The organism is Parazoarcus sp. PS-13 R2A, assembly GCF_057621855.1.
This window is the reverse complement of record NZ_JBYEXN010000003.1, coordinates 55,271-112,104: the sequence shown is the minus strand read 5'-3', so window position 1 is coordinate 112,104 and position 56,834 is coordinate 55,271. Positions and strand designations below refer to the sequence as shown.

Sequence of the window (56,834 nt, the reverse complement as noted above, 5' to 3'; positions counted from 1 at the left end):
TCCATCGAGCCCACACGCAGCTCGCCCGTGCTCTCCCCCACCAGGCGCACGGCGGCGCTGGTCTGACGTTCGAGCTGGAGCATCTGGCGCGCGTAATCGAGCAACACCCGCCCCGAAGGCGCCAGCTCCATGCCGCGCCCCTTGCGGAAGAACAGCTCCGCGCCGAGCTCCTGCTCCAGGCGCTGGATGCGGTTGGTGACATTGGACTGCACGGTGTTGAGCTTGCGCGAGGCGGCAAGAATGCCGCCCTCCTCAACCACCGCCTGAAAGGTGCGCAGCGCGACCAGCTCCATGTCCATATCTCCAATACAGAACACTCAGTTCTAAACAAATCATTTGCACAGATAGCTTACGCTGTTTAAGGTAGCTCCACAAAGAACCATGGATGCATACCGTGAGCGACCAGAGACAACGCATCAAAGTACTCAGCGCCGGCATTTTCAGCCTCATCCTGGTGATGGGTGTGGCGCGCTTCTCGTATACGCCGCTCCTGCCGCTGATGCAGCAGCAGGCCGGTCTCGGCGTGGCCGAGGCGGGCTGGCTTGCGGCCATCAACTACGCCGGCTACCTGTGCGGCGCAATCGTCGCCTCGCTCATCAGCGACCTGGTGCTCAAGGACAAGCTGTACCGCATCGGTCTGGTGGTGGCCATCCTCAGCACCGCGATGATGGGGCTGAGTACCGACACCACGGTGTGGGCGGTGTCACGCTTCATTGCCGGCCTGAGCAGCGCGGCCGGCATGCTGCTCGGCACCGGCCTGATCCTGAACTGGCTGATCCGCCACAATCACCGCAGCGAACTCGGCATTCACTTCGCCGGCATCGGCCTGGGCATCGCCGGCTGCGCGATTGCGGTGGCCCTGATGAATCAATGGCTCGACTGGCGCGAGCAGTGGTTCGCCTTCACCGTCATCGGCTGTCTGCTGCTGTACCCGGCGCTGCGCTGGCTGCCGCCGCCCGACCGCAGCGGCCTCACCACGACCGGGCAGAAACTGGTGGACAAGCCGCCCAGCCCGCTCTTCATGCGGCTGTTCATGGCGGCGTATTTCTGCGCCGGTGTGGGCTACGTAGTCAGCGCCACCTTCATCGTCGCCATCGTCGACCAACTGCCCGGCCTCAGCGGACAGGGCACGCTGGTGTTCATGGCCATCGGCATCGCCGGCACACCGTCGTGCTTCAACTGGGATCTGATTGCGCGCCGCACCGGCGACCTCAATGCGCTGATCCTGGCTGCAGTGTTGCAGATCGTCGGCATCCTGCTGCCGGTCGTGGTCGGCGGGCTCGTCGCCACGGTGTTTGGCGCACTGCTGTTCGGCGGCACCTTCATCGGCATGGTGAGCCTGGTGCTGACCATGGCGGGCCGTTACTATCCGACCCGCCCCGCCAAGATGATGGGCAAGATGACGCTTTCCTATGGCGTGGCGCAGATCATCGGCCCCGCCGTGACCGGCTGGCTCGCAACCCATCTCGGCAGCTACAACGGCGGCCTCTACATGGCTGCGGCGGTGATGGTCGTCGGCACGGTGCTGCTGCTGATGCTCAAGGTCGTCGAAAAGCGCGACGCTGCCGCCGCACTCGATCTGGCGCGCTGCGCGCAGACCTGACCGTATTCCGCCCGGGAGGCCCCATGCATCAGGTCAAGGCACTCATCTTCGACGTCTTCGGCACGCTGGTCGACTGGCGCACTTCCATTGCACGCGAGACCCGCAAGGCGCTCTCGCCGCTTGGCATCGACACCGACTGGCTGGCATTCGCAGATGCGTGGCGCAACGAATACCAGCCCGCCATGGAAGAGGTCAGGTCCGGCCATGTCCCGTTCTGCAAGCTCGACCGCCTGCACCGCCGCAACCTCGACATCGTGCTCGAACGTGCCGGCCTCGACCGCGTCGATGAGGCCGTGCGGCGCGAACTCAACCTGGCGTGGCACCGGCTCGACGCCTGGCCCGATGTATCACCGGGGCTGCACCGCCTGAAAGCGCAGTTCCGCCTCGCCCCCTGCTCCAACGGCAACATCTCGCTGATGGTCGATCTCGCGCGGCGCAACGACTTCCCCTGGGATGCCATCCTCGGCGCGGAACTGGCGCGCGACTACAAGCCCAAGCCGGCCGTCTATCTCGCCGCGGCCGGGGCCTTCGACCTCGAACCGGGCGAAACGATGATGGTGGCCGCCCACACATCAGACCTCGCAGCCGCGGCCGCAGCGGGCTTGCGAACCGCCTTCATCGCGCGCCCGGACGAATGCGGACCGGGCATGGGTGAGACCGCCGCAGGCACCACAGTGGATGTCTCCTGCGCCAGCCTGCTTGAGCTGGCCGCAGCGCTCGAAACCTAGTCGCCCTGATGGCCGCGAGCATGAAGCAGCTTGCCGCGAAGATCCAGCGCCGGCTGCTTCATGCTCGCGGCAAGCTGCTCGAGCTGCGTCGCGGCCGCCACGCCCAGCATCTGACCGAAGCTGCCAAGCAGGACCGAAGGCGCCACACTCGCCGCACGCATGAGCCTGAGCTGAACCGGAACGGCGGGCAACAGCCGGACCAGGCGCACGCGCGCAGCATCCAGCGTGGCCGCCGTGAATCCATCGACAAAGGCGTAGGCCAGGCCCTTTTCCACCAGCGCGCCGGCAAGCACGTAGGTCTGGACGCGAAACGCCTCCCGCACCTGCCAGCCGGCAGCATCGAGCAGCGCTGACAGGGCTTCGCCCAGCGGCGTCGCATCCGAGAGCGTGACGCAGGGTTGCGACTGCAGCCACAGAAAGCCATCGGCCGCGCGCTGACGCGCCAGCCAGGACTGCGGCACCGCCAGCATGATTTCACTCTCGCACAGCACCGATGCGCTGATCGCGACATGCGCCGGTGGCTCGAGCGCGATGCCGGCGTCGATCTCGAGCGCCAGCAGGTGCTCCTCGATTTCGCGGGTGTGGATCGCCCACAGGTCGCACTGCACGTCGGGGTGATGCGCGCTCAGGGCGCACAAGGTGTCGGGCAGCAGTTGTGAAGCGAGCGACGGCGTCGCCGCCACGCGCAACAGCCCCGATGCACCGCGCCGGAGGTTGGCTGCCAGCGTGTCGATGCGTTCGATCTCGGCATAGGCACGCTTGACCTGAACCAGCAGCGCCTCGGCTTCGGGCGCAGGCGAGAGGCGACCGCCTGCACGCTCGAACAGCGCGAAGCCGAGTGTTGCTTCGGCATGCCGGAGCACACGCGACACGACGGGTTGCGACACATGCAGCATGCGCGCCGCGCCGCTCACCGAGCCGCTGAGCATCACCGCCCGGAACACTTCGATATGTCGCAAGCGCACGATCCATGCTCCAAAGACATGAGATAGACAATCATCCGCAATCGCCCCGCCGCCCGCAAGACGTACATTCATAAGCGGGTAAGGGATGAACATTCCGGCGGAGTGGGCGCGCGGCAATGTCGCGCATACATGAGCATGAGGACATGGATATCACAATCGTAGGCGGCGGTATCGTCGGCCTCGCAAGCGCCTGGTTTCTGCGCGCAGACGGACATCAGGTCACCGTGGTCGATGCGTGCGAGCGCGTCGGACAGGGGGCAAGCCATGCCAATGGCGGCCAGCTCTCCTACCGCTATGTCGCCCCGCTCGCCGAACCGGGCGTGCTGGCCAAGATCCCGGGCTGGATGCTGCGCAGCGATGCCCCCATACGCTTCAAGCCCGCTTTCGACAGACGGCAATGGGCATGGATCGCGCAGTTCCTGCGTGCATGCAACGGCCACGATCAGGCCGCCTCGATTGCCAGCCTGCTGCCCCTGTCGCTGTACAGCAGACGCCTGATGGATGAGCTGCGCAAGACCACGGACTTCGACTTCGCCTGGCGTCGCAACGGCAAGCTGGTACTCCACCGCGACCCGGCGAGCTTCGCCGCCGCACGCCGCCTGCTCGCATCGAGCCCCGGCGCCGATGGCGAGCAGTGCGCACTGGATGCACGCGGCTGCCTCGACGTCGAACCGGCGCTCGAGCGCATGGCCCCACACCTCGCCGGCGGCATTCACACCCCGAGCGAGGAGGTGGGCGACTGCCTCGCACTGTGTGAAGCGCTGCAACGGGGCCTGCGCCACGGCCCCGGTGCGGTGACCTTCCGCATGTCAGAGCGGGTCGAGCGCATCGAACTGGCTGCGGGCCGCTATCAAGCACTGCAGACCGACCGGGGCCACATCCGGGGCGACGCCTGCGTGATCGCTAACGGGGTGGATGCGGGGAGCCTGCTGCGCAGCGTCGGGGTTGGCGTGCCGATCTATCCACTGAAGGGCTACAGCATCAGCGCGCCCCTTGTCGCGCCGGGCAAAGCGCCGGAAATCAGCATCACCGACTTTCAGCGCAAAGTCGTCTACGCACGGATCGGAGATCAGCTCCGGGTCGCAGGCATGGCCGACATCGTTGGCCACGACCGCAGCATCAGGCCCGCCCGCATCGAGCTCCTGAAGCGTGAAACCGCAGAGAATTTCGGCACGGCAGCAGACCTCGCCCAGGCGCGGGAATGGTGCGGCCTGCGTCCCGCGACACCCAGCGGGCGGCCCATCATCGGCGCATCTAGAATCCCCGGCGTATGGCTCAACCTCGGTCAGGGCGCCCTCGGTTTCACGCTGGCTGCGGGGTCGGCCCGGGTGCTGGCCGACCGCATGAGCGGAGGCACTCCGGCCATCCCCGACGCGCCATTTGCACCCCCTGCCTGAGTGCGGCAAACCCGCTTATCGACGACACGCCGCGGGGCGTACAATCGCCCCGCCCGCGCCATCAAGCGCCCCACCCAGGATTCCTTGTGCACACCGACAAGCCGCTGTTCCAGCTTCACGCCGAAATCGATGACCGCGTCGATGCCATCCGCGCCGAACGTGCAGACTGGCTGTGCGGCAAGGGCTGTGACAGCTGCTGCCGGCGACTCGCCGACATCCCCAGACTGACGGCTGCGGAATGGGACCTGCTGCAGGACGGGCTGAAGCAGATGACGGCAGCACGGGTCGAGGACATCGACCGCAAGATCGCCGCGCTGGCCGACACACACACCCGCCCCGTCGTCTGCCCGCTGCTCGATGAAGCCTCCGGCGCCTGCCCGGTCTATGCGCAGCGCCCGGTGGCCTGTCGTACCTACGGCTTCTATGTGCAGCGCGAACTCGGGCTCTACTGCAGCGATATCGAATCGCAGGTGGCCGAGGGCATGCTGAGCGACGTCGTGTGGGGCAATCACGACGCAATCGATCAGCAACTCGCCGGACTGGGCGATGGCCGGCCGCTGACAGAATGGTGGCGCGGCGAAACGGGTGGGATCCGCCGTTCGCCGGCGGCCTGAATGCAGTGCCCTGCACCGACTGCTGCCGGCCATGAAACATCGCCCGCACGGCGGCCTCCTGCGCATGTTTTGCATGTGCGACAATGCCGCATGAACACTCAGGACGATCGATCGAAGCCCCAACGCCGGCACCCGGCCCCAGCCCAGCTCTTTGCCCCGACCGCGGCGGCAGCCCGCGCCAGCGGACCGACTGCACAGCCCTGTCGCATTCTGCAGTGATGATGCCGGCAGACGTCGAAAACAGGCTGATGCAAGAGGCGGCGCCCCTGCTCATGGGCCTTCTCAGCAATGAGCTGAGCGGTGTCTACGTCATCCAGGGCGATCGCTTCATCTTCGTCAACCAGCGCCTGGCAGACCTGTTCGGCTACACACCCGAGGTCTTGTGCGCCGGCATGGGGCCGACGCAACTGATCGCCCCGGCCTATCAACCCCTGGCCAAGCGCGAGATCGACCGCCGCCTGTCGGGCGAAGTCAAATCGAGCTTCTTCAATTTCGAAGGCGTACGCAGCGACGGCAGCAGGCTCGACGTCGAGGTCTTCGGCGTTGCCACCACGTTCTCCGGAAAGCCAGCGATCATCGGCATCCTGCTCGACGTCTCCGAGCGGTGCAAGGCAGAGCGCGCGGTGGCCGACCAACTGCGCTTCATCGAGCAACTGGTCGACACCATCCCCAGCCCGGTCTTCTTCAAGGATGAGTCCGGCCGCTACTTGGGCTGCAATGCAGCCTTCGAAGACTACCTGGGACAGACACGCGATCAGATCATCGGGCGCTCGGTCTACGACATTTCGCCAAAGGATCTGGCCGACCGGTATTTTGCTGCCGACGAAGCCCTTTTCAGGCAGGGCGGCAAGCAGACCTATGAGGCGAGCATTGCCTATGCAGACGGCACACGTCATGACGTCGTGTTCAACAAGGCGACCTTCAACAATGCACGTGGAGAACTGGGCGGACTGGTGGGCGTCATGCTGGACATCTCCGAACGCAAGCGCATGGAACAGGCGGTCTGGCACGAGGCGAACTACGACGCCCTGACCGGCCTTCCCAACCGGCGCCTGTTCCATGACCGGCTGCGCGAGGAAGTCAAACGCAGCCAGCGCGGCGGCGGACGGTTCGCCCAGCTGTTCATTGATCTCGACCGCTTCAAGGAGGTCAACGACACCCTTGGCCACGATCTCGGCGACAAGCTGCTGGTCGAGGCTGCGGCACGTATCAGCAAGTCCGTGCGTACCAGCGATACCGTATCGCGGCTTGGCGGAGACGAGTTCGTGGTGATCGCGCCCGGCATCGCAGACAAGAACGCTGCTGGCGCCATTGCCCAGCACATCATCGAGCAGATGCAGATGCCGTTCGATCTCGACGGCAAGCTGGCCTATGTATCGGCCAGCATCGGTATTGCCTTCTACCCCGACGACAGCACCGAAATGGACACCCTGCTCGGTTACGCGGACCAGGCCATGTACGCTGCCAAGGCCCAGGGCAGAAACGGCTTCTGCTACTTCGCGCAGCCGATGCAGGTCAGTGCGATGCAGCGCCTCCAGACCGGAAACGATTTGCGCAGCGCGGTAAAGGGCGAGCAACTCGTCGTGCACTATCAGCCCATCGTCGACCTTTCCGACAACCGTATCGTCAAGGCGGAAGCCCTGGTGCGCTGGCTGCATCCGGTACGGGGTCTGCTCGGGCCCGACGAGTTCATTCCGGTCGCCGAGGACATCGGGGTCATCTCCGAGATCGGACAGTGGGTGTTCGAACGCGCGATGCAAATGGCAAGCCGGTGGCATGCATTACGCGGACTGAAGGCAGACGCATACACCGCCGAAGCCGGCATCCAGATCAGCGTCAACATGTCCCCGCGCCAGTTCATAAGCGGCAGCAGCGCAGGCTGGATCGAGCACCTGCGACAAGACGGGCTGCCTGCAAGCGCCCTGGGCGTCGAGATCACCGAAGGCCTCCTGCTCGATACCCGTCCGGTCGTGATCGAAGCCCTGATGGCCTTCCGCGACGCCGGCGTCCAGGTGAGCATCGACGACTTCGGCACCGGTTACTCGGCAATGTCCTACCTCAAGAAATTCGATATCGACTACCTCAAGATCGATCGCTCCTTCGTCCGCGACCTCACCACCGACGCCTCCGACCTGGCCATCGCCGAGGCAATGATCGTGATGGCGCACAAACTCGGCATGAAGGTGGTCGCCGAAGGGGTCGAAACCGCTGCACAGCGCGACCTCCTGCGCAGCGCGGGATGCGACTACGCGCAGGGCTACCTGTTTTCGCGGCCGCTTGACGAGGAAGCTTTTGCACGCCTGCTTGAAACGTCCAGCCTCATTGCGACCGAGGCAGCATGAAGGCCGAACCGCGTTTTAGTCCAGTCGGCTTTGAGCCGACCGCCGAGCAGCGTGCAATTCAGACCCACAGCGCGCGCTACATCATTGCCATGGCCAATGCCGGCGCGGCCAAGACCACCACGCTCGCGCTGCGCATCGCCGAATCGGTCAAGCGTGGCGTATCGCCCGATCACATCGTGGCCCTGTGCTTTTCTGCTGAAGCGGCAAGGGTGCTCAAGACACGCCTGGTCGAGATCGGTCTCGACGACAGACTGGCGCGCCGCGTGCGCTGCACGACCTTCGACGAGTTTGCGCTTCAGGTGCTGCGCGATCACGAGGGGCGGGAAACGCCCTTTCTGCCCAGTTTCGAAGACGTCGCACCGCACGTGCGCAGTGCCGTGACCGAAGTCCAGCGCATCAACGCCGCACGGCGCAACCCGCGCGAGCTCTGGCTGCCCGAACACAACGCCCCGATCGCCGACTTTCTGAAGATCGTCCGCCAGATGAAGGCGCAACAGGTCTCCCCCGAGATCGATGATGACGACAGCGTCGCCTCTCGGGCGGAAGCGCTCAACGTGCCGGAAGGCCTGTTCGCGCTCTTCCGTCAGCTGGAGAAGGCCCGTGCCGGCGATGGCGACGGCTGTGCCTGGCGCACCGAGTTCGACGCCACCTACGATCTGGCCATGCTGCTCACGCAAGGCAACGTGCCGGTCAGCCTGCCGGGCTATCGCGTGGTCATCGCCGACGAACTGCAGGACATGAACCCCGCCACCCTCACCTGTCTCGAGCACCTGATCGAGCATGGTCGTGCCTGGTTCACTGGTGCGGGCGACTTCGATCAGGTCATCCACCGCTGGGCAGGCGCGGACGCCAGCTTCCTGAGCGCGCGGCTGGGCGCAAACTGGAGCGGCGTAAAGCGTCTGCCGCTCACCATCACCTTCCGCCACGGCCCGGCAATGGCCGTCGCCACCCATTTCCTGAAGAGCAAGCCCGTCGAATCCGGCCGCGACCACGACGCACGGCTGCGGCTGGTGCGCTACGCCGACAGCGAGGACGAAGCCGGAAAACTGGTTTCAGCCCTGCTCGACTGGCAGCAACGCAGCAAGCGACTGGACGCCAGCGCCGTCATTCTGCGCGCCCCGCATCAGTCGATCGCGATCGAGAACGCCTTGTTGCGCGCGGGCATCGGCTGGCGGCTGGAAGGACTGCAGAGCTACCTGCTGCGCTCCGAAATTCTGATGTTGCGGGGCGTGATCGCCTTCGCGCTGGAAGACTACGAATCCATCCCCGGTGTGGACAAGCGCTTCCAGGTCCTGCAGGCACTCGAACTGTGGCAGGAGCTATCCTGGGGTGACCGCCGCCTCGAAGACCTCAAGACCGCCGCCGCACAGCCCGAACTTTTCGACGCCTTCCTCAAGGGCAGGCTGCTGCGTCCGCAAACCCTTGCGGACACCTCCGCAGCCGAGCTCTCGGACGAAGCCGAAACCCGCGCCGCCCACCGCCTGCTCGACCAGATCCGGCGCCTGCGCCGCGAGGGACAGCACGACGAGGCCAACGCCCTGCTCCGCCAGCAACATGAGGCGGCCGAAACCATCGACGAGGCCCCGGCGCAGCGCAACGCCCGTCTGCGCCTGACGCAGGCCCTCGCCACCCTGCGCGACGGCCCCGTCGACGAACCCGCGCATCTGGCCCTGGGCCGGGCGGTCGCCATCCTCGACCTGCACGGCGTAGCCAGACGCCTTTTCATCGACCCAGCCACCGCAGACATGGTGGCGAGATCGGTGGATGGCTTCCTCGACGCTGCGCGTATCAGCAAGCAGCCGCTGCGCGAGTTTGCACAATGGCTGCGCAGTGCAGAAGAGAAATCGGCAGAACTGCGCAAGCGCAAGACCGTGCTGCTGTGCACGGTCGAAGCGGCAAAAGGACAGGAGTTCGACGCCGTCATGCTGCCCGGCCTGGCCGACGGAAACTTCCCGCTTGCGGGCTGGGACCGCACCGAAGAGCACAACCGCTTCTACGTCGCCGTGACCCGCATGCGCGACGAGCTGACACTGTTCGCCCCGGAGACGGACGCCAGGCTCAGCCCCTTCGTGAGTGCGATGAAGCTCGATACGGCAGTCGCCCGCGGCCGCACCCTGCTCGACGCCCGCCTTACCGGGCACGCCACGCCGGACTTCTAGGGCAAGCCTGCAGGCGCTTGCTGCAGAATCTGCAAGCTCTGCCTCAGCTGTGCGGCGAAGGCTTCTGTTATCTGCGATCTTGGCGTATGCGCAGGAAAGAGGATGCCGACCCGAAACGGCACAACCGGCCTGAATGGCTTGAATACGATCTGCTTCGCGCACGCGAAGGACGCGTAACTTGCGACCGTGATCGGATCCATGAGGCAGACCCCCAGACCGCGCTCGACAAAGCGCAATGCCGGGATGAAGAAGCGCGTACGCAGGCGCACGCTCAGCTGACAGCCTGCGGCATCAAACGCCCTGCTCAAGGAGTGAACGGTGACATGATCGGGATAGAGCGTGATCATGGGTTCGCCGTCGAGCAACTGCGGCGTGAGAACCGGCGCGCTTGCCAGCGCATGGTCTGCCGGTACTGCACAGACGCACTCCAGATCGAAGATCTCGGCCTCGATCGATGGCAGGGGTCCGGTGATCTCCGCAAGGGCCACATCGTACTGGGCGGAGGCGGTCCATTCCTTGATGCCGTCTGACGTGCGTGTCTGCATGGACACCTGCACTTTCGGGTGCTCGTCGAGGAAGTCGGCGATCAGGTCCGGCATGAACGAGTACGAGGGGCCAGGCATGCAGCCGATGCGCAGAAAACCGTACTGCTTGTTCTGTATGTCCTTGATCGTCTGCGATACGTCGTTAATTCTCGAGAAAATTCCTTCGATCTCGGAGTAGAGGTAGTTTGCCTCGGGCGTCGGATAGAGACGTTTCTTGCGCCGCTCGAAGAGCTGAAAGCCGATCTCTGCCTCAAGCGCGGCAATCATCATGCTCACCGCCGGCTGTGTCTTGAACAGCCGCGTGGCCGCCTCTGACACCGATCCCGTCAGCATCACAGCCCGGAAAGCTTCCATCTGTCGAAGGTTCATATGGCAATAATATCAGCCAATCTGATCAACTCTTCAGGATTTAAGATTTGTTCTTATGCGAAAACTTGACCAATATCAAAAAAACGCAACAGATTTGTTACACCAGGCAACAGTTTCAAGAGCGCAGCAAACGACAGTCAAGGTCTCCAGGCCCCAACTCGCAGCCCCGGCAAGTGCAGCAATCAGTCCTCATACAACGACAAGACCGACCACTCCCCGACAGGAATGACTCATGGACAGACGAAAAATTGATGTCGCGCTCTCTAGCGTACTGATCATCGCCTCAATAGTGATCCTGACTAGCGACTCGCTGGTAGAGGGCGGCGTCGAAACCGAACTCGGCTCCATGCTCCTTCCCCGAATCGTCGCCACGCTCATCACCGTGTTCGCCGCGATGATTGGCATCCCGTCGCTGCTCAGGCTCATGAGTGGTGCCCCGCAGGGCGAGACGGAGCGGATAGATACCAAGGGTTTTCTCGGCATCGCGGCCTATGTAGCCATCCTGGTGTCGTACTGGTACGCCATGCCGCATCTTGGATTCATCCTGACCACGTCACTTGCGATGTTCAGCATTGCCATCCTGCTCGAAGGCCGGCAGTGGCTGGCCATGGCGGCGGTCTCGATCGTCACGCCGCTGGTGGTGTTCTACACCAGCAGCCATTTGCTGCGCGTGTTTCTCCCCACCTGGTCCCTCACCTGAAAGGCCGACGAGCATGCTAGAAGTCCTGAACAATTTCCTCGCCGGCATGAACACCATCATGGCCGTCGGCCCGATTGCGGGAATCATCGCCGGTGTCTGCGTGGGCATCGTCTTCGGCGCCATTCCCGGCATCTCGGCCATCATGGCGATTGCGATCATTCTCCCGCTGACCTTTTACGTCGATCCAGTCATCGGCATCACGATGCTCCTCGCGGTCTATAAGGCGGGCATCTACGGCGGCTCGATCTCTGCCATCCTGATCAATACGCCGGGCGCAGCGGCATCCTTTCTCACAGCCCAGGACGGAAACGCGCTCACCAAGGCAGGCAAAGCCGGCAAGGCGCTGGGCATGGCCCTCTACGCATCGGTGACCGGCGAGGCACTTGCCACGCTGGTGCTCATCTTCGTGGCAGCACCGATCTCCGTCATTGCGCTGCAGGCCGGGCCGATTGAAAAGGTCTTCCTGCTCATCTTCGCCTTCACTGTGGTCGGTTCAATGACTGGCGAATCGGTGCCTCGCGGCCTGCTCTCCTGCTGCATCGGCATGCTGTTTGCGATGGTCGGCATGTCATCGATCACAGGCGCAACCCGCTTTACCTTTGGCATCCCCGAACTGATGAGCGGGTTCACCTTCCTGCCCCTGCTGATCGGCGTACTGGTCATGCCTGAGGTCATCGAAGCGGTCAAGAATCGCAAGACGCCGCACCATGATCTGGTACTGAGCAAGTCGAAGAATCCGGACGACAACCGCGTTACCTGGCCGGAATTCCGCTCGGTCTTCGGCACAATTCTCAAGTCCTCAGGCATCGGCACCGTGATCGGCGCACTCCCGGGACTGGGCTCGAGCGCAGCAGCCTTCCTCGCCTACGGAGAAGCCAAACGCACATCAAAGAATCCGGAAACGTTTGGCAGGGGCTCCCTGCACGGCATCGCCGCCGCCGAGTCCTCGAACAACGCAGTGTGCGGCTCCAGCATGATTCCCATGCTCACCCTGAGTATCCCGGGGGACGACGTCACTGCACTGCTGATGGGCGCTTTCCTCATCCACGGCATCACCCCTGGGCCGACCATCTTCTATGAACACACTGACGTCATCTACGCCATCTTTGCCGGCTTTCTGATCACCGATGTGTTCCTTCTGCTGATTGCCCGGGCCGGATTCGGCTTCTGGACCAAGGTCGCTTCAATCCAGCGCTATTTCGTCTTTCCCTGCGTCACCGTGTTTGCCATTGCCGGCGCCTTCACGACCAACCAGGACCTGTATGACGTCCTGATTCTGATCTGCTTCACCGTGATCGGCTATGGCATGCGGGTGGGCGGGCTGAATGCAGCGGCCTTCATCATCGGTTTCATCCTCACGCCGCTGCTTGAACAGAACCTCGACCAGTCGATTGCCATCATCGGAACCGACTACGGGATGATCCTTGCCTCTCCCTACGCCTGGGTCTTCACCGCGCTGTCAATCCTCTCGGTCTTCTCGGCAGTGCGCGCGAAGAAGAAGGAGAAGACCATGCTGGCCATGACGAGAAACGCGAGTGAGCAACCCGCCTGAAGGCATCGCCAGCGATCAAACGCTTTCAATCACTTAATGGAAATTCGCCACCGGAGATAACGAAGCCATCGTTTGCAACAAGAAGCATGCCCTCGAAATGCAATGAACACCTGGTTCACCCGTGAGTTTCAGTTTTCGTCGTAAATCAAAACAGATCACCCCAACAGGAGCATTGAGATGAACAAGATTGCAAAGTCGCTGTTGAGCATCACTGCAGCAATGGCCCTGACCGTCGGCGCCACCGCCGCTCAGGCTGAGTTCCCCGAGAAACCGGTCAACGTCATCGTGCCCTGGGGCGCCGGTGGCGACTCCGACCTGACGACCCGCCTTTGGGCGGATGCAATGGAGGGCGCACTTGGCGCGCCGGTCGTGGTGATCAACAAGGCGGGTGGCGGTGGCGTGATCGGCACCACCTTTGTGGCAAGCAGCAAGGCCGACGGATACACCCTGGTGAACGCCGGTCTGAGCAACGTTCTGGTGACCCCGAACTTCAGCAAGACGCCCTACGATTTCTCCAGTTTCGAGCCCGTCGTCAAACTGTCGTCGGTCCCGCTGGGAATCCTGGTTCCCGCCGACAGCCCGTACAAGACCTTTGATGATTTCATTGCTGCCGCAAAAGCCGGCCGGCTGACTCAAGGCTCCTGGGGTGCAGCCTCGTCCGGCACGGTGCTCGCCAGCATCATTGCCGACCAGGCGGGCTACGAAGTGAAGTACGTCCACGGCAACACGACGGCAGAGTCCATGGTCGCGCTCATCGGCGGCCATATTGATTCCGCCGTTTCGTTCCCGCCGGCCTTTGGCCCCCACGTCAAATCGGGGCGCGCAAGGCTTCTGGTCCTGAACCAGAAGATGGCCGAGTACCCCAACGTTCCCACCTTTGCGGATTACGGCATCAAGGGCAGCTTTGAAGGCTGGTCCGGTGTATTTGCGCCCAAGGGCACCCCGCCGGAAGTCATTCAGAAGCTGGTCGCGGCAAGCACCAAGGTCATGGACGACCCGAAGGTTCAAAAGGCATTCGAAAACATGGGTGCGAACGTCGACTTCCGTCATGGCGACAGCTGGACCCAGGACATGCTGTTGAACTACGACATCATGAAGAACGCCGCAGCGAAGATGAAGCAGTAAGCCGTTTTCGCCTGGTTCCGGCACCTGATCGGCGGCCTGTCCGGCGATCCGCCATCCCACCGGTGCACCACAGGCGAGCGAAACGTCCGGGGTGAGCAACAGTGCGCCACCCCCGACGGACAGACCTTGTACAGCGCACTGACACAACGAATTCATTCTGACGCCGAGCACCGCCACGCCGTGGTCGCGCTCAAAGGAGACCATTTGTAATGCCCCAACCGAAACCGGAGAACATCCTCTCCAACCCTGGCGCAGCGCACACCGACACACGCTCGTACAACGACGGGAGCACGGAATGACAATCGAACGTCACCGTTCCAATCAGCGCATGAGCCAGGTTGTTGCCAGCGACTCGATGGTGTTCCTTGCCGGACAGGTGGCAAAGGATGCCTCAGCTGACATCGCCGGGCAGACCGCGCAGATTCTTGCCCAGATAGAAGAACTGCTGGCCCTTGCCGGTACCGACAGGTCAAACCTGTTGTCCGCCAACATCTGGCTCCCGGACATTCGGGAGTTCCAGTCAATGAACGCAGTGTGGGATGCATGGATCGACGGCGCAAACCCGCCGGCTCGCGCCTGTGTCGAGGCACGCCTTGCGCGCCCGGAGCTGAAGGTCGAGATCCAGGTCACGGCCCTGCGCTCGCGGGCAAGGACCGCTGACCACGATCCGCTCAATCCCAAGCAAGTGAATGAATGATGACGCAGCCCAAAACAATCGCGGTGATCGGTGCCGGCATCGTGGGTCTGTCGACTGCGCTGTGGCTGCAGAAACTGGGTTTCAAGGTGACCCTTGTCGATCGCAACGAACCCGGGCTGGGCACTTCGTTTGGCAATGCCGGCCTGTTTGCCGACTATGGTCGCCTGCCCATCGCCAGTTATTCGCAGCTGCGCAAGATTCCCGGCATGCTCCTCGACAAGCAGGGGCCGCTGTCAATGCAGCTTCAGTACGCACGGCATCTGATGCCCTACGGATGGCACTTCATCAAGGCCTGCACGACGGAGAAGTATCTCCACGGCCGGGATGCACTGACAAGCCTGCAGCTAACGGCACCTGCAGCGGATGACGCCCTGTTGCACGAAACAGGCGCCTCGAAACTCGTACAACACAATGGTTGCCTCGCCCTGTTCTCCACCAAGGAGGGCTTTGAGGCCGCGCTGGAGGGTCACCTTCACGAACGCGAGGAACAGGGTGTCCGGATGCAGGTCCTCTCGGCAGACGAGGTGCACGAACTCGAGCCCCACCTTAGCCGCTTTCACGCGGGTGGCGTGATCTACCCTGACACCCGGTTCACGATCAGCCCGGTTGAGCTGAGCCGCACGTATGCGCGCCATTTCGTCGCACAAGGCGGAAAGCTTCTGCAGGATGAAGTTGCGACCGTATCCGACGCCAACGGCGAATGCGTCGTGACCGCCACGCAGGGCACGCATCGCTTTGATCGCACGGTCATCTGCGCAGGGGTTGCCGGCGCGAGACTCGCGCAGCAGCTCGGCGTGCGGATCCCGCTTGTCAGCGAGCGTGGTTACCACCTGGTCCTCGAGGCCGAGAATTGGCACCTGACCCGTCCCGTCGGCTGGCTCGACTACGCCGTGTTCATGACACCGATGGAGGATGGCATCCGCATCGCGGGCATGGCCGAATTCGCCGATCCGGACGCACCGCAAGGTGAGAAGCAAACCGAAATCATGCGCGATACCGCCGCGAAGATGATGGGGAAGACGCCCGCGGTGAAATCAAGCTGGGTTGGCAGTCGCCCCTCCACGCCAGACTCGCTGCCAATCATTGGCCGCGTTCCCGGACATCCAAACTTCACGCTGGCGTTCGGCCATGGCCATCTCGGGCTGACGCTCGCCGCAACGACCGGAAAACTGGTTGCCGAGTCCATTCAGGGCAAGGATCTGGACTCGATGCTCGCTCCCTTCGCGCCCGCCCGGTTTCATTGAAACGCCGATCCCGAACTCCCTCCAAGGCAAAAGAGACACATGATTCTTCAAGGTGGCTTCAACTACTACGGCATCCCGCTCGGCGTCATCTCGCTGGAGTCCTTCTTCCCCAAGCCCGAAGGCCATATCAAGTACGCCGCGAGTTTCGACTTTCCGGTGCTCTACAGGACGGTCAAGGGGGCAACCGTCGACCGCCTGATTCGCGAACGTGACCCTGCACTGCTCGATCCCTTCATTGAGGCCGCCCGCGAACTGGAGCGCGAAGGCGTGCGCGCCATTACGGGCAGTTGCGGTTTCCTGGCGCTTCATCAGCGCGAGATCGCCGACGCGGTCAAGGTGCCGGTGTTCATGTCCAGCCTGATCCAGGTACCGCTGGTATCGCGAATGCTCGGAAGCGGCGCGAAGGTCGGCGTCGTGGTCGCCAACAGCAACGCACTCTCGATCGATCATCTGCGTGGCGCGGGCATTGCCGACGAAGCCCTGGCGATCGCCGGCATGCAGGACGAGGCGCAGTTTGCCGACGTCATTCTGCACGGCCGCCATGACGACCTGGACATGGATGTGTTTGCCGACGAACTGTGCGCGGTGGTGGAACGCATGCTGGCAGACAACCCGAGCGTCGGCGCGCTGGTTCTCGAATGCACAGACCTGTCGCACTTCGCGCCGGTGTTGCACCAGCGCTTCGGCCTTCCGGTGTTCGACCTCACGAGCCTCACTCGGATGGTCGCGGGGGCGGTGCACCGCACTCGCGCTTGAGCGCTGCCCATCCAGACCCGCAGGGATGCCGGGACATCCCTGCGTCGGTCATCGTCAGGCCGGAACGCCCTCTTCCCTGACATCGACCCGCTCTTTGCGGGCAAGTCGCACGCAGCTGTTTGCAAGGATTTCGGTCGGGTCCAGCAGCGGCAACTGTCGCCGCGTTTCAGCGTCGAGCTCGATGAGCGGCAGCTCGGTACATCCAAGGATGACGGCCTGCGCGCCCTGGTCGCGCAGATGCGCGATGGCTGCGGCGAGGTGGCTGCTGCAGGCGCCTGAGTTGAAGCCGGCCTTGACGCCGTCTGCGCCGTAGATGGATTCCATCACGCGCGCCTGTACCGATGCGTCCGGCACCAGCAGCGTCATCCCGGCCGCCTCTGCCGTCGAGTGATAGACCCTGCTGGCGATCGTCCCCGATGTCGCGAGCAGACCAAGGCGGCTGACCTCGGGCATCTTCTCGCGCGCGAACGCGATCACTTCCGACAGCATGTTGACGATGGGGATGCCGAGCTGACTCTGGATGCTGCTGACAAAGGCGTGCGCCGTATTGCAGGGGATGGCCACCGCATGTGCGCCATTCGCTTCGAGACGCTTGCAGGTGGCAAGCATGGCGATGGTCGGATCCTCGCCGTCACCGATGAGATTCGCGGTGCGGTCCGGGATCTGGGGGTTCTGCTCAACCACAACCTTGATGTGATCCTGGTCGCACGAGGCACGCGTCAACCGGACCACCTTCTGCATGAAGTCCACGGTCGCCGCGGGGCCAACGCCGCCGAGCACGCCCAGTTTGAACTCGCGCAAGGGCGGCTCCGGGTCTGCGCCGATGGCATGTTCGGCATAGACGAGATTCGAGTCGATCAGAGGCACGGACACCCGCGGACGCAACACGTCGATCAGCACTGATACCTCGGTCATGCCGGGCAGGATGATGTCGGCGCCCTTGTCGGCAAGGTGCGCGCACACGTCCACGAGCTGGTCGACGCACAGGCCGCCATGGTAGCCGGCGCGGATGCCGCGCGGCCCGTAGACCGCAGACATCAGCCTGGCCGAGTGCTCGCCTTCCTCGGGGTGGATGATCTTCGCAATGCCCTCGAACTCGCGCTCGAAAAGGCCGCTCTTTCGCACATGCGTCGAGGTCAGCACGCCAATGGTGTGCACGTCCGGATAATCCCGCCGGATGCGCTCACGCAGCGCGTCGAACATGCTGATGACGCGGATCTCCAGCTCGGGCAAAACTTCGTGCAGAAAGGTGTGCGACACGAAACAGGGAAGCAGGGCGATGTCGATGCCACGCGCTTCCATGCTCTTGAGCACGCTGTACACATAGAACTTGCGACGCGTCGGATCGTAGGTCGGTTCGGCAGCGGCCTGCCCCTCGTCGAAGTGGCGCTGCTCGAAGGCGATGTCGGCCGCGGGCATGTCCGGGATGCGCTGGGTGGCGCGAATCAGCTTGGACAGGAGATCTGCCCCGCCGATGGCGCCAAGACCGCCCACGACACCGTAACGGTGACTGGCTTGAGGCTTCTTGCTGGAGTTAGACATAGTGAGTCTTTTGATGCCCTGCAGGCATGGAGCGTGCGGCCGGAACTGGCTCACACGCTCCCGTATGGTTAAGCGCGGGTTTGTTCAGCCGTGGCAAGCGGCGCGATCGTCATGCCGTCGGGTGTCGACAGCATGTCCCCTGCCTTGAGCACATGGGCCGTGTCATACGCAGCCTGATCCAGCTCGCCTTCGCTCTTTGCGATCACGCAGCCAACCGCGCAGTCGCCTGCGACGTTGAGCGCGGTGCGCGCCATGTCGAGGATGCGGTCGATACCTGCGATGATCGCGATACCCTCGAGCGGCAGGCCAACGGAGGCCAGCACCAGCGAGAGCATGATCAGACCGGCGCCCGGCACGCCTGCCGTGCCGATGGAGGCCAGCGTCGCAGTCAGGACGATGGTCAGGTACTGGCCGCTGCTGAGATCAACACCAAAGGCCTGGGCAATGAAAACCGCACAGACGCCCTGATACAGCGCAGTGCCGTCCATGTTGATGGTCGCGCCCAGCGGCAGCACGAAGCTCGATACGCTGCGCGACACGCCGAGGTTGCGCTCGCAGGACATCATGGTGACGGGGAGCGTGCCCGAGCTCGAGGTGCTGGTGAAGGCAACCATGACCGGCTCGATGCTGCCCTGGAAGTAGCGCATCGGATTGAGCCGTGCGACAAACTTGATCAGCCCGCCATAGACAACAACGGCGTGGATGATGCAGCCGATGTAAACCATTGCAATCACCTTGGCCAGCGGCGCGAGGACATCCGGACCGTAGGTGCCGGCAACCCAGACCATCAGCGCAAACACGCCATAGGGTGCAAACGCGATGATGATCGAGGTCAGCTTGTACATGACTTCCGCCGCCGACTCAAAGAAGCTCCGCACCGGTTTCGCCGCGTCGCCGGCCAGCGTGATGGCGAGGCCGAAGAAAATGGCAAAGACGATGATCTGGAGGACGTTACCCTCGGCAAACGCCGCAATCGGGTTGGTCGGCACCAGGCCGAGGATGGTGTCGACCATCGTCGGCGGGGTCTTGGCGGTCACCGCCTGTGCGGTGCCGAGATCCACGCCAACGCCCGGTTGAAACAGGACCGCCAGCCCGAGACCAATCGAGATGGCAACGGCGGTCGTGGCGAGATACAGCACGAAGGTCTTCAGGCTGATCCGCCCCATCGTCGCCAGATTCTGCAGCGATGCGACACCCGTCACCAGAGACACGAAGATCAGCGGCACGATCAGCATCTTGATACCGCGGATGAACAGATCGCCAACCGGCTTGATGCTCTTGGCGAGCTCCGCGTTACCGGTCTGGTTGAGCAACACCCCAAGGACAAGTCCGACGGTCAGTGCAATGAAGATCTGTTTCCAAAGCTGCATTCCCGTCCACCACGAGAACACCCCGCGTCGGGCTGTATTGGGAGGGTTGATCATTGTTTTCGCTCCTTGTCGGCACTCGGATGAGCCAGGCCATCCTTGCTACGGTTTTTCGGTTGGGGGTCTCTCTGTAGCTGGGACGACGCTTCGTCTCCGGCCTTTGATTTATAAGGTCTTACCAAAGACTTGCCCAATTCCGTTTTTGGATGTCTCATGCAAAAAATGCATGAAGCTATGCGCGCCATGAAGAACGAGATCGCAGGGCCGCATTTTCCACCAAAACCGACACGACACAGGACGGAGATCGCATGGAAGTAAACTGGCTGGAAGATTTCCTGACGCTGTCGGTTACGCGCAATTTCACCCGGGCGGCGGAACTGCGCAATGTCACTCAACCCGCGTTCAGCCGGCGGATTCGCAACCTTGAGTACTGGGTGGGCGCGGTGCTGATCGATCGCAGCCTTTTCCCGATCCGGCTGACCCCGGCAGGCGAAGCCTTCCGCGAGACCGCGCAGGAAATCGTGGACTCCCTGCGCACCGGCCGCGAGGAGGCCCAGGGCCTGATGCCGAAGTCCGGCGAAGTCATTTCGATCGCCGCATCACACACGATTGCCGTCAGCTTCTTCGCGCAATGGCTCGCGGATCTGCAGCCAAGGACCGGCGCCTTCAAGGCCCGCATCATCGCCGACAACGTGGCGGGGTGCATCGAAGCCCTGATAAGCGGAAGCTGCGACCTGATGCTTGCCTACAGCAGTGCTGCGCTGCCGACCCTGGCCGACATGGAGCGCTATCCGTCGACACCGCTGGTCGAGGAACGGCTTGTGCCTGTCAGCGCACCCGCGCCCAATGGCGCACCGCGCTATTCCCTGGCGGGCAAGGCGGTGCTGCCCTACCTCGGCTATTCGACCAGCAGCTACCTCGGCCGCCTGACAACATCGATCATCGAGCGCGAGTCCCTGGCCAAGCGGCTGGATTTTCAGTACGAATGCTCGATGTCGGACGTCCTGAAGCAGGGCGTACTCGTCGGCGCGGGCATCGCGTGGATTCCGGAACTTGCAGTCCACGACGAGCTTGAAGCGGGCACGCTCGTACTCGCCGGCGACGACAGCCATACCGTATCGCTGGGCATTTCCCTGTATCGAAAGGCAGAACCTGGCCGTCCGCAGGTCGAACGCATCTGGAACGCCTGCGTCGCCGCATCCGGGGCATGACCGTCCCCGCAGGGCTCATGCCTTGGCAACATCGACAATTCGCAAACAGCATCAAGTAGCGAGGCGGGCTTGAGCAGAATCCGCAGGTACCTCAACCGGACCTCGATCATGCAAACCTCCATCCGCATCGAACACGACCTCCTCGGCGATCGTGACATCCCCTCAGACGTTTACTGGGGCATCCACACCCTGCGCGCGATCGAGAACTTCCCGATCACCGGACGCACCATCAGCAGCTATCCCGAGCTCATCCGTGCGCTCGCACTGGTGAAGCGCGCAGCCGCCTCCGCCAACCTGCAGCTCGGTCACCTCGACGCGCGCAGCGCCGACGCCATCATGCAGGCGTGCAAGCGGATCGAGGCCGGCGAGCACCACGACCAGTTCGTGGTCGACGTCATTCAGGGTGGCGCAGGCACGTCCACCAACATGAACGCGAACGAGGTGATCGCCAACCTCGCGCTGGAACAGCTTGGTCTGCCCAAGGGGCAATACGACGCACTGCACCCGCTGAACCACGTGAACATGGCGCAGAGCACGAACGACGTGTACCCGACCACGCTCAAGCTGGCGATCATCTTCGCGATTCAGGATCTGCTCGAGGCGATGGGCCTGCTGCGCGACGCGTTCGACGCCAAGGCCGCCGAGTTCTCCGACGTGCTCAAGATGGGGCGCACGCAGCTGCAGGATGCGGTGCCGATGACGCTGGGCCAGGAGTTCATGACCTATGCCGTGATGATGGGCGAAGACATATCGCGCCTGCAGGAGGCGATCTCGCTGTTGCAGGAGGTCAACCTGGGTGCGACCGCCATCGGCACGGGGATCAATACCGACATCCGCTACTCCAGGCTCGCCACCGAGATGCTCTCGGAGTTCTCCGGTGTGCGTCTGGTGCCCGCGCACAACCTCATCGAGGCCACCCAGGATACCGGCTCCTTCGTGCAGCTTTCGGGCGTGCTCAAGCGCATCGCCTGCAAGCTGTCCAAGGTGTGCAATGACCTGCGCCTGCTCTCCAGCGGCCCGCAAGGCGGCCTGAACGAGATCAACCTTCCCGAGCGTGCAGCCGGTTCGTCGATCATGCCGGGCAAGGTCAATCCGATCATCCCCGAGGTCGTCAATCAGATCGCCTTCGAAGTGATCGGCAACGACGTCACCATCACCATGGCGTCGGAAGGCGGGCAGCTTCAGCTCAACGCCTTCGAGCCCATCATCGGTCACTCGCTGTTCAAGAGCATCGAGCATCTGTCCGCCGGCTGCCGCACGCTGACCGAGAACTGCGTCAAGGGCATCACCGCCAACCGCGAACTGCTCGCCGAGCGCGTCCGCACCTCTGCCGGCCTGGCGACGGCCCTGAACCCGATCATCGGCTATCAGAATGCCACCCTGGTAGCACGGGACGCGCTTCGCACCGGCCGCAGCGTGACCGAGATCGTGCTGGAAATGGGTCTGCTGACTGCCACCGAACTCGAGTCCGCACTGCATCCGCAGAACCTGACGGCCCCCCGCGCCATCTGAGCGTCAACGCCGTCGCCCCTCGTCCGGAGGGGCGACGTCCCCGCTCAGCGCACGGCTCAGCATCGCCATGAACCGGCTGCTGGCCTGAACCAGTGATTTTCAGCTCGAGTCATTCGACCTACAATCCGGTCGAATGAGCACTACGCAGATCCCTACGAATACCGATAAGCCCCGCCCCATGAAATGCGTGAGTGAGGCGTGGACCGCCCACGGCCGCGAGCTTCTCCGCTTCGTCAGTGGTCGCATCACCAATGCCGACGAAGCGCGGGACCTTGTGCAGGAAGTCTTCCTGCGGGCCATGCTGCACGACCGCGGCCTGTGCAGCATCGGCAACCCCAGGGCCTGGCTCTTCCATGTTGCGCGCAACCTGCTCATCGACCGCTATCGCCTGACCAGGGAGCAGATTCCGCTCGATGACGCGGATTACCCCGCCCCCGAAGATTCGGACCAGCCGGTCGAGGCGCTCTCCGCCTGCCTGCCGCGCGCACTCGCCGAACTGGCGCCTGAGGATCGCGAAGTACTGACCCTGTGCGACATCGAGGGCCTGTCCCAGCAGGCCTACGCCGAGCGCCTCGGGCTCACGCTCCCCGCCGCCAAGTCGCGCATTCTGCGCGCCCGGAAAAGACTCAAGACCCGGCTCGTCACCGCCTGCCAGGTCCGCTTCGACGAGGCTGGCCAGGTCTGCTGCTTCGTACCCCGCGCACCACTCGAATAATACGATCCCGTTTTCGTCCATTGAGACGCTGACTGCGGAGCATCCGGGTGCGCTTCCAGGTTTGACCGGCGCGGGTACTTGCCGTCTGGTGGCGGGCACCACTGACTACTCCCGTCGAAGAGTGACCGGAAGCTCCCGGAAGAAGAAGCAGAAGACAGGCTCATCAGCGCCTCTGACGCTCAGGGGCAGACGGTTCGCGCATGCACCGATGGTCACGGACTCACGCCAGCGACCGCCAGATCTCGCCTTTTGCACCCCGGAATGCGGTCCCGGGACCGCATTGTGCGAACCGCCGGGCCCGTTTCGATGAGGCGGACATATGTGTAACCACGTTCCGCACGCTTCAACCTGAATCCTTTCGGCAACTCGTTCGTCTCCCTTGTTGACCGTCCAGTGCGAGCAATCTGCTATCGCCGGGCAGCAACTTTGGAGATGAAACATGACCACCCTCGCCATGCGTTGGTCACAACGCAGCCCTCGGGCGTTTCTGGTACTGGCGGCCCTGCTTTGGCTGGGCCTCTACCAAACCCTGATTCCGCTCTCGGAAGGTCTGGTTGCCGCCCTGCCAGTGGCGCGAGACAGCCATCTTGGCGGCGCACTGCAGTTCTTCTTTTATGACACGCCCAAGGTGCTGCTGCTTCTGACCGGCATCGTGTTCGTCATGGGCATGATCAACAGCTATTTCACGCCGGAGCGCACCCGGGCCTTACTGGCCGGACGGAGCGAAGGGCTGGCCAATGTGATGTCGGCTTCGCTGGGCATCGTCACGCCGTTCTGCTCCTGTTCGGCGGTGCCGCTCTTCATTGGCTTTGTGCAGGCAGGCGTTCCTCTGGGGGTGACGTTCTCCTTCCTGATTGCGGCTCCGATGGTCAATGAGGTGGCACTGACGCTGCTGTTTGGCATGTTTGGCTGGAAAGTGGCGATGCTGTACCTGGTACTCGGCCTGTCGGTGGCCATTGTGTCTGGCTGGATCATCGGACGCTTGAAGATGGAAGCACACCTGGAAGACTGGGTGCGCAACATGCCCAGGACAAGCGCGCAGTTCACAGCCACTGCAATGAGCCTGAGTGAGCGTATCGATGCCGGTTTCCAGAGTGTGCGTGACATCGTCGGCAGGGTCTGGCCCTACATTCTGGCGGGTATTGCCATCGGGGCAGGCATCCACGGCTATGTACCGGAAGACTTCATGGCCAGCTTCATGGGTAAGGACGCGTGGTGGTCGGTGCCGCTGGCCGTGGTGATCGGCGTACCGATGTACACCAATGCCGCTGGCGTGATTCCCATCGTTCAGGCCCTGCTGGTCAAGGGGGCGGCACTGGGTACGGTGCTGGCCTTCATGATGAGTGTGATTGCCCTGTCGCTGCCGGAGATGGTGATTCTGCGCAAGGTACTGAAAATCAGGCTGATAGCGACGTTTATCGGCGTCGTCGCCACCGGCATTCTGATCGTGGGTTATGTATTCAACTGGGTTCTATAAGGAGATTGAGATGAAAGACATCAAGGTTCTGGGTACAGGATGTGCCAACTGCAAGACCACCATCGCGCTGATCGACCAGGTCGCCCAGGCGAAAGGCATTCCGGTATCGCTGCAAAAGGTCGAAGAACTCAAGGACATCATGAGTTACGGTGTAATGAGCACGCCGGGCGTGGTGATCAATGGAAAGGTCGTCCACGCGGGCGGCATTCCGTCCCGCGACAAGATCGAGCAATGGTTGAGTGCATGAGGCGCCCAAGATGACGACTGATAGAAGAGCGCTCGATAACGCGCGCCAATACTGCCCCACGCTGACCCTGCGCAAGGTAACGGAGGAAGGCGCATTGCTGGTTGACGTGCGCGAGCCATCGGAAATCGCCGCACTGGCATTTGATGTACCCAGGGTCATCGCCATGCCGATGAGCGAGTTCGAGCAGCGATTCATGGAGTTGCCACGTGATCAGGCCTTGGTTCTGGCGTCCTCAGCCGGTGAACGCAGCTTGAAAGCGACCTATTTTTTGATGTACCACGGATACGACAACGTCGCCAACATGGAAGACGGTGTCAAAAAATGGGTGCGCAAGGGCTTCCCGGTGCGGGGCGATGCGTCAACGCTGACCAGCAACCCGGCCTGCTGCGCACCGTCATCACCTTCCGGAAAATGCTGTTGAACTGAATTACGCTACGCTGGAGAAGAAAATGGAAACCGCCCCTCAGAAAATGCAGTTCGCCGTCCGCGCAAGGCGAAACGACGCTCACGGCAGCGAGGCTCAGTGCAAATCCGCATCAATCACGCTGGATACCGATCTCGCCGGACGCCCCGATGCCTTCAACCCTGCCGAGCTGCTGCTGGCTGCGCTCTCGGCGTGCATGATAAAGGGCATTGAGCGGGTGGTGCCGATGCTCAAGTTTGAGCTGAAAGGCGTGGAAGTCATCGTGGATGGCGTGCGCCAGGATGTGCCGCCAAAGATGGAGAGTATCCGCTACGAAATCATTGTGGATACCAATGAATCAGAGCGACGCATCGAACTGCTCCATGACAACGTCAGGAAGTACGGCACCGTGTTCAATACGGTGGCGCCGGGCACGGATCTGTCCGGTGTCATGCATCGACGATGAGCGATGCGATGGCGTCCGCCATCCATCTCGCTCTTCGTTTGGTTGTACCACCGGGTTTGCCCAAGCAACGCCAGGATCATGGTCCGTTCCCCGCTGCACACGCCCCCTTCCACCCACTGTCAGACTGTCCGAAGTTTTCTTGACACCGCCTCAGGCTGCCTTTATCCGGAGAACCCCTGGAACAAGGGCCCGGAATCGGCGCAGCGTGCCGGCATGGCGTGGCGCGCTGACAGGTGCAGGGGCTGTCGCAGGTGTGCTGAACGTCTGGATGGACTGGGGCTGGGCCCGCCCTGATTACCCATGACTGGCCAAAGCCGCCACACTGGCCCGCGCCGTGTGCAGCTTCCTGTAGCTGTCGATCAGGCGCTGGTGCCTGTCGAGCCCTTCCAGCTTCATGCTCGTTGGCGTCAAGCCGTAGAAGCGCACGCTGCCGTCCACTGTCCCCATCGCTGCGTCCATCCGTGAGTTGCCAAACATGCGGCGGAAATTAACCTCGTAATCGTCCAGATCCAGATCGTCGTCCAGCAGCACCTCCAGCACCACATTCAGGGCCTGATAGAACAGGACGCGCTCGACCGTGTTCTCGTTATATTGCAGAAAGGCTTCGAGCCGCTCCTTCGCTGCCTCGAATTGCTGCAGGGCGAGATGAATCAGCAGTTTCAGCTCCAGAATCGTGAGCTGACCCCAATTCGTATTCTCGTCGAACTCGACGCCGATCAAGGTAATGATGTCGGTGTAATCGTCGAGCTCGCTGTCTTCCAGACGTTCGAGCAGTGCTTCCAGGCTGGCATCGTCGAGGCGGTGCAGGTTCAGGATATCGGCGCGGAACGACAGTGCCTTGTTGGTGTTGTCCCAGATCAGGTCTTCGACCGGATAGACTTCCGAATACCCCGGCACCAGGATGCGGCAGGCAATTGCGCCGAGTTGGTCATACACGGCCATGTACACTTCCTTGCCCATGTCTTCGAGAATGCCGAGCAAGGCTGCGGCTTCCTCGGCATTGGATTCTTCACCCTGACCAGAGAAGTCCCACTCGACAAAATCGAAATCGGCTTTGGCACTGAAAAAGCGCCACGACACCACGCCACTGGAATCGATAAAGTGCTCGACGAAGTTGTTCGGCTCGGTGACGGCGTTACTTTCGAAGGTGGGCGGGGGCAGATCATTCAGGCCTTCAAAACTGCGGCCCTGCAGTAACTCGGTAAGACTGCGTTCCAACGCCACCTCGAAGCTTGGATGTGCGCCAAACGAGGCAAACACACCGCCCGTGCGCGGGTTCATCAAGGTGACACACATCACCGGAAACGCCCCGCCCATCGATGCATCCTTTACCAGCACCGGAAAGCCCTGCTTTTCCAGCTCGTCGATGCCCGCCAGAATGCCGGGGTATTTCGCCAGCACTTCGTGCGGCACATCGGGCAGTGCCATTTCGCCTTCCAGAATCTCCCGCTTTACCGCTCGCTCGAAAATCTCCGACAGGCATTGCACCTGTGCTTCGGCCAGCGTATTGCCGGCACTCATGCCATTGCTGAGATACAGGTTGTCGATCAGATTGGTCGGGAAATACACCACCGCGCCATCGGACTGACGCACATAGGGCAGCGAACAGATGCCGCGCTGCACGTTGCCGGAGTTGGTGTCGTGCAGATGCGAGCTGCGCAACTCGCCATCGGGGTCGAAGATCTGCAGGCAGTAGTCGTCGAGAACGCCAGCCGGCAACGCATTCTTGGGACCCGGTTTGAACCAGCACTCATCGGGATAATGCACAAATGGCGCGCCGGCGATATCCTCGCCCCAGAACTGGTCGTTGTAGAAATGGTTGCAGTTCAGGCGCTCGATGAATTCGCCCAACGCCGATGCCAGCGCGCTTTCCTTGCTTGCACCCTTGCCATTGGTAAAACACATCGGTGAGTGTGCGTCGCGGATATGCAGCGACCACACATTGGGAACGAGATTGCGCCACGAAGCGATTTCAACCTTGATGCCCAGGTCCGCCAGAACCCCCGACATGTTTGCGATGGTTTGCTCGAGCGGCAGATCCTTTCCGACAATATAGGTACTTGCGTCCGAATCCGGATTCAGCGTCAGCAAGGCCTGCGCATCGGCATCCAGATTCTCGACCTCCTCGATCACGAAATCGGGCCCGGTTTGAATTGCCTTTTTCACCGTGCAACGGTCGACGGAGCGCAAAATGCCCTGCCTGTCCTTGGCAGAGATATCCGCCGGCAACTCGATCTGAATCTTGATCAGCTGCTTGTAGCGGTTTTCCGGATCAACAATATTGTTCTGCGACAGGCGGATGTTATCGGTCGGAATATTTCGCGTTTCGCAGTACAGCTTCACGAAATAAGCCGCACACAAAGCCGATGAAGCCAGAAAGTAATCGAACGGACCAGGGGCCGAGCCATCGCCCTTATAGCGGATAGGCTGATCGGCCACGACCGTGAAGTCATCGAACTTGGCTTCGAGACGCAGCTTGTCGAGAAAATTGACCTTGATTTCCATGGGGGAATTCCAGAGAGGCGTTCAGAACAGATTGGCGGCCATTATCCCCGTTTTCCCATGGAGAAACGGTGCTTCTCCGGCGCTTCGCGGACACGCGTCACGCTGACAGCGCTCATCCGCCATGCCGATCATTCATCCGGCGGGAATCCCGTGGTGTTGCGCGCGATCGACCTGTCACCTGGAAACAGCGCTCACATGGGATTCTTGTCGGAATTCCTTCCAGTCACCCCACACGTCGCCCACGCCCGAGCAGAACCGCGAGGCAATGCCACCCGTGCGGGCGCGCACCATCGATGTACGCCATTGTTGAAGTGGAAGAGCGGCTCTGTGGAATGCTGTGCACCGCCGGGTCACAAGGGCAGCGCCCCGAGCGCTAACGGATGGGCAAGGGGCAACAACGGAAGGTGCTGCTTCGCCGAACCGGCGGAAAGCGCGAACGAGGCCAGATCGGTGCCGCACTTCGGCGCCTCGCCCGGAAGGTTTGTCGCGGTCTGACTCGTCGGCCCGATCTGTCACTGCGACGCTGACAAGCCGCATCGCGAAGAACACATCCTGCTTTCCGTCAATTTGGGGGCTGCATGGATCGATCGACTCTGCCCCCTTTGATTCTCACACCTTTGATTCTGTAATTCTGGCCCACTCAGCACTGCCAGGCCCAACGACACAGTGCCCGCCTTCACGCAATGCCAGTCGCAGGCGACACTTCTTGATCTCGGCTTCCAGTTCCCGCTCGGGAATACTCTTCACCGCCGCCAGCAACTGCATCTGAAACGGACTGCCTTCACGGTTGAGGGTGTAGAAAACCCACTTCCCCTCTTTTTGTGCAGTCACCAGACCCGCCTTCTGGAGGATCTTCAGATTGCGCGAAACGTTGTAATGGTTTTCGCCAAGAACATCCATCGCCTCGGCAACACAGACTCGCTCATCGATATGAACCAGCAGCCAGAAGAGTCGCAAGCGATTCGAATCCGATATGGCTTTTAACGCATCCGTATAGCTGGCATTCATCATTTGATTTCCAAACCTCCGTTTGTCTGGATCTTAAGTGATTGCTGCCAGGGCGGCAATCTGGCAGGTCCGGTCGCCGACTCGCGCGGACTAGCTTCGATGCTGGCTGAGTCCTTTCAACATCAAGCAAATACCGATACAAAACACCAACCCGGAATGACTGCCATGGAAAATCAATTCCGCTTTGCTGGCCCCGCTCAATAAGGCGATCCAGAAGAGCGGGCACAAGAGCCCCAGCAGTGCGATACAGAAACCGGGCTGGGCGGACGATGGCAGTCTGTGCTCCCTGAGCGCAAGTCTGAGCACCCGCCACAAATGCGTGCAGGCGCACAGATTTGCTAAAAGCAGTCTGGATTTTTGCATTTCTCCTTCCATGACTCACTGGTCCCCAATAGAAAACGATTAAGCAGCCGACAGGCGACGTCACTGTCGTCAACGTCCCGCATTTCCTTTCGCGCCTGAGCCACTGCCTTTTTATCGAATTTCGCTTCTGCAACGCTCAGAAACTGAGTGAAAAAATGACGAGTAAACTCCGGGTGTCCCTGTATGGTCAGAACCCTGTCTGTATGACGCATCAGGTAATAAGGGCAGAATTCGCTCCCTCCCAGATGCACAAACCCTTCAGCAGGCACAACGACCTGATCTCGATGCATTGCGTAGAGCGCAAGAGGCCTTGAATCGGACAGGCCAGCTACCCGCTGATACAGGCGCACAGGATAGAGCCCCAGACCCCAACCAGCAGCACGTTCAACGTGTCCCCCTAAAGCCTGGTGAATCATCTGGTGGCCGAAGCAGATCCCCAGCAATCGACGCCGTGCTTCGTGCGCGCGCCGAATGAACTTCCCCAGCGGCTCAATCCAGGGTTCCCGGTCGAACACGCTGGCAGGACTGCCGCTGACCAGATACGCATCGGCCTCCAGCACATCGCCTGGCATTTCGCCTTTCCATACCTGCCAGATTCTGATCTCAGCCCCTGCGCTGTCGAGCTGAAGCCGTTCGACCAGACATTGAGCGTAATGACCAAATCTCGATTGCAAGGCGTCATGCACCTCGCCGCACAACAACAGACCGATTCGCATCGGCCGTTGCTGTGCGCCGTGCCACCTGACCGGTCTTTCAGAAGACAGCACTGAAAACGACCCCACCGACGATGGCGAGCGTAACGACCGTTATCACGAACGCCACGACAGCCTTCGGCTTGAGCACGGAAGAGATAATCGCAATCTCAGGCAGACTTGCACCTGTGCCGCCTATCAGCAATGCCATGGCTGCGCCCATACCCATGCCTTTGGCAATGAGCACCTGCAGCAAAGGGAGCGCCATCTCGATTCGCAGATACAGGGGCACACCAATACCTGCGGCCACGGGAATGGCGTACCAGTTATCGTCGCCAATGTATTGCTCCACGATCTCCGCAGGGAGAAAGGCTGCAGACAAGGCACTGATCACGGCACCAATTAACACATACGGAATGATTCGTTTGAACAGTGCCCAGGCGAAGCGCATGGCCAGTTTCATCCGCGCCGTGTGAGCCACGGTCGCGGCACTGGAGAAAGGCGCACAAGCGGCGGCCAGACATTCTTCCAGTGGCCCGGACGGCTGAGCCATCGCCATTGCCGCTGCGGTGCTGCCGGACACGGCAGTTGCAGTGCATGCTGTCGCAACGGGTGCAGCGGCAGCGCATGCCGAAACCGGCGCACCACCACATCCGGTCGTCGGCACTTCTTCAATGCGCCGGAAGGCGTTCTTCAGCGGTGACCGACCGATGACATAACCCGCAAGCATCGCCCCACACAGTGTCAGGGCCAGATACAACAGTGCGACCTGCCAGCCAAAGATGGCAATGATCAGTCCGACAACCACAAAGTTGCACAAGGGCGCGGAAATCAGAAAGCCGAACACCATCCCCATGGACGCCCTCATTTCGATCATTCCCATCACCACCGGCACCATCGAGGCACTGCAAAAAGGTGTGAGTGTGCCCAGCAGGGCCCCCACCAATGGCCCCCGCTTTTCATTTTTGGCCAGTTTCTTCTGCAGCTTATCCTGGGGAATGTATTCCCGAATGATGCCTGTCAGAACCGTGACAACCGCAATAATGAGAATGAGCGCGCCGCCCACATGCAACAGCTCTTCGAGAGCAACAGCCCAGCTATTCTTGTCCATACCGCTTCCTTCAAAGACTAAGGATGTTTGATTTTCACATGCACGATTGCGCATATGTGCGTATTTCGAAGGATAACGACCTGAATCGGAGCTGGCAAGTCAGAAAAGCATCCGGCACGAACCAAAGGGGTCAGAGTCGTTCGATCCGTGCAGCGCCCCGCAACTGCGGCCCTGGGTCGGACGTTCTCGTTCAACATGCCGAGAAGCCAACCTCTGATTACGGCGGCAGTCCGGCGCATCAGCAAACTCCGGCTTGAGCCGTGCTGGCGAGTGGCACACAATGACCCCACTCATTTTTCATCCGGCATCAGGCTGGCATTCCTGATGAGCGTCATCCACGATGGACAGGACTCAGCGGAATCAGACAGGGCACTCCGGCGCGTCAGCGTTGGGGGATCCTCCGGTGGCAGCCGGGTCTCGGGCGACCTTTTCGGTGCCTCGCCACCCCGCATGGAGCCTGCGAATCGAGGCGCCGTTTTTCACTCGCAGGGCGTGTGCCCGTCCGCACAGACGATCACCGCTCCCCGCGTAGCATTGGTCTTCGTAACTTGGCCATGGTCCCGGCATCGAGCGGCGACCTGCAGCCATTACGGACCAGACTGGAGACCCTGTCATGCTGATTATCTTCAAGTCCGCCGCCAGCGGTAACGTGATCACCCTCGAGCAGAACGGCAAGGAAATGCTGGAGGTGCTGGGCAGGGACCAGGATGCAGAGCAGGGAATCATCACCGTCGAGCAACTTCCCGACGCGATTTCGCGCGTGCGCCGGGCCATCGAAGCCGATGTCGCCGCGCATGCCGGCAAGGCCCCCGCCGACGAGGACGAAGAGCCCCCCATCTCCTTCCAGCAACGGGGCCAGCCCTTGCTCGAACTGATGGAACACTCACTCACCGAAAACACCCCGGTCACCTGGGGCGTCTGAAGCCGCGACGCGGGGCAATCGGCGCCCCTCCAGGTCCCGGACACGCCGGTCCGAACGCCCCACCGGTCATTTCTGCAATAAAAAATTCATCCGTTTTGACCAATAGTTCGATAATATTCGAACTATGGAAACGTTAAACGCCGCCGAACTCCTCGCCGCCCTGGGTCATGAATCCCGCCTGAGCATCTTCAAACTGCTGGTGGAAGCCGGCCCTGAAGGCGTTCATGCGAGTTCAATCGGGGAACAGCTCGGCATGGCGCCGGCCACGCTGTCCTTCCACCTTGCGCATCTGAGCCGGGTCGGGCTGATTCGCGGGCAGAAGGAGAGCCGCTTCATTCGCTACACGGCCGAGTTTCCAACCATGGACGAACTGATCGTCTTTCTGACCAGCAACTGCTGCCAGGGCGAGGCCTGCCTGCCCAAGGCAAGCGCATGCAGCACGACGGCACAGGGTCGAAACCTGAAGACCGATACACACACCTGCAAGGAGCCCTGATTGTGGAACGCCCGCTCAACGTCCTGTTTCTGTGCACCGGCAACTCGGCCCGCAGCATTCTGGCCGAAGCCATTCTGAACCACTCCGGGAAGGGACGCTTCAACGCCTTCAGTGCCGGCAGCCACCCCAGCGGCACGGTCAATCCCCTCGTCCTCGAACTGCTCAAGCAGCAGGGATTTTCCACCGAGGGCCTGCGCAGCAAGGCCTGGTCCGAGTTCGCCACACCCGACTCACCCAAACTGGATTTCGTGTTCACCGTGTGCGACAACGCCGCGGGTGAAGTGTGCCCGGTCTGGCCCGGCCAACCGATGACGGCGCACTGGGGCATCGAAGACCCGGCAGCGGTGACGGGTGACGATACTGCCAGGCGTCATGCCGTATCCAGGGCGCTGCACATGCTGAATCGTCGTATCGCGCTCTTCACCAACCTGCCCTTTGCCAAGCTCGACCGCCTGTCGCTGCAGAACAAGCTCGACACCATCGGCGACTTGCGCAAGCAGGGCGAATGAACACCAACGACTGAAACAATACCGAAATGAGTACTCTCAAGACCGTGCTGGTGTTATGCACCGGAAACTCCTGCCGCTCGCAGATGGCCGAAGCGATCCTCAACCATGAGCTTGGCGACCGGGTTCGCGCCCTGTCCGCGGGCACGCTGCCGCAGCCGAAGGTTGCCGATGGCGCGATCGAGGCCTTGAAGGCCGCCGGCCTGCCGACCGCGGGCCTTCACCCCAAGACCATCGACGCCGTGATCGACGAGCCGATCGACCTGGTGGTGACCGTGTGCGACAACGCCAAGGAAAGCTGCCCGATCTTCCCGCGTGTGGTGCCGCGCATGCACATTCCCTTTCACGATCCGCACGGTGAGCCGCTGGAGAGTTTCATCAAGGTACGCGACGAAATCCGTACGCAGCTGATTCCCGCCGTCCGGACTGCACTGGAGCTGTGAACGATGTCTGCACAATGTGAAACAACCGCCAAGCTTGCCGCCGGCGCGCCGATGAGTGTTTTCGAGCGCTACCTGACGGTGTGGGTGTTCCTGTGCATCGTAACCGGGATCACGCTCGGCGAGTTCGCGCCGGGCGTGTTCCAGACCATTGGCCGAATGGAATACGCACAGGTGAATCTGCCCGTCGGCCTGCTGATCTGGGTGATGGTGATCCCGATGCTGGTCAAGGTCGATTTCGGCGCGCTGCATGAAGTCAGGCAGCACGTGCGCGGCATCGGCGTGACCCTGTTCGTGAACTGGCTGGTGAAGCCGTTCTCCATGGCCTTTCTCGGCTGGCTCTTCATTCGCCACCTGTTTGCGCCGATGCTGCCGGCCGATCAGATCGACAGCTATATTGCCGGCCTCATCCTGCTCGCCGCGGCGCCCTGCACCGCGATGGTGTTCGTGTGGAGCAAACTGACGAATGGCGACCCGCTGTTCACGCTGTCTCAGGTAGCGCTGAACGACACCATCATGGTGTTCGCCTTCGCGCCGCTGGTCGGCCTGCTGCTTGGTATCTCGGCAATCACCGTGCCGTGGGCCACGCTGGTGACCTCGGTGGTGCTGTACATCGTGATCCCGGTCATCATCGCCCAGGTGTGGCGCAAGATGCTGCTGGCCAAGGGTCAGGCCGCCTTCGATGCGGCCATGGAGAAGATCGGCCCGTGGTCGATTGCTGCACTGCTGCTGACGCTGATCCTGCTGTTCGCCTTCCAGGGCGAGGCGATCCTCCGGCAGCCGCTTATCATCGCGCTGCTGGCCGTGCCCATCCTGATCCAGGTGTTCTTCAATTCGGCACTGGCCTACTGGCTGAACCGTGCCGTCGGTGAGAAGCACAACGTGGCCTGCCCGTCTGCGCTGATCGGTGCGTCGAACTTCTTCGAGCTCGCGGTAGCCGCTGCCATCGCCATCTTCGGTTTCAACTCGGGCGCGGCGCTGGCCACCGTGGTGGGCGTGCTGATCGAAGTGCCGGTGATGCTGCTGGTGGTGAAGGTCGTGAATTCGTCGAAGGGCTGGTACGAAGCCCGTTAGTCTCCAGGAAGATCGTCATGAAGAAACTCGAAGTCTTTGATCCCGCGATGTGCTGCTCCACCGGCGTGTGCGGTGTCGATGTCGACCCGGTACTGGCCCAGTTCGCGGCCGACCTGAAGTGGGTCGAGGAACACGGCATCAGCGTCGCGCGCCACAACCTCGGTCAGGAGCCCCAGGCTTTCGTGGCCAACCCGGCGGTGGTCAAGGAGATGGAAGCGGGCATGGAGCGCCTGCCCATCCTCGCGGTGGACGGCCACATCGTGTCGACCGGCATGTACCCGTCACGGCTGCAGTTGGCGCAAAAGCTCGGCATTACGCTGACCCGCGAGGAGAAACCCCGCATCAAGGCCGGCAGCCCGTGCTGCTCGCCCGACTCGGGTTGCTGCTGAGACAAGGGAGCAGACCATGGCATTGCCCGACACCCGCACGCGCTACCTGTTCTTCACCGGCAAGGGCGGTGTCGGCAAGACCTCGCTGTCCTGCGCCACCGGCCTCGCCCTGGCGGACGCCGGCAAGCGGGTCCTGATCGTCAGCACCGACCCTGCGTCCAACCTCGACGAAGTGCTCGGCCTTGCGCTGAGCCAGACGCCCACCGCCGTGCCGGACGCGCCCGGCCTGTTTGCACTGAACATCGACCCGGAAGCGGCGGCGCACGATTACCGCGAACGCATGGTCGCACCCTATCGCGGCATTCTTCCAGACGCGGCCATCCGCAGCATGGAAGAACAGTTTTCCGGCGCATGCACCGTCGAGATCGCGGCCTTCGATGAGTTCTCCAAGCTGCTGGGCGATCCGGCATCGACGGCCGGCTTCGACCACGTCATTTTCGATACCGCGCCCACAGGGCATACGCTGCGCCTGCTCACCCTGCCATCGGCGTGGAACGAGTTCATCGACTCCACCACCGGCGGCGCCTCCTGCCTCGGCCCGCTGGCCGGGCTGGAAAAGCAGAAGGCCCTGTATGCGGCGACTGTCGCACGACTGGCCAATACGGCAGAAACCACCGTCATTCTGGTGAGCCGCCCGGATGAGGCCTCGCTGCGTGAGGCGGACCGCACCTGTGGCGAACTCGCGGAGCTCGGCATCAGCAATCAGACGTGTGCGATCAACGGCGTGTTCGCGGCCGGCACATCGGACGATGCGATTGCACAGGCGATGTTGCGCCGCGCCGCCGACGCCCTTGCCCGGATGCCGGCGCGACTCGCTGCACTGCCCGGCGTAACCATCCCCTTCCTGCCCCGGGGCACGGTCGGGCTGGCCTCGCTGCGGCTGATGGCCCATCCGGAAACAGCTGCGATTGCCGACGCTGCGCACACGCCCTCCACCGCACTTCCTCCGGGCATGGCAGGGCTGGTCGATGAAATCGCGCGAGCCGGGCACGGTGTCGTGATGACCATGGGCAAGGGCGGCGTGGGCAAGACCACGGTTGCCGCCGCCATCGCGCTGGCACTGGCGCAACGCGGAAACAAGGTCGTACTCTCGACCACTGACCCGGCAGCCCATGTGGCGGCCGCGCTCGATGCCAGCGAACCCGGGCAGAGCGTCGCCCGCATCGATCCGGATCTGGAAGTGGCGCAGTACACCCACGAAGTGCTGGACAAGACCGGGAGCAGTCTGGATGCCGCCGGCCGCGCAATGCTGGAAGAGGACCTGCGCTCGCCCTGCACCGAAGAGATCGCCGTATTCCGCGCCTTTGCGCGCACCATCGACGAAGGCAAGGACGGCTTTGTGGTGCTCGATACCGCGCCCACAGGTCACACCATCCTGCTGCTCGATGCGGCCGAGGCCTACCATCGCGAAGTGATGCGCACCCAGGGCGACATGCCCGAATCGGTACGCGAACTGCTGCCGCGGTTGCGCGACAAGGCCTTCACCCACGTTCTGATCGTCACCCTGCCCGAGGCAACACCGGTGCATGAAGCCGAGCGCCTGCAGGCCGACCTGGCCCGTGCCGGCATCGAGCCGTTTGCATGGGTGATCAATCAGTCATTGCTCGCCAGCGGCACGCACGATCCGCTGTTGAGCCAGCGCGGAGAGTACGAAATTCCCTTCATTCGCCGGGTGGCCGACGAACTGGCCACGCGCAGCGCGCTGATTCCGTGGCTGGCGACCGCGCCCGTCGGCACAGCCGGCCTCGAGCAGATCACGCGCTGACCGCTCACAGACCGATGCCGGGCCGGTCGCCGAGCAGTGCCCTGCGCGTCACCGGGCGCTTCAGTTGCTCAAGCCACCATTGCAGCGCCCGGCCCGGTTCGCTGCGGTCGCGCGTGAGCCAGACATAGCTGACCTGCACCTTGCGCTCGGTGCGGGCCACCGTCTTCGCCACCAGGCGCCCGGAATCGATGTAGGGCTGCGCGAGACAGCTCATCAGAAAACCCGCACCAATCCCCCGCACATGCGCATCCACCTTGGCCTCCACACTGCCCACGGTAAACACGTCCTGCCCTGGCAGCAGACCGGTGGTGATGCCTGTGCCGCGCGGATTCGAGTCAGCAATGGCAACAGCACGATGCTGGCGAATCACTTCGTCGCTCAAGGGCTCGGGCTCACGCGCGAGCGGATGATGAGGTGCCACGGCAAACACGAATCCGATCTCGCCGATGTTCTCCCTCAGCAGGCCCGCGGTACTCGCCCCCTCGACCCCCATGCCGGCAAGGGCGAGATCCGCCTGCCCCGAGGTGAGCGCCTCGAGCGTGCCTGACAGCACCTCGTCGCGCAGCTTCAGGCGTGTCGGCGGGTTCATGGCGAAGAAGGCTTCGCACAACTCCATCACCGTCAAGCGGTTGATGAGGCCGTCGACCGCAATCGTCAACTGCGCCTCCCAGCCGGTGGCGACGCGCTTGACGCGGTTGGCCACGGCGTCGATATCGGCCAGCAGGCGCCCGCCTTCCCGCAGCAGCTCCGCGCCCGCCTCGGTGAGCCGGGCCTGACGCGAGCTGCGGTCGAACAGCAGCACGTCGAGCGCATCCTCGATCTGGCGCACGCGGTAAGTCAGGGCGCTTGGCACCACGTTCATTGCCCGTGCCGCGGCGGCAAAGCTGCCGGTGCGGGCAATGACCTGCAGCATAGCCAGAGCGTCGGGGGTCAGTGCCTCTCGGGGCGTCAGCATGCGGCACTCCATAATTCAAATAATTCGAATGATGCCATCAAATCCACAGACTGATCAGCCCGCCCCCCGCCACCACAATGGATCCCATCAACAAGGAGATCCAGACATGATGAGCTTACGCAAATCACAGGACCGCGGCCACGCAGATCACGGCTGGCTCAAGAGCCAGCACTCGTTCTCGTTTGCCGGCTACTACGACCCGGCACACATGGGCTGGGGCAATCTGCGCGTGATCAACGAAGACCGCGTGGCAGCGGGCACCGGCTTCGGCAAGCACGGGCACCGTGACATGGAGATCATCAGCTACGTGCTGTCGGGCGAACTCGCCCACCAGGACAGCATGGGCCACATCAAGGGCATTCCGCCCGGCGATGTGCAGCGCATGAGCGCCGGTACCGGCGTGACCCACAGCGAGTTCAACCACGCCCAGGACCAGACCACGCACTTCCTGCAGATCTGGATCGAGCCGAACGTCACCGGCATTGCGCCGAGCTACGAACAGAAGACGATCCCCGAAGCGCAGAAACGCGGCGCGCTGCGGCTGATCGCCTCATCCGATGGCGCACAGGACTCGGTCACGGTCCACGCCGACGCCGCGCTCTACGCCGGACTGTTCGACGGTGACGAAAGCGCAGCGCTGACGCTGGCCGCGGGACGCAAGGCCTATGTGCATCTGGTGCGCGGCACGCTCGACGTCAATGGACAGACGCTCTCGACCGGCGACGCGGCCCTGCTCGCAAACGAGACGCACATCGCACTGAGCCACGGCAAGGATGCGGAAGTCCTGGTTTTTGACCTTGCTGCATGAACACAACACACCCCTGACCCCAAGCATCTGCCCCCAACCCAAGACAGAACCCACTAAAGGAATCGCCATGTTCAACGCCCTTCAGAACCCCCTCAGCCTCGTTGGCCGCCTGCTGCTCGCCGCACTCTTTCTTCCGGCGGGGATCGGCAAGCTGACCGGCTTCTCCGGCACCGTCGGCTACATCTCGTCGGTCGGACTCCCGCTGCCCGAACTTGCTGCGGCACTTGCGCTCGTCGTCGAGATCGTCGGCGGCCTGGCGCTCATCGCCGGCTTTGGCACCCGTCTGGCAGCACTCGCACTGGGCGTGTTCACGCTGGTCGCATCGTTCTTCTTCCACAACTACTGGGGCGTTGCGGCCGAGCAGCAGTTCGTTCAGCAGCTGCTGTTCTTCAAGAACGTCGCCGTCGCAGGCGGCCTCTTCACCCTGGCCGCCCTCGGTGCCGGCGCCTGGAGTATTGACGCCCGTCGCGCCGCCGCCTGATCCCTTTCCGATGTACGCCGGCCACCGCCTGCCCCCTGCATGCGGTGGCCAAGGAATGCAGTCCCCCCCTCAAACTGAAGCAAGGAGCAAGAAATGAGCAAAGTCGTCGTGGTTTATCACTCCGGTTACGGTCACACCCAACGCATGGCGGAAGCCGTTGCCGCAGGCGCTGACGCCCGGCTCATCCCGATCGATGCCGAAGGCAACCTGCCCGAGGGCAGCTGGGAGCTGCTTGCCGCTGCGGACGCCATCATCATGGGCAGCCCGACCTACATGGGCACCGTGAGCTGGCAGTTCAAGAAGTTTGCAGATGCCTCCTCCAAGGCCTGGTTCGGCCAGCAGTGGAAGGACAAGGTCTTCGCCGGCTTCACCAACAGCGCCACGATGAACGGCGACAAGCTGTCCACGCTGCACTACCTGTTTACGCTGGCGATGCAGCACAGCGGGATCTGGGTGGGCACGGGCATGATGCCGAGCAACACCAAGGCCGCTCAGCGCAACGACCTGAACTACGTCGGCTCGTTCAGCGGCGCGATGGCGCAGTCGCCGTCCGACAGCAGCCCGGACGAAATGCTGCCGGGCGACCTGGAAACCGCGCGCCAGTTCGGCAAGCGCGTCACCGACGTCACGGCCCGCTTCAAGGCCTGAGCCTGCGCAGTCGGGCGCACCAGGGCTCAACGCCCCCGCGCCCGACACCGCGCATGATCAGGCGCAGCGCCAGCTCAATGCCGGCCACTTGCGCGCTTTGGCCACGGCAGCGAGACGCTCGTCGGCATTGACCACGACCGGATGACTGACCGCTTCGAGCAGGGGCAGATCGTTTGCCGAGTCGCTGTAGAACCGGCACTTCTTGAGTGCGCCCTCATCCATGCCCCGAGCCCGCAGCCATGCAATCAGGCACGGCTGCTTCTGCTCGCGAAAGCAGATCGGCCCCTCGATGCGTCCGGTCAGCGCGCCCTTGCGCACCTCGGCCCGCGACGCGATGACAGGCACATCGAGCAGCTCACCGATCGCATCGGACAGAAAGCTGTGAGTCGCGGTGATGATCGCCAGCGTGTCGCCCTGAGCGCGATGTTCGGCCAGCGCAACCAGCGCCTCCACACTGATGCGCGGCGCAATGCAGGATGCAACGAAGGCCTTGCGCACGGGCAGCCAGTCACTCAGCGGCCGCGCCCCCAGCAGGCCCAGGTGAAAGCCGTAGTAGTCGCTGATGTCGAGCTGTTCCGCCGCGTAGCGCGCCATGTAGTCGGCCTGGGCCGTCAGCACGGTGGCGGGCACATGGCCATGTTCGACCAGGTATTCGAGCCACAGGGTGTTGCTGTCACCGTCGAGCAGGGTGTGATCGAGATCGAAGAGCGCAAGAGACATTGGGTTTGATCGTGTATTAAAGGTTTGGGTCGGACCGGCTCAGTCGATGAGCTGTCCGTCCGCATCGAAAAATGGATAAGGACCGTCATAGTCGCCGACCACCGCGCCGTGGCTGACGATGCGGCCGTCGGCCCACCAGTGCAGCATGAAACCCGGTGGCTCCATGCGGAAACAGCTCGGCGCGCCGGGGCGAATGTCGAGCGCCACCTGATGTGCCGGACTCGGGCTGGTCAACACCCGACGCCCGCCCACGGTAGTCTGGATGTTGCGGTGCAAATGGCCGCACAGAATAAGCTCGATCTGCGGATGACGCGAGACGATTTCGGCAAAGGCCTCGCGCCCGGTGAGCCCGATGTCGTCCATGTGGCCGATACCGGTGACGAACGGCGGATGGTGCATGACCACCAGCGTCGGTTTGTCGGCAGCCTGACTCAGCGTCGCATCCAGCCATTCGAGGCGCTCGCGGCACAGCTCGCCCCGCCCGGCGTTCGGCACCAGGGTGTCGAGGCCGACGATGCGCAGGGGGAAGCGATCCTCGATCGCGAACTGCAGAAAGCCGGAGGACGGCAGATAGCCATCGTCGGCAAAGGCCGCACGCAGGGCCTCGCGCTCGTCGTGGTTGCCGGGCACGACCACGATCGGCTGTTTCAGGGGGGCGAGCAGGGTCTTGAGCCAGGCGTACTCCTCCGCCCGCCCGAGATCGACGAGATCGCCACTCATCACGATCAGGTCCGGCTGCGGGTCGAGCTTCAGCACCTCGGCCACGCAACGCTGCAGCATGGCCGCGGTATCAACGCGCTGGTAGGCGAGCTTGCCAGGCAGCTTGATGTGGGTATCGGTGATCTGCGCAATCAGCATGGTCGCACTCCTTCAGTGACTGGCGCGGGGGGATGAAAGATCGATCACGCCCTGAGGATCCACCCGCATGCGGACCGCCTCTCCAAGCTGCAGCGTGCAGCGCGCCATGCTCTCCACCACCAGCGGCTGCCGGTCGCCAACGTCGACGAACAGCCGGGTGCGGTCGCCCAGGAAGAAGGCGGCAGCAACCGTGCCGACGAGGTCGGCGTGCTCTCCCGCGCCTGCGATGCGCACATCCTCGGGCCGGAAAAGAATCTCGCTGGCCGCACTGTGCCCGCCCTGCCAGGGCACGATGCCCGCGGCACAGCTGAAACCGTTCGGCCCCATTTCGCCACTGAGCCGGTTCATCGTGCCGATGAAGCCTGCGACGAAGGGCGACGCCGGCTGGTGATAGATCTCGCGCGGCGTGCCGGTCTGGGCCACGCGGCCATGCGACATGACAATAATGCGGTCGCCGAGCGCCATCGCCTCGGCCTGGTCGTGGGTGACGTAGATCGCGGTGATGCCGAGTTCGCGCAGCAGCTGGTTGATCTCGACCCGCAGTGCGTCCCGCAGCTGGGCGTCGAGCGCGGTCAGCGGCTCGTCGAGCAACAGCGCGCGGGGCTGTACCGCGAGTGCGCGCGCCAGCGCCACCCGCTGCCGCTGCCCACCGGAGAGCTGGTCGATGCTGCGGTCGGCCAGCGCCTCGATGCGCATCATTGCCAGCATTTCGGCAACCCGCGTGCGCTGCTCGGCCTGGGGCCGTTTGCGGATGCGCAATCCGTAGCCGACGTTCTCGGCCACCGTCATGTTGGGGAAGAGCGCGTACGACTGGAACACCATGCCGACGTTGCGCGATTCGATGCTTTGCGTGGTGACATCCACGCCGTCAAACAACACCCTGCCACCGGCGTCCGGCTGTTCGAGCCCGGCGATGAGGCGCAGCGTGGTGGTCTTGCCGCAGCCGGAGGGCCCGAGCAGCACGAGGGTTTCGCCCGCACGGATGTCGAGATCAAGCGGCTCCAGCACACGGGTGCCGTCGGCAAAGGTCTTGGCGCAGGACTGCAGGCTGATCGACAGCGGTTTCTGGGATGCGGGGGTTGTCATTTCGACTCCGGAACAGGATCGTCGCTGATGAAACGCCTGGGCCGCGGACGGGCAAAGGCCTGCATGGCCAGCAGCAGCGGCACGATCATCAGCAGGAAGATCAGGGTGTAGGCGCTGCCGATCTCGAGCCGCAGCGACGCATAGGCGTCCGCCAGGCCAACCGGCAGGGTCTTGGTCAATGGGGTGTGCAGCAGCCAGGTCAGGTTGAACTCGCCGATGGAAAGCGTCACCACCATCAGCGAACCGGCAAGAATGCCGTTGCGGCAGTTCGGCAGCACGATGTCGAAGAAGCGCTGGCGAAAGCTCGCGCCGAGCGAAGCCGCGCCCTCCTCCAGCGTTTTGAGGTCGATCGAGGCCAGCACCGCCAGCACCGAGCGCACCATGAAGGGCAGGGTGAACAGCACGTGTCCGACCAGGATGAAGGTCCATGAGGTGCGAAAGCCGCCCATCCCGCCGTAAGCCGAAATCAGTGCAAGTGCGGTGGCGAGGCCTGGCACCGCGATCGGCAGCATCAGCAGCTCCTCCACCAGCCGGCTCAGGCGCGAGCCCGAGCGCGTCAGCACATAGGCGGTGGGCACGCCGAGCACCAGGGTGACGAGCAGGCAGGCGAGCGCGATGCCGATCGAGCGGAGGATCGTGTCGCGGTAGCCATCCCACACCTCGAACACCCAGCGCAGGGTCAGCCCGCTTTCGAGGCCGACAAAGTAGTTGGACGTGAGCCCGGCCAGAATCGACAGCACGACCGGCACGATCAGGAAGGCGCACACCGCCAGCGTAAACGCCAGTTGCAGGCCGAAGAGCATCTTGTGGCTTTTCATTGTTGCCCCCTCATCCTGCGGCCGCGACGGTGGAGCCCGCAGCCGTCCGCGCCAGTGCGAGCACCAGCCAGGTCACCGCGCCGAGCACGAAGCTCAGGGCCGCCGCCATGGCGATGTTGGCCGACAGGGTGAACTCGGTATAGATGACCATCGGCAGCACGTTGATGCGCGCCGCCAGCGTGAATGCGGTGCCGAAGGCGCCGACCGCGGTCGCGAAGCAGATCGCGCCGGCGGAAATGAAGGCCGGCTTGAGGCCGGGCAGAATCACGTCGAACACCACCCGCCAGGTGGACGCGCCAAGCGAGCGCGCCGCCTCTTCGAGCCGGGGATCGAGCTTCTCGGTCGCACTCATCACGGTGAGGATGGTGCGTGGCACGGAGAAATAGACATAGCCCATGAACAGGCCAGCAAGCGAATAGGCAAATACCCATTTGTCGCCGCTCAGCGCCTGGGTAATCGTGCCGATCAGGCCCTGACGCCCCGCGAGCATGATCACCATGAAGCCGATCACGACACCCGGAAAGGCCAGCGGCAAAGTGAGCATCGACACCAGCAGCGCATTGCCGGGAAAGCGGTGGCGCTGCAGAAACACGCCGGCGATGGCGCTGATCAGCAGGGTGGTCACGGTGGTGGCGGCGGCGACGCCAAGCGTGGCCAGCAGCGAGTTGAAATAGATCGGATCGGTGAGGATGGCGGTGTAGGCCGACCAGCCGCGCGCACCGCTGCCGCCGACGAGAAACAGCCGGCACATCGGCAGAATGAAGAAGGCCCCGAAGAAGGCGGCCGCAGGCAGGAGTAGAAAGATCATGTCCGGGAGTCGCGTCCGGAAATGCACGGATCGGGCGGGCCGACCCGTGCATCCCGAAGTTGCGCGAGTTACTTCACTTCGTTGCGGTAGCGTTCGACGATCATCGGCTGCGCGGCGGCGAGCTTTTTCAGGTCGACCGGTTTTGCGCGCGCGTAGTCGGCGTCGGGCAGGAAGCGGGCCTTGGCCTCGGCCGACAGATGCTCGGCAAACACCGGGCGCAGATAGGCATTGCCCCACATGGTCTGGCTTTCATCCGACAGCACGAAGTCGAGGATCTTGCGGCCGTTGTCGGCTTGCGGCCCGCCCTTCACCAGACCCATCACGTAGGGCAGCACCACGGTGCCTTCCTGCGGAATGACGAAGCGGGTCGGCGCCTTGTCGCCATACTGACCGCGATAGGCGTTGAAGTCGTAGTCGATCAGGATCGGGATCTCGCCGGAAATGACGCGGGCGTAGGAGGTCTGCTTGGGCACAATCGGCTGGTTCTTCGACAGCTGATTGAGGAAGGCAATCGCCGGGTCGATGTTGTCGTAGCTGCCGCCGAGCGCGAGGTTGATCGCCATCACGCCGAGCTGGCCGACGGCGGCCGAAGTCGGGTCGAGATAGCCGACCATGCCCTTGTATTCGGGCTTGAGCAGGTCGGACCAGCGCTGCGGCACCGGCTTGCCGCCGAGTGCGGCGGTATTGACGAACAGGCCCAGGGTGCCGGAGTGGATGGCGAACCAGTGGCCGTTCGGGTCTTTCAGCCCGTCAGGAATCTTCTCCCAGCCCTTGGGCTGGTAGGGCGTCAGCACGCCGGCGTCGCGCGCCGGGTCGGCAGCGATGCCGCCGAGATAGACGACGTCAGCCACCGGATTGGCCTTTTCGGCGATCAGCGCCGCGATCGACTGCCCGGAGTTCTTGTTGTCCGGCGGCACCTGGATGCCAAGACGCGCCTTGATGGCCTTGAGTTGCGAGCCCCAGTCGGCCCATTCGGGCGGGCAGTTGTAGCAGATCGCGCTGCCTTCGGCATGCGCAGAGGCGATGGTGCCGACGGCGGTCACGGCCAGCGCGATGCCGGCGACGAAACGTCGCATTTTCGGAAAGTTCATGGTCGGATCTTCCTTCAGGGGGTGGGTGATACGGATGGAGGTGCAACAATCAGCACGACGCCGGCGTCGTCGAGCATCGCGGCGACGCGAGGCGGCACCGGCTGATCGGTGAACACACAGCTGGCTTCGGTGATATGTCCGCCGCGCACGATGGCGCCGCGGCCGAACTTGGAGTGATCGAGAACGAGGAAACGTCGCCGGCAGTGGGCGGACAATTCGGTGCGCATGCGTACTTCGTCGTGGTTGAAATCGAGCAGGCTGCCGTCATCGGCCACGCCGCCGACGCCATAGATGCCGATATCAACCGAGAAGCGTGAGAAGAAGCCGTGGGCCTCTCCCGCGATGACATCGCAATCGAGCTTGCGCAGCCGCCCGCCGGCGATGGTCAGCTCGCACGAAGGGTTGCCGCGCAGGGCCAGCGCCACATGCAGGTTGTTGGTCATGACGCGCAAACCGGCGCGATCGACGAGGGCATGTGCGCACTCTTCGGGCGTGGTACCGATCCCGAAGAACAGGGTCGCCCCCTCCGGAATCGCTTCGGCAACGCAGCGGGCAATCCGGCGCTTGGCTTCGCGGTCGAGAATCTGCCGCGCCGGATAGGCCACGTTCTCATCTTCCGGCAGGACATCGATGCCGCCATGACGACGCCGGCACAAGCCGCGATCGCACAGGGTGTTCACGTCGCGCCGGATGGTCTGGGTGGTCACGCCGTACAGCGCGGCGAGTACGTCGATCGACTGATAGCCATGCTCGCCGACCCGCGCGAGGATCGCCCTCATGCGGTCTTCCGCCGATAGCGTCTCGGTGGTCTGGCCAGCTGCTGCGCGAATGATCTGCCCGTTGTTCATATGAACATGATCGCGCCCCCCTGTTGCGCTTCATTGACGTTCATATGAACAAAAAATGACTCCCGGGCTTCACCCCCTGTGCGCAAACGTCAGCGCACCAGCCTCAGGATGTCGCTGGGCGCAATCGTCCGAGAAAGTCGACAAGGGCGGCAGCGAACTGCCCGGGGGCCTCGACATGCGGATAGTGGCCGGCCCCCTCGATGATCAGGCTGGCGCAGCCGAGCTGCCCCGCAAGCCAGGCGGCCTCGTCGCGGGCATCGCGAAAATCCGGATCGCGACTCCCCATGACCACGAGCGCCGGCACCTTGACGCTGCCGACAATCGACGCCGTCTCCGCCTTGGACAGCCCGACCATGATGCGCAGCGCCTCCATGCGCCCGGGCCCGCGCAAGGCCTTGTCCAGCGCTCGACGATAGCGCTCATGGTCTGGCGGCTTTGCGAGCGTAAACAGGCTGTTCCAGTAGGTGAGCCAGAACCAGACCCGCCATGGCCCCCCGAACCCGAGCGCCAATGCCAGACGGGTCACCACTGAAGGTGGGCCATCACGCACGATCGGGCCCAGCAAGACCACGCCGAGAACCTTATCCGGCGCTTCGCGGGCGGCCCACAGCGCGGAGCCGGCGGCAAAGGAGTTGCCGAACAGGAACACCTCCGTGCGTCCAAGGTGCCGGGCCACCGCCAGGGCATCGCTGCCAACCGCCCGCGCCGAGTAGTCATCCAAGCGCACCGAGCTGTCCCCGTGACCGCGGATGTCCATGGTCACGACGCGATAGCCTGCCGCAACCAGTAACGGGCTCAGGTAGCGATACTCGGCACGTACATCGCCCATGCCCGGAATCGCGATGATCAGCGGGCCGTCCCCGCCAGAGTCATCGCAGGCGATGCGCCCGCCATCGACCTCGACGAAGAAGGTGGTCACCGCAGCTGGCGAAGGCGGAGAAGCAGCGTCCGCCCCCGCTCTTGCGGTCGGAGAATCAAGATCGTTCGCGACAGTCAGCATAGGCAGCTACCCGGAAAACAAGCCCTGCGCCCTCCGCTATTGGGCAGCGCCGATAACAATCTAGACCACGGCCCCCCGATTTGCAGAGAAAGCCTTGCAGCACGGATCACACGGCCCCTTCATGCAGGCTGCGAGCATGTCGGAACCGGCGCTTCCTGCCGTCGCGGACGCTGCATGAAATTGTTCAGCAGCAGCGCAAGAATCACCATCCCGCCGCCGCCGACCTCCCACACACTGACCGGCTGGCCCTGGACGGCCTGTATGACAAAAGCAGTAATGGGTACGAAATTGATGAAGAGCACGCCATTGACCGGTCCCAGGCGACGCACTCCTTCGTTCCAGCCAATCACCGCAACGATCGAAGCCAGCACGATTATGTAGACAAAGCTCGGAAGGCTGGCCGTCAGTTCAGATGCCGCCGGCAGCCGAGCGACACCGGCAAACACAGCGACCACCGTACTCAGCGCGATTCCGCCCACGCCAAAGCTTACCGTCAGCACGCTGTAGCGCAGCGGTGACCAACCGGCGAAGCGCCGCGCACCGAGTGTGTAGATCACCCACGACAGCACGCCGGCGAGGATCAGTCCATCCGCCCCCACCGAATTCGACTCGAGCAGTGCATGCGGACGGCCATCGGTCACGACCATGGCAACGCCCAGGAACGCAATCATGATGCTGAGCCCTGTATGCCACGTGGGCATGGTGCGCGACATGACGGCGGTGACCACGGCCGTCAGCAAGGGCATCAGCGCAACCAGAATGGCGCCGTGTGCGGGTGTCGATGCGCGCAAGCCGGTAAACACTAAGAGGCTGAAGCCGCAGAAACCGGCACAGCCGAACAGGAAAAGGGCCGCCCCCCGCCCCTCGGCCCTCAGTGCGGCACGTCCCTCGACAGCCCACAGGATCGCCACCATGATCAGGGCCGTGACGCCGTAGCGGATCAGGGTCAGGAAATAGGGATCCACAACCTGCAGGGTGGCCTTGGCCACCGGAAACATGCCGCCCCAGCTCAGCGCTGCTGTCAGCATCAGAAGGCAGCCCATCAGCGGGGACTGCGAAGAAGTGTTCGGATTCATGGTCGCACTCCGTAGAAGAGAACTTGTGCGCACGATGGTAAAGCGCTAAAAAACACTCGACAATTAGCTAAATACGGAAACCCTCTGTGCGTAAATCCACCGACGCCAAGCTGCAATGGGAAGATGTTCGCTACTTTCTTGCCCTCGCCCGCGAGGGCAGCCTGTCCGGCGCTGCGCGCAAGCTTGTGGTCGAGCATTCCACCGTTGCACGCCGGGTCGAGAGCCTGGAACAAGCCGTCGGATTGCGCCTCTTCGACCGCCTGCCGCGCGGCTGGCAACTGACCGCAGAAGGTGAGGGCCTGGTCGGTCTGGCCGAACGCATGGAGGACGAGGCGTTTGCGTTCGAACGTGCGGCCATCGGTACCGGAAGCCTAAGCGGGACGGTACGTGTTTCGCTTCCGCCCAGTCTGTCCAGTGTGTTTCTGGTGCCACGCATCGCTGCCCGGCACGCGGACTGGAGCGGCATCACGCTGGAATTGGTGGGCGATCTGCGAGAAGCGAACCTGTCCCGGCGCGAAGCCGACCTGGCCGTCCGGCTTGGACGGCCGCAGGATGCGGGGCTGGTGGTGCGCTCGCTGGGAAAGATTGGCTTCGGGCTTTACACGCATGTGGACTACGTGCGCACGCACGACGAAGGTGACTGGACCTTCATTGGCCTCGACGACAGTCTGCGCCACCAGCCGCAGCAGGTCTGGCTGGAACAGTACGCCGGCCAGCGCAGCTTCGTGCTGCGCAGCAACGACCAGATTGCACTGCTCGGCGCGGCGAGAGCAGGACTGGGCATCGCCTGCCTGGCGCATTACATGGCGGGAAGCGACACAAGCCTGGCGCGAGTGCCGACAGCGGTTCCAGTGCCAACTCGCGAAATATGGCTGGTGCTGCACGCCGACGTCCGCCGCTCGCCGCGGGTCAGAGCCGTCGCCGACCTGATCGCCCGAATTTGCGAGGAGAACGCCGGCCTGCTAACGGGACCGCGTTGAACAGCGCGCGGGCCGCCAGCGCACCAGAGCGGTGCACCTGCGCGCTGGAAAACACGCCCGACGCACCGCCCATCCCCCGCGCAGGTGCGGTTCCGGCGCGGCAATCCCCCCTGCGAGGCGGCGCTCGGGGCGCCTGCCATGGCAGCATGCTTCTTGCTAAGCCTGACGACCCGGGTCACATGTGCCTTAGAATTACGGCAATCATTGGTCACTACACTGACCAGTGCGGAAATTCAGTATCCGTTTTCCGGTCTTCCTCTCTCTATCAACAGGAACAATACATGCGCTCACTCAACTTCATCGGCGGCGAAAAAGGCGGCGTCGGCAAATCGGTCGCAGCCCGCGCCCTCGCCCAGTACTTCATCGACCGCGAGCGCCCCTTCACCGGTTTCGACACCGATCGCTCGCACACCACCTTCACCCGCTTCTATGCCGACTACGCGTCACCAGTGATCGTGGACAGCTACGAAGGCCTCGACACGATCGCAGCCAGCTTCGAGGACGCGTCGGACGAAGAACCCGGCAGCAGCGTGATCGTGGACTTGGCCGCGCAGACGGCCGCGCCGCTCGCACGCTGGATCAAGGACTCCGACCTGCTGCCGCTCCTCGGCGAAATGGGCATCGCGGTCAACTTCTGGCACCTGGCCGACGCGGGCAAGGATTCGGTCGAACTGCTGGGCAAGCTGATCGAGACCTACGGCGCCGGCCCCAACTACTTCGTGGTCAGAAACCTCGGCCGCGGCACCGACTTCTCGCAACTTGACGCATCGCAGGAACTCCAGGACGCACTGGCACTGGGTGCCCAGGTGGTAAGCCTGCCCGAACTGCACGAAGGCAGCATGCGCAAGATCGACCGCAAGGACGCCAGCTTCTGGGCGGCGATCAACGTGCGCAATGGCAGCGACGCACTCGGCATGCTTGAGCGTCAGCGGGTGAAGACCTGGCTGCGCAACACCTACGCAATGCTGGACAACCTGCCGGTCTAAGCAGAATCCGCGTTCCCGTGCCCGGGCAAAACAGTCCGGGTGCGGGCCCCTCGCCCGCCCCGTCAGGCAGGGACGATGCGCCCCTTGCCGGCGCGCTTGGCCTCATACATGCGGGCGTCCGCCTCGTTCAGCACCGCGTCTCCCGACATCCCCGTACCCGGTTGATAAAGGGCAATTCCGGCGCTCGCTCCGACGCTCACCGACACCCGGTGCAGCGCAATCGGTTCCGCAATGCTCTCCAGCAGTTTGGTCGCCACCCGCTGACCGTCTTCGAGACCATTGACGCCCTCAACCACTACCACGAACTCGTCTCCTGACAGCCGCACCGCGCTGTCGATCTTGCGCAGGCATGCACGCAGCCTGTCCGCGACTTCGCACAGCACCATGTCGCCACTCTCGTGTCCGAAGTCGTCATTCACCGCCTTGAAGCCGTCGAGGTCTACAAACAGCAGGGCAAACGGCTGCTTGCTGCGGTCTGCCCGTGCAATGGCCTGCGGCAGCAACTCGGTCAGTGCGCGACGATTCAGCAAGCCTGTCAGCATGTCCTGTCGCACTTCGCGTTCGAGCAGCGCTTCGAGTTCCTTGCGTGCGGAGATATCACTCAGGAACGCGCTGAAGATTTTTCCTCCACCGATGTCCAGCGCCTTGATCCGGACCTCGACCATGATGCTGGTGCCATCACGGCGCAGCGCAGTCACCTCGCGCGCCTGATCGAGGACGTGAGTCGTGCCCGTCTGCAGGTAATTCTCCACGCTCTCGACGTGTGCTCGGGCCGCCTCGGGCGCGATGATCAGCCTTTCCAGACGCTGCCCGATCGCCTCCGCGGCAGACCACTGAAACAGCGCCTCCGCCTTGCGGTTCCATGCGGTCACCAGCCCCGACTCGTCCATCGAAACATAGGCATAGTCCGCATGCTCGATCACCGCGCTCAGCTCGGCAGTGCGGCGTCGCAGGGCCTGGTCGGATTCGCGCTGGCGCTTGATGGCACCAAGCAGCTGGGCGTTGGCCTCGCGCAGCTCTCGCGTGCGCAGGATCACCCTGTCTTCGAGTTCGTTCTGAATCGCATGAAGCGCCTCCTCCGCCTCCTTGCGGGCGTGGATGTCCTTGATGATCGCGACAAAGTACTCCAGCTCGCCATTCTCTGCGGTCTTGCTGGTCACGTTGAGGCTGATCCAGACGGGCCGTCCGTTCTTGCGGACATAGCGCGTTTCGGTCTGATAGTGCTCGACCCCGCCATCAACGAGGCGCTGCAACTGCAACAGATCCGTTGCCAGGTCGTCCGGATGCGTGATGTCCTGAAAGCTCAGGCGGTGCAGTTCTTCCTCGCTGTAGCCGACGATGTTGCAGAGCGACTGATTGACACTGATCCAGCCGCCCTCGGGGGACAGAAAGCCGATGCCGACCGATGCGAGTTCGAACATGCTCCGGTAGCGCACTTCGCTGGCATCGAGAATCTCGCGCGAACGCTCCAGCTGGGAACTGGAGAGCAGCAGTGTTTCGCGCAGCTTGACCTCCTTGCTGGCAAGGTCGCCGAGGTCACACAAGGTATCGAGTTCTTCCTGACTGAGCGTGCGCGGCTTGTCATCGATGACGCACAGGGTGCCAAGCGCAAGCCCCGCGGACGACCGGATCGGCACGCCGGCATAGAAGCGGATGTTCGGCTCGCCGGTGACCAGCGGATTGTCGCAGAAGCGCGGATCCTGTGTGGCGTCGCTGACCACGAGCGGCGAAGCCTTCAGAATCGTGTGCGCACAGAATGCATACTCACGTGGCGTCTCACTCACCTCCAGTCCGACCCGGGACTTGAACCACTGTCGCTGTTCGTCGACCAGCGACACCAGTGCGATGGGGACATCCAGCACCCGGGCCAGCAAGCGGGTGATCCGGTCGAAAGCGGGCTCGGGCGGACTGTCCAGCAGGTCGAGGGCATGCAGAAGTCGAAGACGTTCGCCTTCGTCGGCGGGAAGGGCAGCTTTCATGAAGCTCCTCTGAAAAGTGCGCGTTCGTCTGCACCGGCTGTTCGACATTTCCAGGAACGGCGGGAAGCACGCAAGGCGTCAGACACAGACCGGAAGCGGGTTCGGCTCTCGATGGAACCACTTCGACAGGCGCGGCACGGGAGACAACACGGGCGTCGGCGGAATGTTTGCGAAGGCTGGCACGGGACAAGCATGGGCCAGGCGCTCCGCAGAAACAATTGCGGTTCACCCTGCAGCCGGGCGGCCCGGTTCACATCGGGGGCACCTAAAGCACCGGCACGATCCGCGCTAGACCCCGCCAGCCTTGTCGCGGCGGAAAGTCCACACCGCGTTGCCAACGTAGTGCCACACCAGCAGCAAACCCGTGGTGAGGATCTGCGCCAGCAGATAGTGCAGCCCGATCAGTTCGACCAGCAGGTACATCAGCAATGCGTTCCAGCACAGCCCGACCCCGGCGACAGTCATGAAGCGCGGCAGGGCTTCCGCATGGGCGCGCCCGGAACGGAATACGAAGCGGTGGTTGATGGCGTAATTGACCATCGCCCCGAGCAGGAAGCCCGCGACCGAACCCGCGAGGGGCGGTGCACTGCCAATCTCGACCAGCGCCAGCAGCAAGGCATAGTGCGCGATGGTTCCCACCAGCCCCACGGCAGCGAAACGTGCGAAGCGAATCAGTTCGGCACGCGCGATCACTGGGGAATGCGCTCGTCACCCGTCAGGTGGCGGCGGTCGCGGATGATCGCGAGCGGCACGCCCTCGCGCACCACCGACCCGATGACACGCCCCTTGAGCGCGCCATCGCAGCCCATCTGTGTTGGCGACAGAAAGAAATCGGCTGCAGTCCAGTCGCTCGTCACCGTAAACCTGGGGTCGAGCCACGCCTGCGCCTGCAGCGCTTCCGCACACACGGCCACGGTGTACTGTCGGCCATGCCTGCCCTCGTGCGCCACATAGGCGTTGAGATCATCCGCCGCCTCGCGCAGGCTCGCGCCCCAGTAGTCCTGTTCCCACTCGCCAACGGTGCCGGCCAGCCCCCCCGCGAAACCGTTGTAGGCGACGTATTCGTAAGGGTGCAGATGCGCAAGCGCCGCGCCGTGGCCGAGCGCGAGTACGGCACAGCATGCCGTCGCGAGGCGCCTGGCATGAGAGAAGCGTGCGGCATGAAACCATGCCTGCGTCAGCCCGATACCTGCAATCACCGCCAGCGGCGGCAACAGGAAGGTAAAGTGGCGGATGCCGTTGTACAGCGGCGGCGCCGCCAGCAAGGTGTATCCGAGCGGAACGCAAGCGGCGAGGATCAGCGGCAGCCAGGGCAGCGCCAGGCGGCGGAAAGCTGCCTTTCGCAGCAGCGGCAGCATACGCAAGGCTGCAAGCAGCCCCAGCACCAGACCGAGCAGGAAGAGCTCGGGCAGGCGTACGAGCAGATACCAGGACAGGTAATACCCGGGAACGTCGCCGTTCTTCATCACCGTGCCACCAAGAATGGTGTCGAGTTCGAAGGAAAAATGCGAGAACGCGGTCATCGCCTTCACGAGGTTGGCCGGAGACATCATCGCCCACGGCCAGAACACCCCCATGAGCACAAAGGCAATGCCGGCGGCCGGCAACAGGACGCACAGCGAACGCCCGAAGAAGCGCAGGCGCGCGCCCAGTTCGTCAGCCCTGATCCAGGCTGCGACCATCATGCCGACGCCGAGATAGAACACCGCAAACACCGCCCCGACCCGAAGGCCGAAGGCACAGCCGATGGCAATCCCGAGCCCGATCACGTCAGCCCGCGCCGGGCGCGGCAAGCTGGGCAGGATGCGCACGATGAACAGCAGGGACCACACCATCGTGGTCGCGAACGGGACATCCTTCGTATGGGTGAACATCGCCCCGGTCCACGCGCCGGTCAACACCAGCACCACCAGCGCGGCAAGCGCGGCCGGCCCTCCGGCAAGCCGGCGCGCCAGCAGCCAGGTCCCGGCGAGCCCGCCCAGACCGAACACGGCCGACAGCAGATGACGCAGGTCCCAGACATTGATGGACGGCAGCAGGCGTTCGAGCCCGGCCGCAATCAGGTCGAACAGGCCGCCATAGAGATAGAGGTTCTTGTACTCGAACGCGGCGTGATCGGTGAATCCCGAGCCGTAGAATGCGAGCAGCAGACGTCCGTAGACGTGCTGCACCTCTTCGTCGTTGCTGATGCCGTACTGGTTGAAGCTCAGCACAATGAAGATGCCGACAAGCGCAAGCAACGCCCAACCCAGGTTGAGCGTCGACAGCGCGCGCGCCAAGCCGGCAGCGGCCCGCGCGCCCGGACGGGCAACTGTTGTTGCGCCTGCGCCGTTCAACGCGTCTGCCCCTCGAAGCCGATGCGCTCCGACACCAGGTACAGCGGACGGGCCTTGACCTCGGTAAAAATGCGCCCGACGTATTCACCGAGCACGCCCAGGCTGATGAGCTGGATGCCGCCCATGAACAGGACTGCAACCATGATCGAGGCATAGCCTGGGACGTCGATGCCCCAGATCGCGGTGCGCAACACCAGCCACAGGCCGTAGCTGCCCGAAAGCGCTGCCATGCCAAGCCCGATCAGCGACCACACCCGCAGCGGCAAGGTGCTGAAGGCGGAAAATCCGTCGATTGCGTAGCGCAGCAGGCGCATCAAGGGCCACGCCGACGCCCCCGCAACCCGCTCGGCAGGCTCGAAATCCACGGTTACCTGGCGAAAGCCCACCCAGCTGGTGATGCCCTTCATGAAGCGGGTCCGCTCCGGCAGGCTGTTGATGGCATCGACCACGGCACGGTCGAAGAGGCGGAAATCACCGCCACCTTCGGCCAGCGCCACTTCGGAGACGCGCCTGAACAGATTGTAGAAACCCCGCGACAACTGCCGGCGCAACCACGGATCCGTGTCGCGCGAGCCACGCACCGCCGTCACCATCTGCGCACCGTCGCGCCAGCGCTCGAACATCTGCGGGATCAGCTCGGGCGGATGCTGGAGGTCGCCATCCATCAGCACCACCACGTCACCGCCCGCAGCGCGCAAGCCGGCGGCCATCGCGGCCTCCTTGCCGAAGTTGCGCGCGAAGCGGATGGCCCGCACCGCCGGATCCCGAACGCCGAGTGCCGCCACCTCGGCAAAGGTGGTGTCGCGGCTGCCGTCGTCGACAAACACCAGCTCGTAGCTGGCGAGCGGCATGGCATCCAGCACCTCGCACAGCCGTGCATGCAGCGCCGCCAGCGATCCGCTCTCGTTGTAGAGCGGAACCACCACCGAGAGCGACGCTCGACTCACCCCGGGCTCGACAGCGGGGGTGGCAAGAAGCTCATTGAGATCAGGACGGGACACGATGGAAAACTCGCACGAAAAACCTCCACGCGGAGGAACATCAGGTAAACGGGCCATCGGGCTCGCGCGTTGACCGAACACCTGTTACAAGTGATTGCCATGCCTGACATTTTTTTGCGGCGCCCGATTGTGCTGTGCGCCGACGACTTCGGGCTCGCGCCCGGCGTCAGCGACGCGATTGCCGAACTGATTGCGGCTGGCCGACTGTCCGCCACCAGTTGCATGAGCAACTGTAGCGACTGGCGACGCGGTGCAGCGATCCTGCGCGAGACGGTTGCAAGCCATCCGGCGGATGTCGGACTGCATCTGACCCTGACCGACCACGTACCGCTCAGCCTCGCACGCGGCCTGACCCACGGCGGGCGCCAGCCGGCGCTGTCGCGCCTGCTGCCACGCGCCCTCGCCCGCGGCCTGCCCGCCGCGGCGGTCCGCGACGAACTGCGCGCCCAGCTCGATGCCTTTGAAGACCTGTGGAGCGCGCCGCCCGATTACATCGACGGCCATCAGCATGTACACCTGCTGCCCACGGTCCGCGAAGCGGTGGTGGATGAGCTAAGGCGACGTTATCCAGGCGGACGGGTGTGGGTGCGCGACTGCGTCGAGCCTGCCGCACGCTGCGTGCAGCGTGGCGTCTCGGTGCCCAAGGCGCTGTTCATCAGCCAGCTCGGGCGTGGGCTGCAGCGGCTCGGCCGCGAAGCAGGGCTGCCGATGAACGAGGGCTTCTCCGGGCTCCACGAGTTTGCTGCCGGACGTCCGTTTCGCGAGCGCATGCAAGCCTTCCTCAGCGTCCTTGGAACGCGGCCGCTGGTGCATGTGCACCCGGGTCGCGTCGACGCCGCACTGCTCGCCTGCGACAGCCTCACGTCTCCGCGCGAGGCTGAGCTGACTTACCTTGCGGGAGACGAGTTCGCCGCAGACCTGGCAGCCGCGGACCTGCGCCTCGCGCGCTTCAGCGAACTGAGCGCGCACACTGGCAAGGCGAGCAGTGCGCCCAGCGCAAACAGCGGATCGATCAGGTAGTCCCACAGATTGGGCGACGCCAGCAGCTGCAGGCGCCAGCCGACGAGCGCCAGCACCAGTGCAACGGCCATCACCCGGAACCGCGCCATCCACGCAACTGCGGCCAGCGCGCCGGCCAGCAGCGGCAGCGCGGGCGCGCCATAGCCCCAGAAATAGGGATCGATCACGGTCAGGCCAAGCGCCGCCGGGTAGAACAGCACGCCGGTGAGCGCAGCCAGCGCGGCAAGCGCGCGACGCTCTCCATCGCGAAACGGTGCACACAGCCCGGTGCGCGCGATGAAAAGCGCAGCCAGGACCACGACAGTCATCAGCGACAGCCCCGCAAACA

55 protein-coding genes (1 of these 55 cut by a window edge) are annotated in these 56,834 nt (G+C 63.3%); 32 read left to right on the top strand and 23 right to left on the bottom strand.

The window, feature by feature from the left end; all coding sequences use genetic code 11:
- On the bottom strand, positions 1-293 hold the beginning of the coding sequence (locus AC22G6_RS04355) for a LysR substrate-binding domain-containing protein (RefSeq protein WP_487365765.1). It extends 553 nt beyond the left edge of the window; the window shows 293 of its 846 coding nt (coding positions 1-293); it begins with the start codon at positions 291-293; its stop codon lies off the left edge, out of view.
- A gap of 101 nt (positions 294-394) precedes the next feature.
- Between AC22G6_RS04355 and AC22G6_RS04350 the strand changes: the two genes are divergently transcribed.
- Together AC22G6_RS04350 and AC22G6_RS04345 are read left to right on the top strand one after the other, a co-directional pair.
- Positions 395-1,603, top strand: coding sequence for a YbfB/YjiJ family MFS transporter (locus tag AC22G6_RS04350; protein WP_108951360.1), 1,209 nt, complete (start codon positions 395-397; stop codon positions 1,601-1,603).
- A 23-nt stretch (positions 1,604-1,626) separates the two neighbouring features.
- A complete protein-coding gene (locus tag AC22G6_RS04345; protein ID WP_487365764.1) occupies positions 1,627-2,331 on the top strand; it encodes a haloacid dehalogenase type II in 705 nt (234 codons plus the stop codon).
- On the opposite strand, the gene AC22G6_RS04340 is transcribed toward AC22G6_RS04345, so the two are convergent.
- Entirely contained in the window at positions 2,328-3,290 is a 963-nt protein-coding gene (locus AC22G6_RS04340) for a LysR substrate-binding domain-containing protein (RefSeq protein WP_159099443.1), read from the bottom strand. The two genes, AC22G6_RS04345 and AC22G6_RS04340, sit on opposite strands and share 4 nt — an antisense overlap.
- A gap of 149 nt (positions 3,291-3,439) precedes the next feature.
- Here AC22G6_RS04340 and AC22G6_RS04335 point away from each other — a divergent pair, with 149 nt between their 5' ends.
- The 4 genes from AC22G6_RS04335 to AC22G6_RS04320 all read left to right on the top strand — a co-directional run bounded on the left by AC22G6_RS04335 (position 3,440) and on the right by AC22G6_RS04320 (position 9,808).
- A complete protein-coding gene (locus AC22G6_RS04335; RefSeq protein WP_487365763.1) occupies positions 3,440-4,693 on the top strand; it encodes a D-amino acid dehydrogenase in 1,254 nt (417 codons plus the stop codon).
- Positions 4,694-4,779: 86 nt separating this feature from the next.
- Positions 4,780-5,307 (top strand): YkgJ family cysteine cluster protein, encoded by a 528-nt coding sequence (locus AC22G6_RS04330; protein WP_487365762.1) that lies wholly within the window; start codon positions 4,780-4,782, stop codon positions 5,305-5,307.
- A gap of 272 nt (positions 5,308-5,579) precedes the next feature.
- Positions 5,580-7,649: a putative bifunctional diguanylate cyclase/phosphodiesterase gene (locus tag AC22G6_RS04325; RefSeq protein ID WP_487365761.1), complete on the top strand. Its 2,070-nt coding sequence runs from the start codon at positions 5,580-5,582 to the stop codon at positions 7,647-7,649.
- Entirely contained in the window at positions 7,646-9,808 is a 2,163-nt protein-coding gene (locus AC22G6_RS04320) for a UvrD-helicase domain-containing protein (protein WP_487365760.1), read from the top strand. Before AC22G6_RS04325 ends, AC22G6_RS04320 begins: the two co-directional genes overlap by 4 nt.
- On the opposite strand, the gene AC22G6_RS04315 is transcribed toward AC22G6_RS04320, so the two are convergent.
- Positions 9,805-10,707 carry a LysR substrate-binding domain-containing protein gene (locus tag AC22G6_RS04315; RefSeq protein ID WP_487365759.1) on the bottom strand — a complete coding sequence of 301 codons (903 nt, stop codon included), beginning with the start codon at positions 10,705-10,707 and terminating at the stop codon, positions 9,805-9,807. The genes AC22G6_RS04320 and AC22G6_RS04315 overlap by 4 nt on opposite strands.
- A 247-nt stretch (positions 10,708-10,954) precedes the next feature.
- Here AC22G6_RS04315 and AC22G6_RS04310 point away from each other — a divergent pair, with 247 nt between their 5' ends.
- The 6 genes from AC22G6_RS04310 to AC22G6_RS04285 all read left to right on the top strand — a co-directional run bounded on the left by AC22G6_RS04310 (position 10,955) and on the right by AC22G6_RS04285 (position 16,796).
- Complete coding sequence (locus AC22G6_RS04310) at positions 10,955-11,422, top strand: tripartite tricarboxylate transporter TctB family protein (RefSeq protein WP_487365758.1); 468 nt, start codon at positions 10,955-10,957, stop codon at positions 11,420-11,422.
- 13 nt (positions 11,423-11,435) lie between these two features.
- A complete protein-coding gene (locus AC22G6_RS04305; protein WP_487365757.1) occupies positions 11,436-12,974 on the top strand; it encodes a tripartite tricarboxylate transporter permease in 1,539 nt (512 codons plus the stop codon).
- A 177-nt stretch (positions 12,975-13,151) separates the two neighbouring features.
- Complete coding sequence (locus AC22G6_RS04300) at positions 13,152-14,099, top strand: Bug family tripartite tricarboxylate transporter substrate binding protein (RefSeq protein WP_487365756.1); 948 nt, start codon at positions 13,152-13,154, stop codon at positions 14,097-14,099.
- Positions 14,100-14,394: 295 nt separating this feature from the next.
- Complete coding sequence (locus tag AC22G6_RS04295; RefSeq protein ID WP_487365755.1) at positions 14,395-14,796, top strand: RidA family protein; 402 nt, start codon at positions 14,395-14,397, stop codon at positions 14,794-14,796.
- Entirely contained in the window at positions 14,793-16,040 is a 1,248-nt protein-coding gene (locus AC22G6_RS04290) for an NAD(P)/FAD-dependent oxidoreductase (protein WP_487365754.1), read from the top strand. The genes AC22G6_RS04295 and AC22G6_RS04290 overlap by 4 nt, the downstream gene beginning before the upstream one ends.
- Before the next feature lie 39 nt (positions 16,041-16,079).
- The gene (locus AC22G6_RS04285) at positions 16,080-16,796 is read left to right on the top strand and encodes an aspartate/glutamate racemase family protein (protein ID WP_487365753.1); all 717 of its coding nucleotides are present in this window, start codon (positions 16,080-16,082) and stop codon (positions 16,794-16,796) included.
- Between the two features lie 54 nt (positions 16,797-16,850).
- On the opposite strand, the gene cuyB is transcribed toward AC22G6_RS04285, so the two are convergent.
- Complete coding sequence (cuyB, locus tag AC22G6_RS04280; RefSeq protein WP_487365752.1) at positions 16,851-18,338, bottom strand: cysteate racemase; 1,488 nt, start codon at positions 18,336-18,338, stop codon at positions 16,851-16,853.
- A 68-nt stretch (positions 18,339-18,406) separates the two neighbouring features.
- A complete protein-coding gene (locus tag AC22G6_RS04275) occupies positions 18,407-19,762 on the bottom strand; it encodes a dicarboxylate/amino acid:cation symporter (RefSeq protein WP_487365751.1) in 1,356 nt (451 codons plus the stop codon).
- 251 nt (positions 19,763-20,013) lie between these two features.
- On the opposite strand from AC22G6_RS04275, the gene AC22G6_RS04270 reads away from it, so the two are divergent.
- From AC22G6_RS04270 to AC22G6_RS04240, 7 genes are all read left to right on the top strand, one after another.
- On the top strand, positions 20,014-20,916 hold the full coding sequence (locus AC22G6_RS04270) for a LysR substrate-binding domain-containing protein (RefSeq protein ID WP_487365750.1): 903 nt from the start codon (positions 20,014-20,016) through the stop codon (positions 20,914-20,916).
- A gap of 108 nt (positions 20,917-21,024) precedes the next feature.
- Positions 21,025-22,428 carry an aspartate ammonia-lyase gene (gene aspA, locus AC22G6_RS04265; RefSeq protein ID WP_487365749.1) on the top strand — a complete coding sequence of 468 codons (1,404 nt, stop codon included), beginning with the start codon at positions 21,025-21,027 and terminating at the stop codon, positions 22,426-22,428.
- A gap of 178 nt (positions 22,429-22,606) precedes the next feature.
- Positions 22,607-23,143: an RNA polymerase sigma factor SigZ gene (sigZ, locus tag AC22G6_RS04260; protein ID WP_487365748.1), complete on the top strand. Its 537-nt coding sequence runs from the start codon at positions 22,607-22,609 to the stop codon at positions 23,141-23,143.
- A gap of 439 nt (positions 23,144-23,582) precedes the next feature.
- On the top strand, positions 23,583-24,620 hold the full coding sequence (locus AC22G6_RS04255) for a permease (RefSeq protein WP_487365747.1): 1,038 nt from the start codon (positions 23,583-23,585) through the stop codon (positions 24,618-24,620).
- 10 nt (positions 24,621-24,630) lie between these two features.
- Positions 24,631-24,867: a thioredoxin family protein gene (locus AC22G6_RS04250; RefSeq protein ID WP_108974219.1), complete on the top strand. Its 237-nt coding sequence runs from the start codon at positions 24,631-24,633 to the stop codon at positions 24,865-24,867.
- A 10-nt stretch (positions 24,868-24,877) separates the two neighbouring features.
- Positions 24,878-25,288 carry a rhodanese-like domain-containing protein gene (locus AC22G6_RS04245; protein ID WP_487365746.1) on the top strand — a complete coding sequence of 137 codons (411 nt, stop codon included), beginning with the start codon at positions 24,878-24,880 and terminating at the stop codon, positions 25,286-25,288.
- A gap of 28 nt (positions 25,289-25,316) precedes the next feature.
- Positions 25,317-25,736 (top strand): OsmC family protein, encoded by a 420-nt coding sequence (locus AC22G6_RS04240; protein ID WP_487365745.1) that lies wholly within the window; start codon positions 25,317-25,319, stop codon positions 25,734-25,736.
- Positions 25,737-26,030: 294 nt separating this feature from the next.
- Here the strand turns inward: AC22G6_RS04240 and AC22G6_RS04235 are convergent, their stop codons facing one another.
- The 4 genes from AC22G6_RS04235 to AC22G6_RS04220 all read right to left on the bottom strand — a co-directional run bounded on the left by AC22G6_RS04235 (position 26,031) and on the right by AC22G6_RS04220 (position 31,415).
- Positions 26,031-28,241 carry an OsmC domain/YcaO domain-containing protein gene (locus AC22G6_RS04235; protein ID WP_487365744.1) on the bottom strand — a complete coding sequence of 737 codons (2,211 nt, stop codon included), beginning with the start codon at positions 28,239-28,241 and terminating at the stop codon, positions 26,031-26,033.
- A gap of 609 nt (positions 28,242-28,850) precedes the next feature.
- Positions 28,851-29,252: an ArsR/SmtB family transcription factor gene (locus AC22G6_RS04230; protein WP_487365743.1), complete on the bottom strand. Its 402-nt coding sequence runs from the start codon at positions 29,250-29,252 to the stop codon at positions 28,851-28,853.
- A gap of 335 nt (positions 29,253-29,587) precedes the next feature.
- Positions 29,588-30,328, bottom strand: coding sequence for a type 1 glutamine amidotransferase (locus AC22G6_RS04225; RefSeq protein WP_487365742.1), 741 nt, complete (start codon positions 30,326-30,328; stop codon positions 29,588-29,590).
- 37 nt (positions 30,329-30,365) lie between these two features.
- The gene (locus tag AC22G6_RS04220) at positions 30,366-31,415 is read right to left on the bottom strand and encodes a permease (protein ID WP_487365741.1); all 1,050 of its coding nucleotides are present in this window, start codon (positions 31,413-31,415) and stop codon (positions 30,366-30,368) included.
- 613 nt (positions 31,416-32,028) lie between these two features.
- On the opposite strand from AC22G6_RS04220, the gene AC22G6_RS04215 reads away from it, so the two are divergent.
- The 7 genes from AC22G6_RS04215 (at position 32,029) to arsA (ending at position 37,007) form a co-directional block, all read left to right on the top strand.
- Entirely contained in the window at positions 32,029-32,337 is a 309-nt protein-coding gene (locus AC22G6_RS04215; protein ID WP_487365740.1) for a DUF1840 domain-containing protein, read from the top strand.
- A 124-nt stretch (positions 32,338-32,461) separates the two neighbouring features.
- Positions 32,462-32,833 (top strand): ArsR/SmtB family transcription factor, encoded by a 372-nt coding sequence (locus AC22G6_RS04210; RefSeq protein WP_487365739.1) that lies wholly within the window; start codon positions 32,462-32,464, stop codon positions 32,831-32,833.
- A 2-nt stretch (positions 32,834-32,835) separates the two neighbouring features.
- Positions 32,836-33,342 (top strand): arsenate reductase ArsC, encoded by a 507-nt coding sequence (locus AC22G6_RS04205; RefSeq protein ID WP_487365738.1) that lies wholly within the window; start codon positions 32,836-32,838, stop codon positions 33,340-33,342.
- A gap of 26 nt (positions 33,343-33,368) precedes the next feature.
- The gene (locus AC22G6_RS04200) at positions 33,369-33,782 is read left to right on the top strand and encodes an arsenate reductase ArsC (protein WP_487365737.1); all 414 of its coding nucleotides are present in this window, start codon (positions 33,369-33,371) and stop codon (positions 33,780-33,782) included.
- Positions 33,783-33,785: 3 nt separating this feature from the next.
- On the top strand, positions 33,786-34,853 hold the full coding sequence (gene arsB, locus AC22G6_RS04195) for an ACR3 family arsenite efflux transporter (RefSeq protein ID WP_487365736.1): 1,068 nt from the start codon (positions 33,786-33,788) through the stop codon (positions 34,851-34,853).
- 17 nt (positions 34,854-34,870) lie between these two features.
- A complete protein-coding gene (arsD, locus tag AC22G6_RS04190; RefSeq protein ID WP_487365735.1) occupies positions 34,871-35,242 on the top strand; it encodes an arsenite efflux transporter metallochaperone ArsD in 372 nt (123 codons plus the stop codon).
- 16 nt (positions 35,243-35,258) lie between these two features.
- Positions 35,259-37,007 (top strand): arsenical pump-driving ATPase, encoded by a 1,749-nt coding sequence (gene arsA, locus AC22G6_RS04185; protein ID WP_487365734.1) that lies wholly within the window; start codon positions 35,259-35,261, stop codon positions 37,005-37,007.
- 4 nt (positions 37,008-37,011) lie between these two features.
- On the opposite strand, the gene AC22G6_RS04180 is transcribed toward arsA, so the two are convergent.
- On the bottom strand, positions 37,012-37,962 hold the full coding sequence (locus tag AC22G6_RS04180; RefSeq protein WP_487365733.1) for a LysR family transcriptional regulator: 951 nt from the start codon (positions 37,960-37,962) through the stop codon (positions 37,012-37,014).
- Between the two features lie 106 nt (positions 37,963-38,068).
- On the opposite strand from AC22G6_RS04180, the gene AC22G6_RS04175 reads away from it, so the two are divergent.
- The 3 genes from AC22G6_RS04175 to AC22G6_RS04165 all read left to right on the top strand — a co-directional run bounded on the left by AC22G6_RS04175 (position 38,069) and on the right by AC22G6_RS04165 (position 39,899).
- Entirely contained in the window at positions 38,069-38,770 is a 702-nt protein-coding gene (locus AC22G6_RS04175; protein WP_487365732.1) for a pirin family protein, read from the top strand.
- Between the two features lie 67 nt (positions 38,771-38,837).
- Positions 38,838-39,251, top strand: a complete 414-nt coding sequence (locus AC22G6_RS04170; protein ID WP_487365731.1) for a DoxX family protein — start codon at positions 38,838-38,840, stop codon at positions 39,249-39,251.
- A 93-nt stretch (positions 39,252-39,344) separates the two neighbouring features.
- The gene (locus AC22G6_RS04165) at positions 39,345-39,899 is read left to right on the top strand and encodes a flavodoxin family protein (RefSeq protein WP_487365730.1); all 555 of its coding nucleotides are present in this window, start codon (positions 39,345-39,347) and stop codon (positions 39,897-39,899) included.
- 57 nt (positions 39,900-39,956) lie between these two features.
- Here the strand turns inward: AC22G6_RS04165 and AC22G6_RS04160 are convergent, their stop codons facing one another.
- From AC22G6_RS04160 to AC22G6_RS04120, 9 genes are all read right to left on the bottom strand, one after another.
- Positions 39,957-40,619: an HAD family hydrolase gene (locus tag AC22G6_RS04160; protein ID WP_487365729.1), complete on the bottom strand. Its 663-nt coding sequence runs from the start codon at positions 40,617-40,619 to the stop codon at positions 39,957-39,959.
- A 39-nt stretch (positions 40,620-40,658) separates the two neighbouring features.
- Positions 40,659-41,477 carry a phosphodiesterase gene (locus tag AC22G6_RS04155; RefSeq protein WP_487365728.1) on the bottom strand — a complete coding sequence of 273 codons (819 nt, stop codon included), beginning with the start codon at positions 41,475-41,477 and terminating at the stop codon, positions 40,659-40,661.
- Between the two features lie 12 nt (positions 41,478-41,489).
- The gene (locus AC22G6_RS04150) at positions 41,490-42,563 is read right to left on the bottom strand and encodes an ABC transporter ATP-binding protein (RefSeq protein WP_487365727.1); all 1,074 of its coding nucleotides are present in this window, start codon (positions 42,561-42,563) and stop codon (positions 41,490-41,492) included.
- On the bottom strand, positions 42,560-43,381 hold the full coding sequence (locus AC22G6_RS04145) for an ABC transporter permease (protein ID WP_487365726.1): 822 nt from the start codon (positions 43,379-43,381) through the stop codon (positions 42,560-42,562). Before AC22G6_RS04145 ends, AC22G6_RS04150 begins: the two co-directional genes overlap by 4 nt.
- A gap of 10 nt (positions 43,382-43,391) precedes the next feature.
- Positions 43,392-44,189: an ABC transporter permease gene (locus AC22G6_RS04140; protein WP_487365725.1), complete on the bottom strand. Its 798-nt coding sequence runs from the start codon at positions 44,187-44,189 to the stop codon at positions 43,392-43,394.
- A gap of 68 nt (positions 44,190-44,257) precedes the next feature.
- The gene (locus AC22G6_RS04135) at positions 44,258-45,280 is read right to left on the bottom strand and encodes an extracellular solute-binding protein (RefSeq protein WP_487365724.1); all 1,023 of its coding nucleotides are present in this window, start codon (positions 45,278-45,280) and stop codon (positions 44,258-44,260) included.
- A 14-nt stretch (positions 45,281-45,294) separates the two neighbouring features.
- On the bottom strand, positions 45,295-46,128 hold the full coding sequence (locus AC22G6_RS04130; RefSeq protein WP_487365723.1) for a DeoR/GlpR family DNA-binding transcription regulator: 834 nt from the start codon (positions 46,126-46,128) through the stop codon (positions 45,295-45,297).
- Between the two features lie 103 nt (positions 46,129-46,231).
- A complete protein-coding gene (locus AC22G6_RS04125; RefSeq protein ID WP_487365722.1) occupies positions 46,232-47,128 on the bottom strand; it encodes an alpha/beta fold hydrolase in 897 nt (298 codons plus the stop codon).
- Positions 47,129-47,247: 119 nt separating this feature from the next.
- Positions 47,248-48,204 carry a DMT family transporter gene (locus AC22G6_RS04120; RefSeq protein ID WP_487365721.1) on the bottom strand — a complete coding sequence of 319 codons (957 nt, stop codon included), beginning with the start codon at positions 48,202-48,204 and terminating at the stop codon, positions 47,248-47,250.
- 86 nt (positions 48,205-48,290) lie between these two features.
- Here AC22G6_RS04120 and AC22G6_RS04115 point away from each other — a divergent pair, with 86 nt between their 5' ends.
- Entirely contained in the window at positions 48,291-49,184 is an 894-nt protein-coding gene (locus AC22G6_RS04115) for a LysR family transcriptional regulator (RefSeq protein ID WP_487365720.1), read from the top strand.
- Positions 49,185-49,465: 281 nt separating this feature from the next.
- Complete coding sequence (locus tag AC22G6_RS04110; RefSeq protein ID WP_487365719.1) at positions 49,466-50,170, top strand: P-loop NTPase family protein; 705 nt, start codon at positions 49,466-49,468, stop codon at positions 50,168-50,170.
- Between the two features lie 62 nt (positions 50,171-50,232).
- On the opposite strand, the gene AC22G6_RS04105 is transcribed toward AC22G6_RS04110, so the two are convergent.
- From AC22G6_RS04105 to AC22G6_RS04090, 4 genes are all read right to left on the bottom strand, one after another.
- Positions 50,233-52,149, bottom strand: a complete 1,917-nt coding sequence (locus AC22G6_RS04105) for a PAS domain S-box protein (RefSeq protein ID WP_487365718.1) — start codon at positions 52,147-52,149, stop codon at positions 50,233-50,235.
- A 288-nt stretch (positions 52,150-52,437) separates the two neighbouring features.
- Entirely contained in the window at positions 52,438-52,842 is a 405-nt protein-coding gene (locus tag AC22G6_RS04100; protein WP_487365717.1) for a GtrA family protein, read from the bottom strand.
- Positions 52,839-54,485: a hypothetical protein gene (locus AC22G6_RS04095; protein ID WP_487365716.1), complete on the bottom strand. Its 1,647-nt coding sequence runs from the start codon at positions 54,483-54,485 to the stop codon at positions 52,839-52,841. The genes AC22G6_RS04100 and AC22G6_RS04095 overlap by 4 nt, the downstream gene beginning before the upstream one ends.
- Entirely contained in the window at positions 54,482-55,486 is a 1,005-nt protein-coding gene (locus AC22G6_RS04090) for a glycosyltransferase family 2 protein (protein ID WP_487365715.1), read from the bottom strand. The genes AC22G6_RS04095 and AC22G6_RS04090 overlap by 4 nt, the downstream gene beginning before the upstream one ends.
- A gap of 99 nt (positions 55,487-55,585) precedes the next feature.
- Between AC22G6_RS04090 and AC22G6_RS04085 the strand changes: the two genes are divergently transcribed.
- The gene (locus AC22G6_RS04085) at positions 55,586-56,506 is read left to right on the top strand and encodes a ChbG/HpnK family deacetylase (protein WP_487365714.1); all 921 of its coding nucleotides are present in this window, start codon (positions 55,586-55,588) and stop codon (positions 56,504-56,506) included.
- Positions 56,507-56,834: the final 328 nt, after the last annotated feature.

Bases quoted from the DNA above. Each gene is read 5' to 3' on its own strand.
- AC22G6_RS04345 (WP_487365764.1), top strand. From the start codon at position 1,627: ATGCATCAGGTCAAGGCACTCATCTTCGACGTCTTCGGCACGCTGGTC.
- AC22G6_RS04335 (WP_487365763.1), top strand. From the start codon at position 3,440: ATGGATATCACAATCGTAGGCGGCGGTATCGTCGGCCTCGCAAGCGCC.
- AC22G6_RS04325 (WP_487365761.1), top strand. From the start codon at position 5,580: ATGGGCCTTCTCAGCAATGAGCTGAGCGGTGTCTACGTCATCCAGGGC.
- AC22G6_RS04320 (WP_487365760.1), top strand. From the start codon at position 7,646: ATGAAGGCCGAACCGCGTTTTAGTCCAGTCGGCTTTGAGCCGACCGCC.
- AC22G6_RS04315 (WP_487365759.1), bottom strand. From the start codon at position 10,707: ATGGAAGCTTTCCGGGCTGTGATGCTGACGGGATCGGTGTCAGAGGCG.
- AC22G6_RS04310 (WP_487365758.1), top strand. From the start codon at position 10,955: ATGGACAGACGAAAAATTGATGTCGCGCTCTCTAGCGTACTGATCATC.
- AC22G6_RS04305 (WP_487365757.1), top strand. From the start codon at position 11,436: ATGCTAGAAGTCCTGAACAATTTCCTCGCCGGCATGAACACCATCATG.
- AC22G6_RS04300 (WP_487365756.1), top strand. From the start codon at position 13,152: ATGAACAAGATTGCAAAGTCGCTGTTGAGCATCACTGCAGCAATGGCC.
- AC22G6_RS04295 (WP_487365755.1), top strand. From the start codon at position 14,395: ATGACAATCGAACGTCACCGTTCCAATCAGCGCATGAGCCAGGTTGTT.
- AC22G6_RS04290 (WP_487365754.1), top strand. From the start codon at position 14,793: ATGATGACGCAGCCCAAAACAATCGCGGTGATCGGTGCCGGCATCGTG.
- AC22G6_RS04285 (WP_487365753.1), top strand. From the start codon at position 16,080: ATGATTCTTCAAGGTGGCTTCAACTACTACGGCATCCCGCTCGGCGTC.
- cuyB (WP_487365752.1), bottom strand. From the start codon at position 18,338: ATGTCTAACTCCAGCAAGAAGCCTCAAGCCAGTCACCGTTACGGTGTC.
- AC22G6_RS04275 (WP_487365751.1), bottom strand. From the start codon at position 19,762: ATGATCAACCCTCCCAATACAGCCCGACGCGGGGTGTTCTCGTGGTGG.
- AC22G6_RS04270 (WP_487365750.1), top strand. From the start codon at position 20,014: ATGGAAGTAAACTGGCTGGAAGATTTCCTGACGCTGTCGGTTACGCGC.
- aspA (WP_487365749.1), top strand. From the start codon at position 21,025: ATGCAAACCTCCATCCGCATCGAACACGACCTCCTCGGCGATCGTGAC.
- sigZ (WP_487365748.1), top strand. From the start codon at position 22,607: ATGAAATGCGTGAGTGAGGCGTGGACCGCCCACGGCCGCGAGCTTCTC.
- AC22G6_RS04255 (WP_487365747.1), top strand. From the start codon at position 23,583: ATGACCACCCTCGCCATGCGTTGGTCACAACGCAGCCCTCGGGCGTTT.
- AC22G6_RS04250 (WP_108974219.1), top strand. From the start codon at position 24,631: ATGAAAGACATCAAGGTTCTGGGTACAGGATGTGCCAACTGCAAGACC.
- AC22G6_RS04245 (WP_487365746.1), top strand. From the start codon at position 24,878: ATGACGACTGATAGAAGAGCGCTCGATAACGCGCGCCAATACTGCCCC.
- AC22G6_RS04240 (WP_487365745.1), top strand. From the start codon at position 25,317: ATGGAAACCGCCCCTCAGAAAATGCAGTTCGCCGTCCGCGCAAGGCGA.
- AC22G6_RS04235 (WP_487365744.1), bottom strand. From the start codon at position 28,241: ATGGAAATCAAGGTCAATTTTCTCGACAAGCTGCGTCTCGAAGCCAAG.
- AC22G6_RS04230 (WP_487365743.1), bottom strand. From the start codon at position 29,252: ATGATGAATGCCAGCTATACGGATGCGTTAAAAGCCATATCGGATTCG.
- AC22G6_RS04225 (WP_487365742.1), bottom strand. From the start codon at position 30,328: ATGCGAATCGGTCTGTTGTTGTGCGGCGAGGTGCATGACGCCTTGCAA.
- AC22G6_RS04220 (WP_487365741.1), bottom strand. From the start codon at position 31,415: ATGGACAAGAATAGCTGGGCTGTTGCTCTCGAAGAGCTGTTGCATGTG.
- AC22G6_RS04215 (WP_487365740.1), top strand. From the start codon at position 32,029: ATGCTGATTATCTTCAAGTCCGCCGCCAGCGGTAACGTGATCACCCTC.
- AC22G6_RS04210 (WP_487365739.1), top strand. From the start codon at position 32,462: ATGGAAACGTTAAACGCCGCCGAACTCCTCGCCGCCCTGGGTCATGAA.
- AC22G6_RS04200 (WP_487365737.1), top strand. From the start codon at position 33,369: ATGAGTACTCTCAAGACCGTGCTGGTGTTATGCACCGGAAACTCCTGC.
- arsB (WP_487365736.1), top strand. From the start codon at position 33,786: ATGTCTGCACAATGTGAAACAACCGCCAAGCTTGCCGCCGGCGCGCCG.
- arsD (WP_487365735.1), top strand. From the start codon at position 34,871: ATGAAGAAACTCGAAGTCTTTGATCCCGCGATGTGCTGCTCCACCGGC.
- arsA (WP_487365734.1), top strand. From the start codon at position 35,259: ATGGCATTGCCCGACACCCGCACGCGCTACCTGTTCTTCACCGGCAAG.
- AC22G6_RS04180 (WP_487365733.1), bottom strand. From the start codon at position 37,962: ATGCTGACGCCCCGAGAGGCACTGACCCCCGACGCTCTGGCTATGCTG.
- AC22G6_RS04175 (WP_487365732.1), top strand. From the start codon at position 38,069: ATGATGAGCTTACGCAAATCACAGGACCGCGGCCACGCAGATCACGGC.
- AC22G6_RS04170 (WP_487365731.1), top strand. From the start codon at position 38,838: ATGTTCAACGCCCTTCAGAACCCCCTCAGCCTCGTTGGCCGCCTGCTG.
- AC22G6_RS04165 (WP_487365730.1), top strand. From the start codon at position 39,345: ATGAGCAAAGTCGTCGTGGTTTATCACTCCGGTTACGGTCACACCCAA.
- AC22G6_RS04160 (WP_487365729.1), bottom strand. From the start codon at position 40,619: ATGTCTCTTGCGCTCTTCGATCTCGATCACACCCTGCTCGACGGTGAC.
- AC22G6_RS04155 (WP_487365728.1), bottom strand. From the start codon at position 41,477: ATGCTGATTGCGCAGATCACCGATACCCACATCAAGCTGCCTGGCAAG.
- AC22G6_RS04150 (WP_487365727.1), bottom strand. From the start codon at position 42,563: ATGACAACCCCCGCATCCCAGAAACCGCTGTCGATCAGCCTGCAGTCC.
- AC22G6_RS04145 (WP_487365726.1), bottom strand. From the start codon at position 43,381: ATGAAAAGCCACAAGATGCTCTTCGGCCTGCAACTGGCGTTTACGCTG.
- AC22G6_RS04140 (WP_487365725.1), bottom strand. From the start codon at position 44,189: ATGATCTTTCTACTCCTGCCTGCGGCCGCCTTCTTCGGGGCCTTCTTC.
- AC22G6_RS04135 (WP_487365724.1), bottom strand. From the start codon at position 45,280: ATGAACTTTCCGAAAATGCGACGTTTCGTCGCCGGCATCGCGCTGGCC.
- AC22G6_RS04130 (WP_487365723.1), bottom strand. From the start codon at position 46,128: ATGAACAACGGGCAGATCATTCGCGCAGCAGCTGGCCAGACCACCGAG.
- AC22G6_RS04125 (WP_487365722.1), bottom strand. From the start codon at position 47,128: ATGCTGACTGTCGCGAACGATCTTGATTCTCCGACCGCAAGAGCGGGG.
- AC22G6_RS04120 (WP_487365721.1), bottom strand. From the start codon at position 48,204: ATGAATCCGAACACTTCTTCGCAGTCCCCGCTGATGGGCTGCCTTCTG.
- AC22G6_RS04110 (WP_487365719.1), top strand. From the start codon at position 49,466: ATGCGCTCACTCAACTTCATCGGCGGCGAAAAAGGCGGCGTCGGCAAA.
- AC22G6_RS04105 (WP_487365718.1), bottom strand. From the start codon at position 52,149: ATGAAAGCTGCCCTTCCCGCCGACGAAGGCGAACGTCTTCGACTTCTG.
- AC22G6_RS04085 (WP_487365714.1), top strand. From the start codon at position 55,586: ATGCCTGACATTTTTTTGCGGCGCCCGATTGTGCTGTGCGCCGACGAC.